At 65.2% G+C, this 57,671-nt stretch carries 46 protein-coding genes and 2 tRNA genes (2 of these 48 running past the window's edge); 24 read left to right on the top strand and 24 right to left on the bottom strand.

Translation table 11 applies throughout. The features are described from left to right. Nucleotides 1-940, bottom strand: partial view of a glycosyltransferase family 4 protein gene (locus ACW179_RS15560; protein WP_492060375.1) — the 5' portion only. Its footprint begins 275 nt before the window's first position; the window shows 940 of its 1,215 coding nt (coding positions 1-940); the start codon lies at nucleotides 938-940; its stop codon lies off the left edge, out of view. Nucleotides 941-1,006: 66 nt separating this feature from the next. Then, nucleotides 1,007-1,165, bottom strand: coding sequence for a hypothetical protein (locus ACW179_RS15565; RefSeq protein WP_492060376.1), 159 nt, complete (start codon nucleotides 1,163-1,165; stop codon nucleotides 1,007-1,009). 192 nt (nucleotides 1,166-1,357) lie between these two features. On the opposite strand from ACW179_RS15565, the gene ACW179_RS15570 reads away from it, so the two are divergent. Next, nucleotides 1,358-2,608, top strand: a complete 1,251-nt coding sequence (locus tag ACW179_RS15570; RefSeq protein WP_492060377.1) for a glycosyltransferase — start codon at nucleotides 1,358-1,360, stop codon at nucleotides 2,606-2,608. A gap of 51 nt (nucleotides 2,609-2,659) precedes the next feature. On the opposite strand, the gene ACW179_RS15575 is transcribed toward ACW179_RS15570, so the two are convergent. From ACW179_RS15575 to clpX, 4 genes are all read right to left on the bottom strand, one after another. Beyond that, nucleotides 2,660-2,734 (bottom strand) — tRNA-Val (locus ACW179_RS15575). A gap of 109 nt (nucleotides 2,735-2,843) precedes the next feature. Beyond that, nucleotides 2,844-3,122 (bottom strand): HU family DNA-binding protein, encoded by a 279-nt coding sequence (locus tag ACW179_RS15580; RefSeq protein ID WP_492060378.1) that lies wholly within the window; start codon nucleotides 3,120-3,122, stop codon nucleotides 2,844-2,846. Between the two features lie 147 nt (nucleotides 3,123-3,269). Further along, nucleotides 3,270-5,669 (bottom strand): endopeptidase La, encoded by a 2,400-nt coding sequence (gene lon, locus ACW179_RS15585; RefSeq protein WP_492060379.1) that lies wholly within the window; start codon nucleotides 5,667-5,669, stop codon nucleotides 3,270-3,272. Between the two features lie 420 nt (nucleotides 5,670-6,089). Then, the gene (clpX, locus tag ACW179_RS15590; protein ID WP_108503699.1) at nucleotides 6,090-7,352 is read right to left on the bottom strand and encodes an ATP-dependent Clp protease ATP-binding subunit ClpX; all 1,263 of its coding nucleotides are present in this window, start codon (nucleotides 7,350-7,352) and stop codon (nucleotides 6,090-6,092) included. Between the two features lie 346 nt (nucleotides 7,353-7,698). Here clpX and ACW179_RS15595 point away from each other — a divergent pair, with 346 nt between their 5' ends. Next, nucleotides 7,699-8,370, top strand: coding sequence for an HAD-IB family hydrolase (locus tag ACW179_RS15595; RefSeq protein ID WP_492060380.1), 672 nt, complete (start codon nucleotides 7,699-7,701; stop codon nucleotides 8,368-8,370). A 180-nt stretch (nucleotides 8,371-8,550) separates the two neighbouring features. Here the strand turns inward: ACW179_RS15595 and ACW179_RS15600 are convergent, their stop codons facing one another. The 5 genes from ACW179_RS15600 to ACW179_RS15620 all read right to left on the bottom strand — a co-directional run bounded on the left by ACW179_RS15600 (nucleotide 8,551) and on the right by ACW179_RS15620 (nucleotide 13,076). Beyond that, the gene (locus ACW179_RS15600) at nucleotides 8,551-9,177 is read right to left on the bottom strand and encodes an ATP-dependent Clp protease proteolytic subunit (protein ID WP_108503697.1); all 627 of its coding nucleotides are present in this window, start codon (nucleotides 9,175-9,177) and stop codon (nucleotides 8,551-8,553) included. A 171-nt stretch (nucleotides 9,178-9,348) separates the two neighbouring features. Then, nucleotides 9,349-10,707: a trigger factor gene (tig, locus tag ACW179_RS15605; protein WP_492064332.1), complete on the bottom strand. Its 1,359-nt coding sequence runs from the start codon at nucleotides 10,705-10,707 to the stop codon at nucleotides 9,349-9,351. A gap of 190 nt (nucleotides 10,708-10,897) precedes the next feature. Next, nucleotides 10,898-10,982 (bottom strand) — tRNA-Leu (locus ACW179_RS15610). 53 nt (nucleotides 10,983-11,035) lie between these two features. Further along, nucleotides 11,036-12,496 (bottom strand): NAD(P)H-hydrate dehydratase, encoded by a 1,461-nt coding sequence (locus ACW179_RS15615; RefSeq protein ID WP_492060381.1) that lies wholly within the window; start codon nucleotides 12,494-12,496, stop codon nucleotides 11,036-11,038. Nucleotides 12,497-12,506: 10 nt separating this feature from the next. Further along, nucleotides 12,507-13,076 (bottom strand): histidine phosphatase family protein, encoded by a 570-nt coding sequence (locus ACW179_RS15620; protein WP_492060382.1) that lies wholly within the window; start codon nucleotides 13,074-13,076, stop codon nucleotides 12,507-12,509. 559 nt (nucleotides 13,077-13,635) lie between these two features. Between ACW179_RS15620 and ACW179_RS15625 the strand changes: the two genes are divergently transcribed. From ACW179_RS15625 to ACW179_RS15660, 8 genes are all read left to right on the top strand, one after another. Continuing rightward, nucleotides 13,636-13,974 carry a P-II family nitrogen regulator gene (locus tag ACW179_RS15625; protein ID WP_492060383.1) on the top strand — a complete coding sequence of 113 codons (339 nt, stop codon included), beginning with the start codon at nucleotides 13,636-13,638 and terminating at the stop codon, nucleotides 13,972-13,974. Between the two features lie 45 nt (nucleotides 13,975-14,019). After that, nucleotides 14,020-15,429: a type I glutamate--ammonia ligase gene (glnA, locus tag ACW179_RS15630; protein ID WP_492060384.1), complete on the top strand. Its 1,410-nt coding sequence runs from the start codon at nucleotides 14,020-14,022 to the stop codon at nucleotides 15,427-15,429. A 302-nt stretch (nucleotides 15,430-15,731) separates the two neighbouring features. Next, complete coding sequence (locus tag ACW179_RS15635) at nucleotides 15,732-17,912, top strand: TonB-dependent receptor (protein WP_492060385.1); 2,181 nt, start codon at nucleotides 15,732-15,734, stop codon at nucleotides 17,910-17,912. A gap of 174 nt (nucleotides 17,913-18,086) precedes the next feature. Continuing rightward, entirely contained in the window at nucleotides 18,087-19,556 is a 1,470-nt protein-coding gene (locus ACW179_RS15640) for an amidohydrolase (RefSeq protein ID WP_492060386.1), read from the top strand. Further along, complete coding sequence (locus tag ACW179_RS15645; RefSeq protein ID WP_492060387.1) at nucleotides 19,556-20,908, top strand: amidohydrolase family protein; 1,353 nt, start codon at nucleotides 19,556-19,558, stop codon at nucleotides 20,906-20,908. Before ACW179_RS15640 ends, ACW179_RS15645 begins: the two co-directional genes overlap by 1 nt. A 157-nt stretch (nucleotides 20,909-21,065) precedes the next feature. Next, entirely contained in the window at nucleotides 21,066-23,150 is a 2,085-nt protein-coding gene (parE, locus tag ACW179_RS15650) for a DNA topoisomerase IV subunit B (protein WP_492060388.1), read from the top strand. A 1,011-nt stretch (nucleotides 23,151-24,161) separates the two neighbouring features. Continuing rightward, on the top strand, nucleotides 24,162-24,599 hold the full coding sequence (locus ACW179_RS15655; protein ID WP_492060389.1) for a hypothetical protein: 438 nt from the start codon (nucleotides 24,162-24,164) through the stop codon (nucleotides 24,597-24,599). A gap of 295 nt (nucleotides 24,600-24,894) precedes the next feature. After that, a complete protein-coding gene (locus ACW179_RS15660) occupies nucleotides 24,895-27,180 on the top strand; it encodes a DEAD/DEAH box helicase (RefSeq protein WP_492060390.1) in 2,286 nt (761 codons plus the stop codon). 140 nt (nucleotides 27,181-27,320) lie between these two features. Here ACW179_RS15660 and ACW179_RS15665 read toward each other — a convergent pair whose 3' ends face one another. After that, a complete protein-coding gene (locus ACW179_RS15665; protein ID WP_492060391.1) occupies nucleotides 27,321-28,499 on the bottom strand; it encodes a BaiN/RdsA family NAD(P)/FAD-dependent oxidoreductase in 1,179 nt (392 codons plus the stop codon). A gap of 112 nt (nucleotides 28,500-28,611) precedes the next feature. Between ACW179_RS15665 and ACW179_RS15670 the strand changes: the two genes are divergently transcribed. The 4 genes from ACW179_RS15670 to ACW179_RS15685 all read left to right on the top strand — a co-directional run bounded on the left by ACW179_RS15670 (nucleotide 28,612) and on the right by ACW179_RS15685 (nucleotide 32,074). Then, nucleotides 28,612-28,863: a hypothetical protein gene (locus ACW179_RS15670; protein ID WP_492060392.1), complete on the top strand. Its 252-nt coding sequence runs from the start codon at nucleotides 28,612-28,614 to the stop codon at nucleotides 28,861-28,863. Beyond that, nucleotides 28,860-29,144, top strand: a complete 285-nt coding sequence (locus ACW179_RS15675; protein WP_492060393.1) for a type II toxin-antitoxin system RelE/ParE family toxin — start codon at nucleotides 28,860-28,862, stop codon at nucleotides 29,142-29,144. Before ACW179_RS15670 ends, ACW179_RS15675 begins: the two co-directional genes overlap by 4 nt. Before the next feature lie 107 nt (nucleotides 29,145-29,251). Further along, the gene (locus ACW179_RS15680; protein WP_492060394.1) at nucleotides 29,252-30,574 is read left to right on the top strand and encodes an Hsp70 family protein; all 1,323 of its coding nucleotides are present in this window, start codon (nucleotides 29,252-29,254) and stop codon (nucleotides 30,572-30,574) included. A gap of 69 nt (nucleotides 30,575-30,643) precedes the next feature. After that, on the top strand, nucleotides 30,644-32,074 hold the full coding sequence (locus tag ACW179_RS15685; RefSeq protein ID WP_492060395.1) for an ice nucleation protein: 1,431 nt from the start codon (nucleotides 30,644-30,646) through the stop codon (nucleotides 32,072-32,074). A gap of 140 nt (nucleotides 32,075-32,214) precedes the next feature. Here the strand turns inward: ACW179_RS15685 and ACW179_RS15690 are convergent, their stop codons facing one another. Further along, entirely contained in the window at nucleotides 32,215-33,126 is a 912-nt protein-coding gene (locus tag ACW179_RS15690) for a LysR family transcriptional regulator (RefSeq protein WP_492060396.1), read from the bottom strand. Nucleotides 33,127-33,237: 111 nt separating this feature from the next. Between ACW179_RS15690 and ACW179_RS15695 the strand changes: the two genes are divergently transcribed. Beyond that, nucleotides 33,238-33,936 carry a pirin family protein gene (locus ACW179_RS15695; protein ID WP_492060397.1) on the top strand — a complete coding sequence of 233 codons (699 nt, stop codon included), beginning with the start codon at nucleotides 33,238-33,240 and terminating at the stop codon, nucleotides 33,934-33,936. An 87-nt stretch (nucleotides 33,937-34,023) separates the two neighbouring features. Further along, entirely contained in the window at nucleotides 34,024-34,623 is a 600-nt protein-coding gene (wrbA, locus tag ACW179_RS15700; RefSeq protein ID WP_492060398.1) for an NAD(P)H:quinone oxidoreductase, read from the top strand. A 95-nt stretch (nucleotides 34,624-34,718) separates the two neighbouring features. On the opposite strand, the gene ppdK is transcribed toward wrbA, so the two are convergent. Beyond that, a complete protein-coding gene (gene ppdK / locus ACW179_RS15705; protein ID WP_492060399.1) occupies nucleotides 34,719-37,403 on the bottom strand; it encodes a pyruvate, phosphate dikinase in 2,685 nt (894 codons plus the stop codon). A gap of 377 nt (nucleotides 37,404-37,780) precedes the next feature. On the opposite strand from ppdK, the gene ACW179_RS15710 reads away from it, so the two are divergent. Beyond that, nucleotides 37,781-38,107, top strand: coding sequence for a GIY-YIG nuclease family protein (locus tag ACW179_RS15710; RefSeq protein ID WP_492060400.1), 327 nt, complete (start codon nucleotides 37,781-37,783; stop codon nucleotides 38,105-38,107). A gap of 344 nt (nucleotides 38,108-38,451) precedes the next feature. Here ACW179_RS15710 and glyS read toward each other — a convergent pair whose 3' ends face one another. The 3 genes from glyS to ACW179_RS15725 are packed head-to-tail and all read right to left on the bottom strand — an operon-like array spanning nucleotide 38,452 to nucleotide 42,223. After that, nucleotides 38,452-40,644 carry a glycine--tRNA ligase subunit beta gene (glyS, locus tag ACW179_RS15715; protein WP_492060401.1) on the bottom strand — a complete coding sequence of 731 codons (2,193 nt, stop codon included), beginning with the start codon at nucleotides 40,642-40,644 and terminating at the stop codon, nucleotides 38,452-38,454. Next, entirely contained in the window at nucleotides 40,644-41,321 is a 678-nt protein-coding gene (locus ACW179_RS15720; protein WP_492060402.1) for an endonuclease domain-containing protein, read from the bottom strand. Before ACW179_RS15720 ends, glyS begins: the two co-directional genes overlap by 1 nt. Then, nucleotides 41,321-42,223 (bottom strand): glycine--tRNA ligase subunit alpha, encoded by a 903-nt coding sequence (locus ACW179_RS15725; protein WP_492060403.1) that lies wholly within the window; start codon nucleotides 42,221-42,223, stop codon nucleotides 41,321-41,323. The genes ACW179_RS15720 and ACW179_RS15725 overlap by 1 nt, the downstream gene beginning before the upstream one ends. Before the next feature lie 449 nt (nucleotides 42,224-42,672). Between ACW179_RS15725 and ACW179_RS15730 the strand changes: the two genes are divergently transcribed. The 3 genes from ACW179_RS15730 (at nucleotide 42,673) to ACW179_RS15740 (ending at nucleotide 45,503) form a co-directional block, all read left to right on the top strand. Beyond that, nucleotides 42,673-43,011, top strand: a complete 339-nt coding sequence (locus tag ACW179_RS15730) for a P-II family nitrogen regulator (RefSeq protein ID WP_035046383.1) — start codon at nucleotides 42,673-42,675, stop codon at nucleotides 43,009-43,011. Nucleotides 43,012-43,040: 29 nt separating this feature from the next. Next, entirely contained in the window at nucleotides 43,041-44,573 is a 1,533-nt protein-coding gene (locus ACW179_RS15735) for an ammonium transporter (RefSeq protein WP_492060404.1), read from the top strand. Nucleotides 44,574-44,699: 126 nt separating this feature from the next. Continuing rightward, on the top strand, nucleotides 44,700-45,503 hold the full coding sequence (locus tag ACW179_RS15740; protein WP_492060405.1) for a lipid II flippase Amj family protein: 804 nt from the start codon (nucleotides 44,700-44,702) through the stop codon (nucleotides 45,501-45,503). Here ACW179_RS15740 and ACW179_RS15745 read toward each other — a convergent pair. The 4 genes from ACW179_RS15745 to ACW179_RS15760 all read right to left on the bottom strand — a co-directional run bounded on the left by ACW179_RS15745 (nucleotide 45,500) and on the right by ACW179_RS15760 (nucleotide 50,639). Beyond that, entirely contained in the window at nucleotides 45,500-46,159 is a 660-nt protein-coding gene (locus tag ACW179_RS15745) for a peptidylprolyl isomerase (RefSeq protein ID WP_492060406.1), read from the bottom strand. The genes ACW179_RS15740 and ACW179_RS15745 overlap by 4 nt on opposite strands. Beyond that, complete coding sequence (locus ACW179_RS15750; protein ID WP_492060407.1) at nucleotides 46,156-47,046, bottom strand: 4-(cytidine 5'-diphospho)-2-C-methyl-D-erythritol kinase; 891 nt, start codon at nucleotides 47,044-47,046, stop codon at nucleotides 46,156-46,158. Before ACW179_RS15750 ends, ACW179_RS15745 begins: the two co-directional genes overlap by 4 nt. Before the next feature lie 44 nt (nucleotides 47,047-47,090). Beyond that, nucleotides 47,091-48,818 (bottom strand): tetratricopeptide repeat protein, encoded by a 1,728-nt coding sequence (locus ACW179_RS15755; protein ID WP_492060408.1) that lies wholly within the window; start codon nucleotides 48,816-48,818, stop codon nucleotides 47,091-47,093. 147 nt (nucleotides 48,819-48,965) lie between these two features. Next, entirely contained in the window at nucleotides 48,966-50,639 is a 1,674-nt protein-coding gene (locus ACW179_RS15760) for an electron transfer flavoprotein-ubiquinone oxidoreductase (RefSeq protein ID WP_492060409.1), read from the bottom strand. 165 nt (nucleotides 50,640-50,804) lie between these two features. Here ACW179_RS15760 and ACW179_RS15765 point away from each other — a divergent pair, with 165 nt between their 5' ends. Together ACW179_RS15765 and ACW179_RS15770 are read left to right on the top strand one after the other, a co-directional pair. Continuing rightward, nucleotides 50,805-51,620 carry a uracil-DNA glycosylase gene (locus ACW179_RS15765; protein ID WP_492060410.1) on the top strand — a complete coding sequence of 272 codons (816 nt, stop codon included), beginning with the start codon at nucleotides 50,805-50,807 and terminating at the stop codon, nucleotides 51,618-51,620. A 44-nt stretch (nucleotides 51,621-51,664) separates the two neighbouring features. Continuing rightward, entirely contained in the window at nucleotides 51,665-53,260 is a 1,596-nt protein-coding gene (locus tag ACW179_RS15770) for a lytic transglycosylase domain-containing protein (RefSeq protein WP_492060411.1), read from the top strand. Here ACW179_RS15770 and ACW179_RS15775 read toward each other — a convergent pair. After that, a complete protein-coding gene (locus ACW179_RS15775) occupies nucleotides 53,235-53,729 on the bottom strand; it encodes a glycosyltransferase (RefSeq protein ID WP_492060412.1) in 495 nt (164 codons plus the stop codon). The genes ACW179_RS15770 and ACW179_RS15775 overlap by 26 nt on opposite strands. A gap of 79 nt (nucleotides 53,730-53,808) precedes the next feature. On the opposite strand from ACW179_RS15775, the gene ACW179_RS15780 reads away from it, so the two are divergent. Together ACW179_RS15780 and ACW179_RS15785 are read left to right on the top strand one after the other, a co-directional pair. Further along, complete coding sequence (locus ACW179_RS15780; RefSeq protein WP_492060413.1) at nucleotides 53,809-54,894, top strand: PA0069 family radical SAM protein; 1,086 nt, start codon at nucleotides 53,809-53,811, stop codon at nucleotides 54,892-54,894. 1 nt (nucleotide 54,895) lies between these two features. Then, nucleotides 54,896-55,447 carry an SRPBCC family protein gene (locus tag ACW179_RS15785; RefSeq protein WP_492060414.1) on the top strand — a complete coding sequence of 184 codons (552 nt, stop codon included), beginning with the start codon at nucleotides 54,896-54,898 and terminating at the stop codon, nucleotides 55,445-55,447. Nucleotides 55,448-55,556: 109 nt separating this feature from the next. Here the strand turns inward: ACW179_RS15785 and ACW179_RS15790 are convergent, their stop codons facing one another. Further along, nucleotides 55,557-56,582 carry an acyltransferase family protein gene (locus ACW179_RS15790; protein WP_492060415.1) on the bottom strand — a complete coding sequence of 342 codons (1,026 nt, stop codon included), beginning with the start codon at nucleotides 56,580-56,582 and terminating at the stop codon, nucleotides 55,557-55,559. A gap of 173 nt (nucleotides 56,583-56,755) precedes the next feature. Next, nucleotides 56,756-57,671, bottom strand: partial view of a class I SAM-dependent methyltransferase gene (locus ACW179_RS15795; RefSeq protein ID WP_492060416.1) — the 3' portion only. It continues 137 nt past the right edge of the window; only the last 916 of its 1,053 coding nucleotides appear in the window; the start codon falls outside the window, past its right edge — the gene reads right to left on this strand; its stop codon occupies nucleotides 56,756-56,758.

Below are 57,671 nucleotides of genomic sequence, written 5' to 3' on the forward strand. Positions count from 1 at the left end.
CACAGGCCATGGCCTCCAGAACCACGAGCCCGAACGGTTCGTTGTCATTGGCGTGAACAAAGGCGTCGCAACTGGCCAGAACAGCCGCCAGGCACTGTGGATCGCGCTGATAGTCCATGCAGATCACACGGTCGCTGGCGGGTGCCGCGCCGCCCGCGCCGATCAGGAGCAGCACATAGGGTTCTCCCAGTCGTTCCACCGCCTCGACCAGCACATCCAGGCGCTTCTCCCGTGCCGGGCGTCCTGCAAAGACCAGAATACGATGACGTTCGGTGAGCCCAAGCCTGGCGCGCAGGCCGGAAGGATCGGCTCTCCCTGGGTGGAAAATGTCGACGTCCACCCCCAAAGGCAGGCCGATGGCGTTGGTCACGCCTGCCTCGATCAAACGTCCGGCGATGAACTGGCTGGGCGCAACGGCCTGATCGAATTGGCCATAGATCGCCGCCCAACGCTTCTGGACCGGTTTCTCGGCCCATTCGCCGATGTGCAGGGCGGCCAGTGCGCCCAGATCCGTGTGACAAAAGCCAACAACGGGCACCCCGAGTGCCTCGCCAGCGCGCAAGGCCGCCAGTCCCGGCGTGTAGGGATCGCCCGCCTCAATGATATCGGGACCCTGACGAGCAAGCCGCTCCATCCAGGCCTGCTTGACGACCGGCCAGCGATAGCCGTCTCCAAAAGGCAGGGGGGCGGCATAGATCGAGACCCGCCCCTGTCCATCATAGGCATCACGGGCACCCGGCACGACCAGGGTGTGGCTGACTCCCGGCCGATTCGCGCTCAGCCAAGCCCGCTTTGAGTTGAGGTAACGGCGCACGCCGCCGCTACGCGGGGCATAGAGCATCGTCGTGTCGACAAGCCTGACAGCCGCGTTCGAAATCGGACGGGTGTCTTCCGAAAAGCCTGGAGGGCCGAGAGTGCGATCGGATCTCACATCCGCCATGCCGAATCCTTATCGAAATACCGGGTCCCTCTATTCGACCTCGGAACGATAAAGCTTTCGCGACAACTAGAGTTCCTCTGCACCGAGGTCACTGGGCGGTCTGAGACCTGAGCCGCGTCGCGCCAGGGCCTTGCGCAGCAGCATCTTGCCCTGGGCGTTGACCCTCCGCAGTTCGGCCGCGGCAAGCCGATCAACCGACGCCAGAAGGTCGGGACGAACGCGCATCAAGAACGCGCGCCGTCCGCCCTTGCCGACCTTGCCGCCCCCTGTTGGGTCCTCGGCCGGGATCAGCCGCACAGGGGGCCGGCGCTGACCACAGGCTGGGGCTCGCGGTCGGCGCAGGGAAATCATTTTGATCGCTCTTGGCAAGGCGAACCGCATGCGCGTAAGCCCCAGGACACTCGAAGCGGAGTTAAGATGGCGCGTTTTCTCTTCACCACTTGGGAAGGCGGCGGACACGTCCAGCCCCTGATGCTGGTCGCGCGCGAGGTGCAGGACGCGGGTCATCAGGTCCTGGTGCTCAGCGACGCCTGCAACGCCGCCGACGCCACGCCGCTCGGGCTGCCGTTTCGTGCCTGGAAGACAGCACCCAGCCAGACCGGCAAGACCCGCGAAGACGACCGCCTGAAGGACCACGAGGCTGATAGTCCGCTGGAGGTGATCCACCGGCTGCTAGACCGGGTGATGGCAGGCCCGGCGCTGGACTATGCCCGCGACACGCTGGAGGTCATCGACACCTTTTCACCCGATGTGGTCGTCAGTCAGGAGCTATTGCTGGGCGTCATGGCCGCCGCCGAGGCGCGAGGTCTCCCGTTGGCCCTGCTGGCCGCCAATATCTGGTCGCTGCCGACCCTTGCGGGGGCTCCGCCGTTCGGCGCCGGAATGCCGGCGGCGACATCGGACGATGAGCGCGCCATGCACGCCATGGTCAGCCAGATGAGCCGATCCTTTTTCCAGGCCGGTCTGCCGGCGCTGAATGCCGCTCGCGCCGAGTTGGGCCTGCCCCCCCTGAACGACCTCTTCACTCAACTGGATCACGCCGACCGGATCCTGATGGCCACCAGCCCGGCCTTCGACTTTGCACCCGATCCCCTGCCCGCACCTTTCGCCTATGTGGGGCCATATCTGGCTGACCCGGCCTGGGCCGAACCGTTCACGCCACAGGATGGCGACACGCCGTTGGTGCTGGTGTCGTTCTCCAGCCTCTACCAGGCTCAAGAACGCGCTCTGCAGGCGGTGATCAGCGCCCTGGGCCAATTGCCAGTCCGCGGCGTCGTGACGACGGGGCCCACGCTGTCACCGGAGGAATTCGTCGCGCCAGACAATGTCATGGTCGTCAGGGCAGCGTCACACGGTGCCTTACTGAATAGCGCAGCGCTGTTCGTCACCCATGCCGGTCACGGCTCAACCTTGCGCCCGCTGCTAGCCGGCGTTCCGCTGCTGTGCCTGCCCATCGGTCGCGATCAGAACGACAACGCTGCCCGCGTGGTCGCACGCGGCGCGGGTCTCCGCCTGGCACCAGACGCCACTGTTGAGACGATCCACGCTGCGATAGAAAATTTGCTGAATTCGCCGGCCCACCGGGAGGCTGCCGCAGCCCTGGGCCAGGCGATTCGAGCAGGTATCAAGGCCGGCTCCGCAACTGCAGCTTTGGAAGCCCTGATTTAGGCTGCTGGCCGGCGGGGCCGATCGTGGATCGCCCCGAGGCATCGCAAAGATTGGTGGGCGGTGAGGGGATCGAACCCCCGACCCTCTCGGTGTAAACGAGACGCTCTACCGCTGAGCTAACCGCCCACAAAAATGCGTCGGGCCTTCTAGCCTTCGAAACCGTTTGCGCAAAGCGAGAAAAGAAAAAGGGCAAGCGCGCCACACGGCGCGCCGCCCTCTTAACGTTGAAAACGTCTTAGCCGTTCAGGCTGGTCTTCAGGCCTTCGCCGACCTGGAAACGCGCGGTCTTCGAGGCCGGGCGATTCACCGTTTCGCCTGTGCGGGGATTTCGGGCGGTGCCCGCCGCGCGGGCCACTGCCTTGAACGTGCCGAAGCCCACGAGGCGTACGTCCTGGCCCGACTTCAGCGAGTCGGTGACGGATTCGATGAAGGCTTCCAGAGCGTCCTTGGCCTGATTTTTGTTGATGCCCGCCTTTTCGGCGATCGCCGTTACGAGTTCGGCTTTTGTGGTCATGTTTTTCTCCCAGCCTGAGAGCGGCGGCGCCTTGTAAAAGCCGATGCCGCTTCGCTCGGCGGAGATTATGGCCGCAGAAAAAGTCCCGTCAAACGAAGGCGGCGCGGGAATGACCCGCGCCGCACAACTTATCGACGGTAACTTAACTCAGTGGGTCAAAACGGCGTCCGCGTCTCCGTCTTCGACCTTCGCAGTTGCAGCAATTGGCTCATCAGCCTCGCTCCACTCGATCGGCGTCAAGGGGCCAATCAGGGCATGTTTGAGCACCTCATCCACGGTCGAGACCGGGATAATCTCAAGTCCGTCCTTCACCGACTGCGGTACGTCGACCAGATCCTTTTCGTTCTCTTCGGGGATCAGTACGGTCTTCACGCCGGAGCGTAGCGCCGCGAGCAGCTTTTCCTTGAGACCTCCGATCGCCGTGACACGACCCCGCAGGGTGATCTCGCCGGTCATGGCGATATCCTTGCGAATGGGGATACCGGTCAGAACCGAGACCATGACCACGGCCATGGCGGCGCCGGCCGACGGTCCGTCCTTGGGCGTCGCGCCATCCGGCACGTGGATGTGCACGTCGGTCTTTTCGAAGATCGGCGGCTTGACGCCAAAGTGCAGCGCCCTAGAGCGAACATAGGATTGAGCCGCCGAGATCGACTCCTTCATCACGTCCCTGAGGTTACCGGTGACCGTCATGCGGCCCTTGCCCGGCATTTTCACCGCCTCAATCGTCAGGATGTCTCCGCCGAACTCGGTCCAGGCCAAACCGGTGACGATGCCAACCTGATCGACCTCGTCGGTCTCGCCATAGCGGTACTTCTTGACGCCCGCATACTTGGCCAGACGCTCGTCATCGATCGTGATGGTCGTGATCTTCTCACGGCCCAGGTCACGGACAGCCTTGCGAGCCAGCTTGCCCAGTTCCCGCTCAAGCGACCGCACGCCGGCTTCGCGGGTATAATAGCGGATCAGGTCGCGGATAGCCTTTTCGGGCACCACGAACTCAGAGTCCTTCAGACCGTGGTCCTTGACGAGTTTTGGCAGGACATGGCGCGTGGCGATCTCGAGCTTCTCATCCTCGGTGTAGCCGGCGATGCGAATGATCTCCATGCGGTCCAGCAGCGGCTGGGGCATGTTGAGGCTGTTGGCCGTCGTAACGAACATCACCTGCGAGAGGTCGTAATCGACCTCCAGATAGTGATCGCCGAAAGCCGAGTTCTGCGACGGGTCCAGCACTTCGAGCAGAGCCGAGGCAGGATCGCCGCGATAGTCGCTGCCCATCTTGTCGATTTCATCCAGCAGGACGAAGGCGTTGGTCGTCTTGGCCTTCTTCATCGACTGGATGACCTTGCCGGGCATCGAACCGATATAGGTACGGCGGTGGCCGCGGATCTCGGCCTCGTCGCGGACCCCGCCAAGGCTCATCCGCACGAACTCGCGGCCCGTGGCCTTGGCCAGCGACTTGCCCAGCGAGGTCTTGCCGACGCCGGGAGGTCCGACCAGGCAGAGGATCGGCCCCTTCAGCGAGTTAGTGCGCGCCTGAACGGCGAGGTACTCAAGTATGCGTTCCTTGACCTTTTCCAGCCCGTAGTGGTCGGCGTCGAGGATGGCTTCGGCCTCGTTCAGGTCGATCTTCTTGGTCTTGGCCTTGCCCCACGGGATCGACAGCATCCAGTCGAGATAGTTGCGCACCACCGTGCTCTCGGCAGACATCGGGCTCATGTTGCGCAGCTTCTTGAGCTCGCCTTCAGCCTTGACGCGGGCTTCCTTGGAAAGCCGGGTCTTTTTGATCCGCTTTTCGAGGTCGATCAGTTCGTCCCGTTGGTCGTCAGGATCGCCCAGCTCGCGCTGGATCGCCTTCATCTGCTCGTTCAGATAGTATTCGCGCTGGGTCTTCTCCATCTGGCGCTTTACGCGCGAGCGGATTTTCTTCTCGACCTGCAGGACGCTGATCTCGCCCTCCATAAGGGCGAAGACCTTCTCAAGGCGCTTCACGATGTCGAAGATTTCCAGCAGGTGCTGCTTGTCGCTGATCTTCACCGACAGGTGAGCGGCGATGCTGTCGGCCAGCTTGGCCGGTTCAGCGATCTGCGGGATCGACGCCAGGGCCTCGGGCGGCACCTTCTTGTTCAGTTTGACGTAGTTCTCGAACTGCTCGACCACGGCGCGCGAAAGCGCTTCGGCTTCGGGACCCACGCCCTCGTCCTCGTTCACTTCCCCGATCTGGGCCTCGTAGAAGGACTCTTGATCGGTAAACCGCACGACCGCTGCGCGGCCCTTGCCTTCAACCAGCACCTTTACGGTGCCATCGGGAAGCTTCAGCAGTTGCAGCACGGTCGCCAGAACACCGACGTCGTAGATGTCGCCCGGTGCCGGGTCATCGTCAGCCGAGTTCTTCTGGGTCACCAGCAGGATCTGCTTGTCACCGCGCATCACCTCTTCAAGGGCGCGCACGGACTTGTCACGGCCTACGAACAGCGGAACCACCATGTGCGGGAACACAACGATATCGCGCAGGGGCAGCACAGGAAGCGTACGAATCTCAGACATGATGCTTTCTACTCCTGGCTGACGCGTTGCACTCGCGCTCAGCCATGCGGGCCGCCGTCACACCAGACGATGCGCCTGAGTCGTGCGACCCGTCCGCCCGGGACTGGACGAATGGTCGTTATTTATGTGGACGTTTCGCGACGATCTTCAAGCACGACCCGTGCTTAGCGACCACAGGTCGCGGACGCGCGGTCAAGTTGCACGACGAGTGCGGTCGTTTTCAAACATCCTGAAACGGTATTGCAGGCAACGCTGGCATTGCCCCGAAGGCGACAAACACGAGAAGGGGGTGAAGCGCTTTTCCACGCTCCAGCCCATTAAATTCTGCTCGTGACGAGCATTTGCGTGTTTTCTCGCGAAATGCCTGAAGCCCCTTCTGATGCCTTTTCGAAAAGCATCAGAAGGGGTTCAAGTTCGAGCTTAGGCCGAAGCGGCCCCACCCTTTTTCTCGGCATAGATCAACAACGGCTGAGCGCGGCCTTCGACGACCTCGGCGTTGACGACCACTTCCTCGACGCCCTCATAGTTGGGCAGTTCGAACATGGTCTCCAGCAGGATGCCTTCCATGATCGAGCGAAGCCCGCGGGCGCCGGTCTTGCGGGCGATGGCCTTGGTGGCCACACCATGCAGGGCGTCTTCGGTGAAGGTCAGGCCGATGTTCTCCATCTCGAACAGGCGCTGATACTGCTTGACGAAGGCATTCTTCGGTTCGGTCAGGATCTTCACCAGGGCCGCCTCGTCGAGGTCCTCCAGGGTGGCGATCACAGGCAGACGACCGATGAATTCCGGGATCAGGCCAAAGCGCTGCAGATCATCCGGCTCGACGTTGCGCAGGATCTCGCCCGTGCGACGCTCTTCCGGATCGGCCACCTTGGCGCCGAAGCCGATAGACTTGCCCTGGCCGCGTGCCGAGATGATGCGCTCCAGGCCCGCGAAAGCGCCGCCGCAGATGAACAGGATGTTGGTCGTGTCGACCTGCAGGAACTCCTGCTGAGGATGCTTGCGCCCGCCCTGCGGCGGCACGGAGGCTACGGTGCCTTCCATGATCTTCAGAAGGGCCTGCTGCACGCCTTCACCCGATACGTCGCGGGTGATCGACGGATTGTCGGACTTGCGGCTGATCTTGTCGATTTCGTCGATATAGACGATGCCGCGCTGGGCACGTTCGACGTTGTAGTCGGCGGCCTGCAGCAGCTTCAGCACGATGTTCTCGACATCTTCACCCACATAACCGGCTTCGGTCAGGGTGGTGGCGTCAGCCATCGTGAAGGGCACGTCGATGATTCGCGCCAGGGTCTGGGCCAGAAGCGTCTTGCCGGTGCCCGTCGGGCCGACCAGCAGGATATTCGACTTGGCCAGTTCGACGTCGTTGTTCTTAGAGGCGTGGTTCAGGCGCTTGTAGTGATTGTGAACCGCGACAGCGAGCACCTTCTTGGCATGCCCCTGACCGATTACGTAATCGTCCAAAACCTCGCAGATTTCGCGTGGGGTCGGGACACCATCCTTCGACTTCACGAAAGCAATCTTGTGCTCTTCGCGGATGATATCCATGCAGAGCTCGACGCATTCATCGCAAATGAAGACCGTCGGTCCCGCGATGAGCTTGCGCACCTCATGCTGACTCTTTCCGCAGAAAGAACAATACAGAGTGCTCTTGGTATCGCCGCTCGCGGCTTTCGTCATGGTCGCTTCTCACGCTATGGCGGCGACGGCTACTGCCGCGACACCCGCTCCTGGCTCACACGCCGCCGCCGAAGGGACAGCCTACAGGCCGGGAGTTGTCTAATCCTTGACATTCCCCGATCCGACCGCAGTTCACAACCCTTGCCACCCTTTTCAGGCGCAGGACTCACGAATGCGGTGTGCCGTGTCATGGCTTTCTATCCTAAAATGGGGCGCAAGGGTTAAGGCGCAACAGTTGGTTCGCGATGGGCCTTCCACCAATCGTGGAAGACCTTAGAAGCGAGGCAGGAATCGTGGTCGAACACCCGCCCACACAGCAGGACGCGCCAGTCGCGCGCGGAGACCCATGGCGAAGCGCTCACTGATGGCCAAGGGCCTTACGGCATCGATGCCTATGACCGGTGACCTGATGGGCGAGCCGGCGCTGGTGGCGTTCGATTTCGACGGCACGCTCACCGTGCGCGACAGCTTCAATGCGTTCCTGAAATGGCGCGCCGGGCCCGCTCGCTGGGCCCTGGGCCTTGTCCGGCTAACGCCTGCCCTGATCGCCTACGTCTTCAATCGCAATCGCGGCAAGTTAAAAGCCGCCGCCGTGCGCGAGTTCCTGAAGGGTGTCAGTCAGGCACGGCTTGAAGCCGACGCCCGGACATTCGCCGAGCTTTACGCCCCTTCCCTCTTCCGCCCCGACGCCGTGGCCGTCTGGCGGCGCTGGCGCGCCAAGGGAGCCAAGCTGGTGATCGTGACAGCCTCGCCGGATATCATCGTCGCGCCGTTCGCTCGCGGCCTGGGCGCTGACATGCTTATCGGGACCCGGCTGGCCTTCGATCTCAATGACAAGGTCATCGGCCCCCTGGCCGGTCCGAATTGCCGCGCCAAGGAGAAGGTTGTCCGCCTGAAGGAAGTCTTCGGCGACTCTGTGCGTCTGACGGCCGCCTATGGCGATACGTCAGGAGACACCGAGATGCTGGCGATCGCTGATGAGCGGGGCTTCCGCGTCTTTCGCGGAAAGCCAGCCTAGGGCGCGTTCCGAAAAGTGGGAACCGGTTTTCGGAATGAAACGCGCGTGAAAACAAAAGACTAGAGCGGGTGATCTGATTCCATCAGATCACCCGCTCTAGAGAGCCTGGCAACTGCTGGTGTCGAATGAAAAAGCCGCCGACCCCGAGGTCGGCGGCTTGATCGTTTTGTGGCCTAGGTCCTATTCGGCGATGTCTGGGCCGTCGCGGCTCTCATTGATGTGGTCAATCAGACCCCAGGCCTTGGCCTCTTCGGCGCTCATGAAGTGGTCGCGATCAAGCGTGCGCTCAACCTCTTCATAGGTGCGACCGCAATGCTTGACGTAGATCTCGTTCAGGCGGCGCTTGGTCTTGATGATGTCCTCGGCGTGGCGCTCGATGTCCGAGGCCTGGCCGCGGAAGCCGCCCGACGGCTGGTGGACCATGATGCGCGAGTTCGGCAGCGAGATACGGTGGCCGGCGGCGCCGGCGCACAGCAGCAGGCTGCCCATCGAGGCGGCCATGCCCATGCACACCGTCGAGACCGGGCTCTTGATGTATTGCATGGTGTCATAGATCGCGAGGCCAGCCGTCACCACGCCGCCCGGCGAGTTGATGTACATGGCGATTTCCTTCTTGGGGTTCTCGGACTCCAGGAAGAGCAGTTGAGCGCAGATCAGGCTGGCCATGCCGTCTTCGACGGGGCCGGTCAGGAAGATGATCCGCTCTTTCAGAAGGCGGGAGAAAATGTCGAACGCACGCTCGCCGCGGCTGGTCTGTTCGACCACCATCGGCACGAGGTTCATCGCCGTCGCCATCGGATCATACATAGGGGTCGCCCTTTTTCGCGTTTTAGGGCCGCGCGAATCAGACCTCGCGCGGCGTCGCTAACGCATATCGCGTGGGGCTTAACAGGTTGCAAGGAGCCCGCCCCACGCTTTGGGCAAAGAAAAAGGCGCGGCCCTCGCGAGCCGCGCCCCATTCGAGGATGGACGGTAGCCTTAGCCGCCGTAGCCTTCCGGCAGATCATCTTCTTCCAGGAGCTCGTCCTTGGAAACTTCCTTTTCCTCGATCTTGGCCTTGCCGAAGATCAGGTCGACGACCTTGTCTTCATAGATCGGGGCGCGCAGGGCGGCCTGCAGGTCGGTGCGCTGACGATACATATCGAACACCTGCTGAGCTTGCGCGCCATACTGGCGGGCTTCGCGCATGATGGCGTCGGTCAGCTCCTGGTCGGTCACGGCCACTTCGTTCTTGCGGCCGATCTCGGCGAGCACCAGACCCAGGCGCACGCGGCGCTCGGCGATCTTGCGGTACTCGTCCTTGAGCTGGTCTTCGGTCTTGTCGGCGTCTTCGGGCGGCAGGCCGCCCTGCGTCTTGTCGGCCTGGACCTGTTGCCAAATGCCGGCGAACTCGGCGTCCACCATGCGCGGCGGCAGCGGGAAGTCGTGGCTGGTGTCCAGCACGTCCAGCAGGGCGCGCTTGAGCTTGAAGCGCGAGGAATTGTCGTAGCGGCCCGACAGGTTGGACTTCAGAAGGTCCTTGAGGGCGGCAAGATCCGACAGGCCCAGGCGCTTGGCCAGTTCGTCATCGGCCTCAGCATCGACCGGGGCGCGAACTTCGGTCACCTTGGTGGCGAATTCAGCAGCCTTACCGGCCAGATCCTTGGCCTGATAGTCTTCCGGGAACGTGACCTTCACGACCAGTTCGTCGCCCGGCTTGGCACCGACCAGTTGCTCTTCGAAACCGGGAATGAACTGGCCCGAACCGAGCACCAGCTCGGCACCTTCAGCCTTGCCGCCTGCGAATTCAACGCCGTCAACCGTGCCGACGAAGTCGATCAGCAGTTGATCGCCGTCCTTCGCCTTCAGGCTCTTTCCCTTGCGGGGCTCATAGGTGCGGGCCTGCTTGGCCAGTTCTGCCAGGGCCTCATCGACCTCGGCATCGCTCACCTTGTAGACCGGCTTGGTCAGAGCGATGGTGGTCGGATCGATCGGCTCGAAGTCAGGCATGACCTCAACAGCCAGGTCGAACGACAGATCTTCGCCACCGGCGATGACCTTTTCCATATCCGACGAAGGCTTCAGGTCGGGCTGGCCGGCCGGACGCAGCTTGTTGTCTTCCAGAACCTTCTGGGTGGTTTCGTTGAGCGCCTGCTCGACGACTTCGCCCATCAGCGCCTTGCCATACAGGCGGCGCACGTGCGCGGCGGGAACCTTGCCGGGGCGGAACCCCTTAACGTTCATTTGCGGCGCGACTTCAGCGATCCGAGCTTCAAGACGCGAAGCCAGCTCAGCGGCCGGCACCGTCACTCCATAAACGCGGCTGAGGCCTTCGCCCGACTTTTCAACGATCTGCATCGACATTCTTAAATTCTCGGACCTGCGACGCACGCGTCGGGGGTCCGCCCTGGGGTCCAAAACATCGACGCCGCCCGCGAGGCCGGGGCGGCGAAAGAGCGCTCTTATGTCACGACGTGCGCGACCATCCAAGAGCGCCAGCGGCAAAAGTCGCGCCCGGCCCTTTGCAGGCGGGAACGACCCCTAGAACTGGTGCGGATGAGAGGACTCGAACCTCCACGCCTCTCGGCGCCAGAACCTAAATCTGGTGCGTCTACCAGTTTCGCCACATCCGCGTGGGCGCACGGCTTACGGACTTAGACCGCGTGGCGCAAGGGCACCTTGGGGATCAGAGGTCGCTTCGGGCCAGCAGCCGGGCCAGAATCGCCGGCGCCAGCCCCGGCAGATCCTCGGAAATCAGCCCCGGACCGTGCAATGCTCCGCACTCGGCATGAATCCAGACTCCCGCGCAGGCCGCTTCAAAGCTATCCATGCCCTGGGCGATCAAGCCACCGATGAAGCCTGCCAGAACATCGCCCGAGCCCGCCGTCGCCAACCAGGGCGTTCCGTTCAACGACACTGCGGCGCGACCATCCGGTGCCGCCACGACTGTATCGGACCCCTTCAGCAGCACGACTGCGCCGGCCAGTCGGGCCGCCTCGCGGGCCGCCGTGATCCGTTCGGGCGACCGCGCCAGCAGGCCCGGAAAGATCCGCTCGAACTCACCGGGATGCGGGGTGAGCACGTCGTCGCGGTCCAGCGCCGAGAACAGGGCTTCTGGATCGTACCGAAAGCTGGTCAGGGCGTCGGCATCGACAATCAAGGCCGCGCCTGTGCGGGCGATGGCGAACAGATTGCGCATCGTCCCCTCCCCCACGCCTGCTGCGGGACCGATAATCACCGCGTCCGCGGCCTCTGCGTCCGCCTCAAGCCCGACCTCGCTATCGAGAGGTGCCAGCATAACCGCTTCCAGATGGGCGGCGTTCACCGCCAGGGCGCCCGGCGGGGAAAGGATCGTCACAACGCCCGCACCGATTCTTAAACCGCCCCGCGCCGCCAGACGGGCAGCACCTGTGCTCCAGGAATCGCCGCTGATCACCTTCAGACGCCCTCTTCGGTGCTTGTGGGCGTCCGGCGCGGGCCATGGAAACTTGGCCACCCAGAGGTCTGGGGTGTTCTCATGCAATGTGAAGGGGTCCGACGGAGCCTCAAGGCCTATATCCGCCACTAGGATCTCCCCGCACGCCCTGCGGCCTTCGGCGAGGACATGGGCGGGCTTTCGCCGGTGAAAGGTTACGGTCAGATCGGCGCGAAACGCAGTGTCGCCTTGAGCGCGCCCCGTGTCGCCGGCGATTCCGCTGGGTGTGTCGATCGCGATGACCGGCGCCTTGAGTCCTGAGACAGCCCGCGCAAGCCTGGCAACGTCACCCTCCAGCGGCCGGGAAAGGCCCGCGCCAAACAATGCGTCTATAAAGAGACCTGCGGGCACAGGATCTGGGGAAAGAGGCTCCGCATCGCCCTTCCAGCGGCCTGCGGCCCACTGTGCGGCCGTCGTGGCCGGCGGGGCAGCCGCTTCGACGCGGACCGGCCAACCCTTGTCCTGTAGATGACGCGCAACAACGTAACCGTCACCGCCATTGTCGCCAGGCCCGCACCAGATCACCACCGGACAGGGCTCGAACCTGGCTCGCACGGCCTCTGCGACCGCCAGGCCGGCCCGCTCCATCAAGGCGGTCGTCGGAACACCTCCCGCAACAGCGGCCCTGTCTGCTGCGCCCATCTCAGCGACGGTCATGATCTCGCGGGTCATGACGATTCCCTCAGAGCACCTGGCTTTGAGCTTCGCGTCCTTTTTCGACAAGGATCAAGCGACCATCGCGCACTTCGAATGCCGTGACCGAGCAATGGTCCGGACGAAACGCCGCCACCCTGTCTTCGCCGGTGGCGACGCTGACAGCGGCATTGAGAGCGACGAAATGGCTGAAGACCGCCGCGCCGGCATGGTCGACCAAGGCAGCAGCGACCTCCTGGGCCCAAACCCCATAGTCCAGATCGCCGTCAATCTGCTCCCAAGTGCCCTCAAACGCCTTGCGCAGCCAGGCTGGTCGATCTGTCGCGGGGATGCTCTCGGGGGTAGGAATTTCGCCGACACGGGAATCGACCAACAGCTCCACCCCAAGGGCCTGGGCCAGGGGCTCTGCAGTCTCGCGACATCGGCGAAGAGGCGAGGAAATGACTCGGGTCGGACGATCCCCCTCGGGCAAGGCCATGATCTCAGCCGCGACCGCCACCGCTTGCGCATGGCCCTCGGCGTCAAGGCCGGGATCCTCGTCCGCATCACCCCAGCTCGAACCGGGGCGGCCGTGGCGAATAACCTGGAGACGATGCATGGACCGGTCCTTGTACAATTAAGAGGATTCAGCGACCGGCAAATCCGGGTGCCCTGTCCCGTGCAGTTGGCGCTGCAGCTTTGCTCAGGCGCTCAATGGGGCGCGCGGAAACTCCGCCAGGGCCTAGATTACCGAAATCGAATGCCCATCGAGCGTGAACTCCAGCAAGAACCGACCCCAAAAACGCACCACTTGAGCGCACGCCTTACGCCAAAATCTTCAGCACTTTGGAAGCGCAGCCCTCATTCTCACGAGTTCTGCGACTGAGGATCATCTCCAAACCCAGACGAACCGGCCCCACAATCCGCACTTCACCCCCGGTTCGAACGACTGTTTCGCAAAATGGTAGGGCTGAAAGCCCACGCCGCAAGGCCATTTGGCGGACAACGGCATTCTGCACGCTTTGGCAGCAAATGCGGTCTAATTTTTCATCATTCCAGACTTGGTCGCGCGACAGTTCAGGTTTCCCAGAGGGTCGCGCTTGCGGCGATCGAGGCCGTCATGATCGGTGCCCCTCAATGAAGGGCGCGCCGCGCCGGTGGCCCCGGAAGTCGAACCGATGAAGAAGATCGAAGCCATCATCAAGCCGTTCAAGCTGGATGAGGTTAAGGAGGCGCTCCAGGACATGGGCGTCCAGGGCATGACCGTGCTCGAGGCCAAGGGATATGGCCGTCAGAAGGGTCACACAGAACTCTATCGCGGCGCTGAGTACGTCGTGGACTTCCTCCCTAAGATCAAGGTTGAGGTCGTCGTCGAAGACAACCAGCTGGAACCTGCGCTGGAAGCCATCACTCGTGCAGCCCGTACCGGGCGCATTGGTGACGGCAAGATTTTCGTCTCGGACATTGTGGAAGTCATCCGCATCCGAACCGGAGAACAGGGCCCTGCCGCCGTCTAGGCGCAGACCTGAAAACGTATACGAGGCTCAAGAAGGGGATACGGAATGAGCACCGCCAAGGAAATCCTGGACCTGATCAAGGAAAAGGACGTCAAATATGTCGACGTCCGCTTCACCGACGTTCGCGGCAAGCTGCAGCACGTCACGTTCGACATCGATCTGGTCGATGACGACTTCCTCAATGATGGCACCATGTTCGACGGCTCGTCGATCGCCGGCTGGAAGGCCATCAACGAGTCGGACATGAAGCTGCGTCCCGACCTGTCGAGCGCGATCATCGATCCGTTCTACCAGCAGACGACACTGGCCCTGTTCTGCGACGTCGTGAATCCTGACAGCGGCACCCCGTACAACCGCGACCCCCGCTCGATCGCCAAGGCCGCCCTGGCCTATGTGAAGTCGTCGGGTATCGGCGACACCGTCTATTTCGGCCCGGAAGCCGAGTTCTTCATTTTCGACGACGTGAAGTGGAACACCTCGCCGAGCGACACCAGCTACTCGTTCGACTCCATCGAACTGCCCGGCAACTCGGCCAAGACCTACGCCGAAGGCAATATGGGTCACCGTCCTGGCCCCAAGGGCGGTTACTTCCCGGTCAATCCGGTCGATAGCGCCCAGGACCTGCGCGGCGAAATGCTGGCCGTCATGGGCGAGCTGGGTATGAAGCCGGAAAAGCACCACCACGAAGTGGCGCCCGCCCAGCACGAGCTTGGCCTGAAGTTCGACACCATGGTCGTGATGGCCGACCGCATGCAGCTCTACAAGTACGTGATCCACAACGTGGCCCACGCCTACGGCAAGACGGCCACCTTCATGGCCAAGCCGATGTTCGGCGACAATGGTTCGGGCATGCACGTCCACCAGTCGATCTGGGGCGACGGCCAGCCGCTGTTCGCTGGCGACAAGTATGCCGGCCTGTCGGACATGTGCCTGTGGTACATCGGCGGCATCATCAAGCACGCCAAGGCGATCAACGCGTTCTCGAACTCGACGACGAACTCGTACAAGCGCCTGGTTCCCGGCTATGAAGCCCCGGTGAAGTTGGCCTATTCGGCCCGCAACCGCTCGGCCTCGATCCGTATCCCGCACGTCGATTCGCCCAAGGCCAAGCGTCTGGAAGCCCGCTTCCCCGACCCGATGGGTAACCCGTACCTGACCTTCGTCGCTCTGCTGATGGCCGGCCTGGACGGCATCAACAACAAGATCGACCCAGGTCAACCCGCCGACAAGAACCTCTATGATCTTCCCCCGCGCGAGCAGAAGAAGATCCCGGAAGTCTGCGGTTCGCTCCGCGAAGCTCTGGAAAACCTCGACAAGGACCGCGCCTTCCTGAAGGCCGGCGGCGTCATGGATGACGACTTCATCGACAGCTACATCGAGTTGAAGATGGAAGAAGTCATGCGCCTGCAACTGCACCCGCACCCCGTCGAATTCGACATGTACTACAAGTGCTAGTCTGAGAGAACTCAAACACCACTAGCGGGGGCCGGAGAGCAATCTCCGGCCCTTTTCATTTGAAAATGCGCCTGGTTCGGCAACTGCCCCTGGGAATGGTTTCTTACTTAAGTGGCACCCGCTGAGCAAAATTGTCGCAACTACGCAACAGAACCGCCGCAATCGATCCGAACCCCAGCAAATCGGATGGCAAGCGGTATCGCAGGTGCGGCAACTTCGCCTATCGCACGGCAACGGACGCCGCGTGAACGCCCCAGCAGTGACAGCGACACCCGGCCAGACCCAGCCAGCAGGATCTCTCCATGCACCAGCCCAATCGCACTTTCCGCCGCGCGCTTAGCGCCACCTGCGGCGCCGCCGCCCTCTGCGCCGCCATCGCCGTCGCTCCCTCGGCCATGGCCCAGGACACGGTCGGCGAGGTCATCGTCACCGCTCAGAAGCGCAGCGAGAACCTGCAGGACGTTCCGGTCTCGGTCGCTGCCCTGTCTGGCGAAGCCCTGCAATCAACCTTCGCTGCAGGGGATGACATCCTGGCCCTCTCAGGCAAGGTTCCGGGCCTCTATGCGGAATCGTCGAACGGTCGGGTTGCTCCCCGTTTCTATATCCGTGGCCTCGGCAATAGCGACTTCGACCTCGCTGCCTCGCAGCCGGTCTCGATCATCCAGGACGATGTGGTTCTCGAGAACGTCGTCCTGAAGAGCTCGCCGCTGTTCGACCTGGACCAAGTGGAAGTTCTGCGCGGCCCGCAGGGCACCCTGTTTGGTCGCAACACCACGGCCGGCATCGTCAAGTTCGCCAGCATCAAGCCGAGCGAAGAGCTGAAGGCTCGCGCCGCCGTCACCTATGGCAGCTACAACACCCTCACCTTCGACGGCGGCGTCGGCGGGGCTCTGGTCCCCGGCAAGGTCTCGGCCCGCGCCTCGCTGCTGGTTCAGCACCGCGACAACTGGATCGACAACAGCTTCACCCGCCAGAAGGACGCTCTGGGCGGCTTCGACGAAAAGGCTGCTCGACTGCAGGTGCTGTTCACGCCCACCGAAAAGCTGAGTGCCCTGTTCAATATCCACGGCCGCGACCTGGAAGGCACGGCCGCAGTTTTCCGAGCCAATATCCTGACCAAGGGCTCCAACAAGCTGAACAGCCGCTATGACCGTGACACCGTCGCGTTCGACGCGGGTGCCAACAACCCGCAGGCCTATGACGGCTGGGGCACCTCGGCAAAGGTCGATTACGACTTCGGCGGCGTCACCCTGACCTCGATCACAGCCTACGAAAGCACCGACGGCTCCAGCCGGGGCGACATTGACGGCGGCAACCTGACCACAACCGGTCCGTTCCTGTTCCCCTCGGAAAGCACGGACGGTATCAAGCAACTGGACCAGGTCACGCAGGAACTCCGTCTGGCCAGCGACACCGACGGTCCGCTGACCTGGCAGGTTGGAGCCTTCTACTTCGACTCCAGCTACCAGATCCGCACCGACCCGGGCTTTGCACCGGCCACAACGCTGGAACAGAACAACAAGTCGTGGGCCGTCTTCGGCCAGGCCTCCTATAAGGCCACCGAAGCCCTGACCCTGACGGGCGGCCTGCGTTACACCAGCGACGACAAGGACCTGAAGGTCGTGTCGGGCCCCAATCCGGCCGCGCCGGTTTCGGTCTCCGACGAGAGGGCCAGCTGGGACCTCAGCGCGTTCTACGCCGTCGCCGAGAATGTCAGCGTCTATGCCAAGGTGGCATCGGGCTTCCGTGGTCCATCGATCCAGGGCCGCGACATCGCCTTCTTCTCGCCCCCCTCGGTCGCGCAGTCCGAAACGATCATGTCCTACGAGCTGGGCCTGAAGAGCGAACTGCTTGATCGGCGCGTGCGCCTGAACGGCGCGGTCTTCACCTACACCATCGATGATCCGCAGTTCAGCGCCGTCGGCGGTGGCTCCAACTCCAACCGCCTGATCAATGCCAAGAAGGGCGAAGCACACGGCTTCGAAATTGACGGCGAGTTCGTCGTCACCGAGAACCTGACCCTGACCGCTGGCTACAGCTTCAACGAGACGAAGATCAAGGACAAGACGCTGGCCGTCGCCGTCTGCTCGATGTGCACGATCGTCGATCCGCGCAACGCTGCGGGCCAGGCTCTGATTAACGGCAATCCGTTCCCCAATGCACCGGAATACGTGATGGACTTCACGGCCCGTTATGCTGTGCCGTTCGGTGCTGACGGCGAGCTGTTTGCGTTCACCGACTGGAAGAAGCAGGGCCTGACAAACTTCTTCCTCTACGAATCCAAGGAGTTCTACAGCAAGAACGACTTTGAAGGCGGCCTGAAGCTGGGCTACGCCAAGCTGGACGGCGCCTGGGAAGCGGCCTTGTTCGCGCGCAACATCACCGACGAGGACAACCTCAAGGGCGCAATCGACTTCACCAACAACACCGCTTTCGTCAATGAGCCGCGCGTGATCGGCGTCTCGCTGAACGTCAAGATGTAACAGACCCTCCAGGGTCTGAACGACGGAAGGGCCGTGGCGCAAACCACGGCCCTTTTTCGTGAACGGTCGATGAGAGACAAATTTCTCGTATCGGACGATCCGAGGCACCGTCTCACTTGCCGGGCGATGTTTTTTCGTCTGTCCTGCCCGCCTCTTCGAGAGTCGGGGTTTTTCATGACAGGATGGCGTTACACGGCTGCGGCCGTAGGCGTGCTCGCGCTGGGGCTTACCGCCTGCGCGACGACGACGGGAGCCGGCGCCAAGCCCGGCGCAACGGCGGCCAAGCCGGCTGAAAAAGTCGAGGCCAAACCGCTGCCCAAGGGTCTGGACGGCGCGGCCTCCACGGGCTTCCCCTCGACCTATGCGCCCCTGCCCTCTCGGGCCACGGCCTTCGTCGGTGCCACGATCCTGACCGCAACCGGCCAGCAGATCGACGGCGGGGTGGTCTTCGTCTCCGGCGGCAAGATCGTTTCGGTCGGCGGACCGGGAACGTCTGTTCCGGCCGATGTCGCGGTGATCGACGCCAAGGGCAAGTGGATCACGCCCGGCATCATCGACGCCCATAGCCACCTGGGCGTCTATCCGTCTCCCGGCGTCTCCGCCCGGTCAGACGGCAATGAAGCCACTGATCCCAACACCTCGCAGGTCTGGTCCGAACATTCGGTCTGGCCGCAGGACCCTGGCTTCAACCGCGCCCGGGCCGGCGGGGTCACCACCATGCTGGTCTTGCCCGGCTCGGCCAATCTGTTCGGCGGCCGTTCGGTGACACTCAAGAACGTACCGTCCACCACCATGCAGGGCATGAAGTTCCCCGGCGCGCCCTACGGCCTGAAAATGGCCTGCGGCGAGAACCCCAAGCGCGTCTATGGCGGCAAGGGCCGCTCCCCGGCGACGGCGATGGGCAACGTGGCCGGATTCCGCGCGGCCTGGATTGACGCCGCCGACTATGCCCGCAAGTGGGACGACTATCGCGCCAAGAAGGACAAGGGCGAGAAGGCCGACGCCCCCAAGCGCGACCTGAAGCTGGAAACCCTGGCCGGCGTGCTGAAGGGCGAGATCCTGGTTCAGAACCACTGCTATCGCGGCGACGAAATGGCCGTGATGGTCGATATCGCCAAGGAGTTTGGCTACAAGATCACGATGTTCCACCACGCCATCGAGTCCTACAAGGTGGGTGCTCTGCTGGCCAAGGAAGAGATCTGCTCGGCCACCTGGGCGTCGTGGACCGGCTTCAAGATGGAAAGCCTCGACGGCATCGACGCCAACGCCGCGATCCTCTGGAAAGCCGGTGCCTGCGTCGTCATCCACTCCGACGACCCGATCATGACCCAGCGCCTCAACCAGGAAGCCGCCATCGCCATGACGGCCGGTAACAGGCTCGGCTACGGCATCAGCCGGGCCGAGGCGATCAAGTGGATCACCGTCAACCCGGCCAAGGCCATGGGCATCGCCGACAAGACCGGCTCGCTCGAGCCCGGCAAGGCGGCCGATCTGGTGCTCTGGAGCCGCGATCCGTTCAGCGTCTACGCCCAGGCTGAGCAGGTCTATGTCGACGGCGCCCTGACCTATGACCGTCGCGATCCGAAGTACCAGCCCAAGTCCGACTTCGAGCTTGGCCAAACCGGCCAGGGAGCGTTCAACTGATGATCCGGTCCTTCCTCCTCGCCGGCGCAGCCTGCGCCGCGCTGGCCGCTCCGGCTGCCGCCCAAACCATCGCCATCATCAACGCCCGGCTTGAACCGATCAGTGGCCCGGCAATCCCCTCGGGGACCATCATCTTGAAGGACGGCAAGATCGTCGCTTTGGGCGCAGACGTCACGGCACCGACGGGTGCCAAGGTGATCGACGCCAAGGGCGGGGTCGTCACCCCCGGCCTGATTGCGCCGTCGTCCAACCTGACGGCCTCCGAGATCAGTGGTGTGCGGGAAACCCGTGACGACGGCACCGGTTCGGCCCTCTCGGCCGGCTTCGACATCGCCTACAGCGTCAATCCTGCCTCGCCGATGATCGGCCTGGCGCGTGACGGCGGCATAACGGCCTCGGCCGTCACCCCGGTGTTGTCGGGCGCCGGCGGCGGGGCCCACGAACATGCCGATGACGGCGTGGTCGAGGAGATGACGGCAGGCGCTACCGGCTCTGGCGATCCTCCCCTGTTCGGCGGCCAGGCCGCATTCGTTCGCCTGCAGGCCGGCGACAGCGATCTGGTCGAGGGCTCAAGGCTCGCGGTCACGGTGTCGCTGGGCGAAGCCGGGGCCCGCGCCGCCGGCGGCTCGCGCGGGGCCTCGATCGTCCTGATCAAGTCGGCTCTGGAAGACGCCCGCGCCTTCGCCAAAAATCGCGCTGCCTTCGAACAGGGTGCCACACGCGACTATGGCCTGTCGCGCCTGGACCTCATGGCCCTAATCCCTGTCGTGCAGGGCAAGACCCCGCTGCTGGTCCGCGTCCATCGCGCCTCGGATATCCGCCTGGCCCTCAAGCTGGCGGCCGACGAGAAGATCCGGATCATCCTGGAAGGGGCAGAGGAAGGCTGGCTTGTGGCCGCCGAGATCGCCAAGGCCGGCGTTCCAGTGATCGTCGATACCCAGGCCGACCTGCCTGACAGCTTCGAGGCCCTGGGTTCGCGCCTCGACAACGCGGCCCGCCTGAACGCCGCCGGAGTCATGGTGGCGATCAATGGGGCGCGCGACTTCAACAATCTGCGTCAGGAGCGGCTCAATGCCGGCCTCGCGGTCGCCAACGGCCTGCCCTATCCGGCTGCCCTGGCGTCAGTGACCCTCAATCCGGCGAAAATCTGGGGCATGGACGGCAAGATCGGTTCGCTGGAAGTCGGCAAGGCCGCCGATATCGTCCTGTGGACCGGCGATCCGCTCGAAACTACCAGCTGGGCCGACAAGGTGTTCATCGCCGGCGTTGAACAGCCCACAGACAGCCGCCAGACCCAGCTGCGCGACCGCTACGCCGCTCCGGACAACGGCATGCCTCCGGCTTATCGCTAAGCGCCCCGCCCCCTGTGTCCCTCGGAAGCTTTGGCTCTGAGGGGCGCGGGGTGCACTGCTCCCCAGCTTTCCCTGGCCACGCGGCGATACGCCTCTTTTCAGCGCGCAGTCTGAAGCCCATACGGAGCTTCACACCGAATCGACGCATGTTCCCGTAATGTCCACTAAAGACGACTCCGACTCCCTGTTCCCGCTGTTCGGCGGCGCAGAACCTGCCAAGGTCCCGCCAGCTTCGCCGCCGGTCCCTGCCCCGCGTCCGACGCCCGCACCGGTCGCGGCTGCGCCGGTCGCCCAGGCCGTGCCGTCATCGGGCGGCTACGATGCCAGCTCGATCGAAGTCCTCGAAGGGCTCGAGCCCGTCCGCATGCGACCGGGCATGTATATCGGCGGCACCGACGAGCGGGCCCTGCACCATCTGTTTGCCGAGGTACTCGACAACTCGATGGACGAGGCCGTGGCCGGTTTCGCCAAGACGATCGAGGTCAAGCTCGACGCCGAAGGCTTCCTGTCGGTGCGCGATGACGGACGCGGCATGCCGGTCGATCCGCATCCCAAGCATCCGGGCAAATCGGCGCTGGAAGTCATCATGACCGTCCTGCACGCCGGCGGGAAGTTCAGCGGCAAGGCCTATGAGACCTCGGGCGGTCTGCACGGCGTCGGTGCCTCGGTGGTCAACGCTCTTTCGGAACTGGTCGAGGTCACTGTCTGGCGAGACGGGTTCGAACACCTGCAGGTCTTTTCGCGCGGTAAGCCGCTGGGGCCAGTCGAGAAGATCGCTCCCAGCAAGAAGCGCGGCACGATGGTGCGCTTCAAGCCCGACGACCAGATCTTCGGCGAGGGCGTGGCCTTCAAGCCGGCGCGCCTTTATCGCATGGCCCGGTCCAAGGCCTATCTGTTCCGCGGCGTGCAGATCAAATGGTCCTGCGCGGCCGAACGGATCCAGGACCAGACTCCCCCCGAGGCGACATTCCACTTCCCCAACGGCCTGGCCGACTTCCTGGCCGAGCGGACCAAGGGCCTGGAAACCGTCACCCCCGACAGCTTCGCCGGCCGCATCGAGCGCCAGGGCGAGGCCGGGGCGGTCGAATGGGCCATTGCCTGGACCCCGCGCGGTTTCGGCGAGCACGACGGCTTCATGCAATCCTACTGCAACACCGTGCCCACCCCAGAAGGCGGCACCCATGAAAGCGGACTGCGCGCCGCCCTGACGCGGGGCCTCAAGGCCTATGCCGAACTAAAGGGCGAGAAGCGGGCCGCGATCATTACCGCCGACGACGTCATCGCCCAGGCCGGCGCCCTGATCTCGGTGTTCATCAAGAACCCGGAATTCCAGGGTCAGACCAAGGAAAAGCTGTCCTCCAGCGAGGCCCAGCGCTTCGTCGAAGCATCCCTGCGCGACCCGTTCGACCACTGGCTGACCGCATCGCCCAAGACGGCCCAAGCGTTGCTGGACTTTGTGATCGAGCGCGCTGAAGAGCGCCTCAAGCGTCGCAAGGACAAGGAAGTCTCACGCGCCTCGGCGACCCGCAAGCTGCGCCTGCCGGGCAAGCTGGCCGACTGCGCCGGCAGCGCCGTCGACGGGGCAGAGCTGTTCATCGTCGAAGGCGACAGCGCCGGCGGCTCGGCCAAACAGGCCCGCAATCGCAAGAACCAGGCGATCCTGCCCCTGCGCGGCAAGATCCTCAACGTCGCATCGGCCAGCGGCGACAAGTTCACCGCCAACAAGGAACTGTCTGACCTGATGCTGGCCCTGGGGGCCCAGCCCGGCAACCGGTATCGCGAGGAAGATCTGCGCTATGAGCGGATCATCATCATGACCGACGCTGATGTCGATGGCGCCCACATCGCCTCGCTGCTGATCACCTTCTTCTATCGCACCATGCCCAACCTGATCCGGGGCGGGCACCTGTTTCTCGCCCTGCCGCCGCTCTATCGCATCAGCCATGGCGGCAAGACCGAATATGCCCGCGACGACGCCCACAAGGACGAACTTCTCGCTACAACTTTCAAGAACAAGAAGCCCGAGATCGGTCGCTTCAAGGGTCTGGGCGAGATGATGGCTGCCCAGCTGAAGGAAACCACCATGGACCCGGCGGTGCGAACCCTGGCCAAGATCACCCTCCCGCGCTCCGAAGAGGAGGTCGAGGATCTGGTCGAGACCCTGATGGGCCGCAAACCCGAATTGCGCTTCCGCTTCATCCAGGACAATGCCCAGTTCGCGACGGCTGACCTGGACGTTTGATCCTGATCCTCCCCTTTTGGGGCAGGATGATCGCGTATGGAAAAGACCCAAAAAACGACTGTCTTCCTGGGCCTTGTGCCCAGGATCCATGGTGTAGGGAACCGCTGAGTGGACCTGAGGCCCGGGCTCTTCCGCTGCAGAGATCTTCGATTTCAGAGCCTGCCGCCGGCTATGGGTCCTGGGCACAAGGCGCAGGACGACCGGTTTCATCAACGTTTTCAGCAGCCACCGCCTCCCTCACGTCATATGCGATAGCCCTGCCTTTTGGGACGGAGGGGGCAGCGCGGGACCCCCTCAGTCAGCTTCGCTGACAGCTCCCCCGAAAGGCGAGCATCTGCCCGAAAGACACGGCTTCGCCGCCTCACGCGGCTTGACCGCTGAAGGGATGGGAAGGGTCGCGGAGCGCCCGGGCCTCGCCCGGATGTAGGTTTGTAGTGAGTACCGTTTCGACGAAGACGAGCGCTCCGCGTGGTCTTCAGACGGAAGCCTCCAGGGCGCGGGGTCTTAACCCGCTCCTGACTTCGGCCCCCGGCGGGTGGAGGGGAAAGCGACCCCGTCCAGACCGTCCAGGCGATTTCAGCCCGGACCTGTTGCGCTCATCGGGCGTCGCCAAAGGGTGTTCCCGGTGGTCCGGGCCCGGCCTCAACGCAGCGCCCTCAATGGACACCTGCTCCGCCAGACCCCACCGGGCCTTCAAACGACGGCCGACGGGCGCTTCCCGCTCGACCACCCCTGACAGCCGCCTCAGTCGCCGGCCGGACGCCCTTCCCGTGCTGTCAGGTCGGATGATTATGGGGGGCGTTTTGAGCGCGTCTGACAGGCGCGCTCGTTCTTTTTTCAGAGCTCTGAATTTGCTGGGGTTTGTGGACGATGCGCCGGGAATGGAGCGGGCTCGATCCCCGTAGTCCGCAGGGAACCTCGTCATGGACCAGGGCGCTCAAAGCCATTGACATTTGAAATTACAAATCTAATTCTACCTTGAGATTACAGTCGTAACTCAATGGAGCCCTCATGCGCCTCAAGGCCCTTTCCCTCATCGCTCTGGCATCGATCTTATCGACGTCACCCGCCTTCGCCGCATCGCCCGGCCAGCGCCTTTCAGTCGGGGGTATCTTCGGCGACGCGGCGGCGCCGGTTCAGCTGATCATCCTGCTGCTGGCCGCAGCGATCCTCGCCGCGCCCGTCCTGCTGGTTCTGCGCCGTCCCGCCGCCCTGAACGCCCTGGCCAAGGGTGCCCCCCTGCTGGCAGGAGCCGCCAGCCTGTTCACCCTGCTGGCCGGGGCGGTGGGCATCGCCAATAGCCCCGTCGTCCCGTCCCTGACGGTGCTGGCTCCCGGCCTGGCCGAGATGCTGCTGCTGATGGTGTTGGGCCTGCTGGCCACCTTCTCGGCCGTCGTGTGCCGCGAACTGGCCGGCCCGCAGCCGAAGCCCTTCATCGCCGCCGAATAGCTAGAAATGGGGCGCGGGATCTCCAGGTCCAGATTTCGCGCCCTCTCCCACCCCTGCGGCCAATAGGTCGCACGTCCGGGAGAATTGCCCGGCCGCCCTTGCAATCCCGACTGTTTTAGCCTCCTTAAGCGGCCCATCGGACCTCTTTTCGCCTAGGCCTTATCGGCACGGCGGCCAAACAGGTCTATATTTCACGAGATAAGACCAAGAACACGGTCCATTTGGGGGTCGTATTTGGTCGTGGCGCGGGCCGCACGTGTGTGTGTGCCGTCCGCTTGAACCGAATTGGACCTATATGCCCTTCCCCGCCTCCCACCCCGCTCTTGAGCGGGCACTAGCTGCTCAGGGTTATGCTGAGCCCACTCCCGTCCAGGCCGCTGTTCTGGAAGAAGAAGCCGTCGGCCGCGACCTGCTGGTCAGCGCCCAGACCGGCTCGGGCAAGACCGTGGCCTTTGGCCTCGCCGCCGCGACCACCCTGCTGGGCGACGCCGAAAAGTTCGCCAAGGCCGGCCCGCCGATGTGCCTGGTCATCGCCCCGACCCGCGAACTGGCCATCCAGGTCAATCGCGAGCTGACCTGGCTGTATGCCGACGCCGGTGCCGTTGTCGTCAACTGCGTGGGCGGCATGGACGCTCGCCGCGAGCAGCGGGCCCTGAACTGGGGCGCTCACATCGTGGTCGGCACCCCCGGCCGTCTGCGCGATCACATCGAGCGCGGCCACCTGGACCTGTCTGAGCTGAAGGTCGCCGTCCTCGATGAGGCCGACGAGATGCTCGACATGGGCTTCCGCGAAGACCTGGAATTCATCCTCGACGCCGCTCCGGCCGAGCGCCGCACCCTGCTGTTCTCGGCCACCCTGGCGCGCGAGATCGTGCAACTGGCCAAAAGCTATCAGAACGACGCCCTGCGCATCGACACCGTCGGCCGCAACGAACCGCACCGCGATATCGAATATCGCGCCGTGCGGGTCGCGCCCAACGAGATCGAGCACGCGATCGTCAACCTGCTGCGCTATTTCGAAAGCCCCGGCGCCCTGGTGTTCTGCAACACCCGCGAAAGCGTCCGGGCCATGCACTCCAAGCTGCGCGAGCGTGGCTTTGCCGTGGTCGGGCTGTCGGGCGAGTTGAGCCAGCGTGAACGCGCTGACGCCCTGCAAGCCCTGCGCGACGGCCACGCCCGAGTCTGCGTCGCCACCGACGTCGCCGCGCGCGGCCTTGACCTGCCCGATCTGGGCCTGGTCATCCATGCCGAACTGCCGGTCAACAAGGCCACCCTGCTGCACCGTTCGGGCCGCACCGGCCGGGCCGGCAAGAAGGGTGTCAGCGCCCTGGTCGTGCCCTACACCCGCCGCCGCAAGGCCGAGCAGCTGCTGATGGCCGCCGGCGTCGAAGGCCACTGGGGCGGTGCCCCGACCGCCGACGAGATCCGCATCAAGGACACCGAGCGCCTGCTGGACGACCCGATCTTCTCCGAGGTTTCGACCGAGGAAGACGCGGCCCTGGCCGAGGTGATGCTGGAAAAGCGCACGCCGCTGGAGCTGGCCTCGGCCCTGATCCGCACCCGCCGTGCCAAGCTGCCGGCCCCGGAAGAAATCTATGACGACCCGCGCCACGGCGCTGATCCGGGTCCGCGCAGCCGCGAGCCGCGCGAACCCCGCGAGTTCGGCAATGACCGCGATTTCGGCGGCGACCGTCCCGAGCGCGAGCCGCGCAGCGACATGAACGGCGCCGAATGGTTCCGCCTCAACACCGGCCGTCGCAACAACGCCGACCCCAAGTGGCTGATCCCGCTGATCTGCCGTCTGGGCCACGTGACCAAGAAGGACATCGGCTCGATCCGGATCTTCGACTACGACACCAAGTTCGAAATCTCGGCCGAAGCGGCGGTGAAGTTCGGCGCGGCGGTTCAGGCGACGGTTCGCGACGACGTCGCCATCACCCCGACGGCGGCTCCGGCCGCTCGCGATGCCGGTCCGCGCAAGGAATATGCGCCCCGTGCCCCCCGTGAAAATGGGCCGCGCGACGACGCTGCACCCCGCGAATACAAGCCGCGCCCGCCTCGCGATGAGGCCCCCCGTGGGCCGCGCGCCAATGCGCCGGGCTCGCGCGACCACACCCCGCGCCCCTCGACCTATGGAGACGACGGCTTCAGCACCGCCAAGCCTTACGGGAAGGGCGAGGAGCCCAAGGGCGACTACAAGGCGCGCCCCGCCCGCGACCGCGACAACGCTGCGCCGCGTGACTTCAAGCCGCGCACCGAGTTCAAGCGTGACGACGCTCCGCGCGACTTCAAGCCCCGCGCGCCGCGTGATGACGCTCCGCGCCCCTACTCGCCGGCCGACAGCGAAGGCGGCGCCAAGCGCGCCTACAAGCCGCGCACCGAAGGCCGCGACGACGGTCCCAAGCGCGACTTCAAGCCCCGCGCCGCGCCCAAGGCGTTCGGCGACGGCGCGCCCAAGGGCGCCTACGTGCCCAAGCCGCGCGGCGATGGCCCCGCCAAGCCGTTCAAGGGCCCCAAGCCCTTCAAGGCCAAGGGCTTCGACGGCGGCAAGCCGGCCGGTAAGCCGTTCAAGAAGAAGTAGTTACGGATAGAAAATCCTCCCCCTAGCGGGGGAGGTGTCCGCAAAGCGGACGGAGGGGGAAGTTCTGTTGGCGCATTGCCGACTACCCCCTCCGGCCCTTTCGGCCCGCCTCCCCCTTCAGGGGGAGGACTAGAGATCGACTAAACCGCCTGCCCGGCCGACCAGCCCGACGCCCAGGCCCATTGGAAATTGAAGCCGCCCAGCCAGCCGGTGACGTCCACGACCTCGCCGATGAAATAGAGGCCCGGCACGTCCTTGGCCTGCAAGGTCCGAGAGTCCAGGTCATTGGTGTCGACCCCGCCCAGGGTGACTTCCGCCGTGCGGTAGCCTTCTGAACCGACCGGCTTGAAGGTCCAGGCGTTGACCGCCGTGGCCAGCCGGCCCAGCACCTTGTCCGAGCAATCCGCGATATTGCCCTGCGCGCCCTCATCGTCGGAGACGATCTGGGCCACGCGTTGGGGCAGCAGGGTCGCCATCACCGTCGAAACCGCCCGGCGCGGCGTGGCGGTACGGGCGGTTTTCAGGGCCGTCAGGGCATCGACGCCCGGGGCCATATCGACCCGGATCTCGTCACCCTCGCGCCAATAGGACGATATCTGCAGGATCGAGGGCCCCGAGAGGCCCCGGTGCGTGAACAGCATGCCTTCGCGGAATTTCGTCTTTCCGTGGGCGACAACGGCGTCCAGCGCCACGCCCGACAGCGGGACCAGGCGCGCCAGTGTCTTGACCTCGAAGGTCAGGGGCACCAGCGCCGGGCGGGTCTCGACCACGCCGACCCCAAACTGTTTGGCGATCTCGTAGCCGAAACTGGTTGCGCCCATCTTGGGGATCGACTTGCCGCCGCACGCCACCACCAGCGACTGGCAGCGCACGTCACCGCCGGCCAGGGCGAGCAGGAAGCCCTCGCCGTCGCGCTCGATACTTTCAACCGAGGTCTCCAGCCGCAGCTCGCAGCCCGCCGCCTTCATCTCGGTCAGCAGCATGGTGATGATCTGCATCGCCGAGCCGTCGCAGAACAGCTGTCCCAGCGTCTTCTCGTGATAGGCGATGGCATATTTCTCGACCAGGGCGATGAAGTCGCGCGGCCGGTAGCGGCGCAGGGCCGAGACGCAGAACTTGGGATTGGCCGACAGGAAATTGGCCGCCGTGGCATGGATATTGGTGAAGTTGCACCGTCCGCCGCCACTGATGCGGATCTTCTCGCCGGGGGCCTTGGCATGATCGACGACCAGCACGGAGCGCCCGCGCTTGCCCGCCTCGATGGCGCACATCATGCCGGCCGCGCCCGCTCCGATCACAACGACGTCGAACTGTTCCAAGGCTATCTTTCCGGCAAGCAAGGCAAGCGGCGTTAAGGGCGGCGAGACGATGCAAATGTCAATCAAGCCTTGCCCGCGTTGACGCGCACGCCGTCTTGGGCGACGCTTAGTCATGGCTGATGGCACAGACATTCATCTGGACGCAGCGCGCGCCGAGCGACTGAAGGCGGCTGCCCAGGTCGCGGGCCTGTCGCCTGAAGACTATGCGTTAAAGGCCCTGGATCGAGCGATGGACGACGACTGGGCCGAGGCGATCGCCGCCCTGGAAGAGTTTGACCGGACGGGCCACTCCGTCGCCGCAGAAGTTGCCCTAAAAGGGTTCCAGGACCGCCTGAAACAACGCCTGAACGCCCACCAGACGTGACGCGAGCGGTTCGGCTGACCGCACGTGCGGAACAGGACCTCCAACGGCTTGAGGACTTTCTGGCCGACAAGAACCCCGACGCCAGCCTGCGCGCCGCCGCAGCGATCACGGAAGCTGTGCTCTCGCTCGCCGAGAATGCCGAACGCGGCTTCAGGGGGCCATCGCCCAACCTTAGGCAAATTGCCGTTCCGTTCGGCGACTCCGGCTACATAGTCCAGTACCGGGTCCAGACGCAGCTTGTTATCGTCGCGCGCATCAAGCACGCCCGAGAGCGTCGCTAAAAGTCATGTCCTGGCGATAGCCGCCCGATTCGGGCCGCGCGCCCTTGAACCCGCACGCCCCAGACGGTACGACGCACGCCCCCCGCTGCAGCAGACTGGTTCCTCCCATGACGTCCGTCGTCCCGCCGACGATCGGCATCGATTTTGGCACCACCAACACCGTCGTCTCGATGACGCACGGCGACGGCTCGGCGCAACTGGTCCGGTTCCCGACCGGTGAGGGTGATCTGTTCGCCTTCCGCTCGGCGCTGAGCTTCCACAACCTGCAAGGCCAGGGCGGCGAGGCCAATGAGCGGGTGGTCGAGGCCGGCCCCTGGGCCATCGAAGCCTATCTGGAAGATCCGCTGGAAACCCGCTTCATCCAGTCGTTCAAGAGCTTCGCGGCCAGCGCGGCCTTTACCGAGACCCGCATCCTCAACAAGCGCTACCAGTTCGAGGACCTGCTGGCCGCCTTCCTGCTGAAGGTGCGCGAGCACGCGGGCGCGGCCATGACCGCCCTGCCGACCCGGGTCGTGGTGGGCCGCCCCGTGACCTTTGCCGGCGGAAATCCCGACGAGAAGCTGGCCTTGCAGCGTTACGAGGCCGCTTTCGGGCGACTGGGCTTTACTGACATTCGCTATGCCTATGAGCCGGTCGGCGCGGCCTTCTTCTTCGCCCGCCAGCTGAAGCAGGACGCCACCGTTCTGGTCGCAGACTTCGGCGGCGGCACCAGCGACTTTTCCCTTGTGCGGTTCGAACGCGAGGCCGACGGTACGCTACGCTCGACCCCGCTGAGCCATTCGGGCGTGGGCGTGGCCGGCGATGCCTTCGACTACCGGATCATCGACCAGCTGGTCTCGCCGGCGCTGGGCAAGGGCTCGCTCTACAGGGCCTTCGACAACCGCCTGCCGATCCCGCAGCGCTACTACACCGCCTTCGCCCGCTGGGATCAGCTGGCCCTGCTGCGGGCCTCGCGCGACATGCGCGACATCCGCTCGCTGGAAAAGACGGCGATGGAGCCCGAGAAGATCAGCCGCCTGATCGAGGTGCTGGACGACAATCACGGCTACGCCCTCTATCGCTCGGTCTCAGGCCTGAAGGAGGCGCTCTCGGCGCAGGAGCGGGCCACCTTCCGTTTTGAGGCCGGCTCGATCCTGATTGAGCAGGAGGTCGAGCGCTCGACCTTCGAGGGCTGGATCGCGCCGGAACTGACCGCCATCGAAAAGGCCGTCGACGAGGCCCTGACCCGCGCCAACCTCGCACCCGACCAGGTGGACCGCGTGTTCCTGACCGGCGGCACCTCGTTCGTGCCAGCCGTTCGCGACATCTTCCTGCGCAGGTTCGCGGCTGACCGGGTCGAGAGCGGCGGCGAGTTCGAATCCATCGCCTCGGGCCTGGCCCTGATCGGCCGGGAGAGCGATCTGGACCTTTGGACCATGCGCGCAGGCTGAGCTAACGCGCCGCGTGGACCGGGCGGCGGAATCCGCATAGCCTAGACGTCATCGTCCAAGGTGAGCCCATTGCCGATCTCCTATCTCTCGGCCACGCAGATCGCCGCCTTGCCGGCGAGGATTTTTGACGACCTCTCCACCACCAAGCTCGAGACGCTCGACTCCACCCAGATCGGCGCGATCAATGCCACCGGCGTCGCCGTGCTGGACGCCACCCAGGTCCGGGCCCTGTCGAGCACCCAGGCCCGCGGCCTGGCCGCGACCCAGGTTCCGAACTTCGGGGCCGGCATTGTATTCGACGCGGCCCAGCTGGCGGCCTTCAGCGAGTCTGCGGTCGGTGCCCTCACCTCGACCCAGCTGGCGACACTGGATGCCAACCGGCTGGACATCCTGGCGGCCTCACAGATCGCGGCCCTCTCGGCCACAGGCTTTTCAAGCCTGAACGCCACCCAGGTGGCGTCCCTTGAGGCCAGTCAGCTCACGGGCCTGACCGCCACCCATATGGCCGCCCTCACCGCCACCGATCTTGGCGAGCTTTCAACCAGTCAGCTGGCGATCCTCAGCGCGACCCAGGTCGCCGCCCTATCGGCCAGCGTCGTGGCCGCCTTGAGCGATCCGCAGCTTCACGTGCTGTCGGCCACGCAGGTGCGCGGCCTGACCGCCGGTCAGATCGGGGCCCTGAGCGGGTCGCAGGTCGGCGGATTGAGCGCCACTCAGTTCGAGGTCCTGTCTGCCACCCAGACCCAGGCCCTGACAGCGACCCAGTTCGCGGCCCTGAGCGACACCCGGGTGATGAGCCTGACCGCAACGCAACTGTCGGGCCTGACCGCCACCAACCTGGCGGCGCTGAGCCCGGCGCAAAGCAGCGCCCTGAGCGCAACCCAGATCGCCGGGTTGACGGTCAGCCAGATGCAGGGGCTGAGCGCCACCGACTTCGCCGAGTTGTCCAACACCCAGGTCGCGGGACTGTCAGCCCAGCAACTGGGCGGTCTCTCAACCACCAACATCAACGGCTTGAGCGCCAGCCAGATCGCAGCCCTCACCCAGACCCAGCTGGGGGGCCTGACCGCAACCCAGATGAGCGGCCTGACGGTGACCGATGTCGCGGAGCTCCAGACCACCCAGGTCGCAAGCCTGACGGGCTCGCAGTTGGCCGGTCTGTCAGTGACCAGCCTTGCCGCCCTGGACGCCGGCCAGCTCGGCGCCATCGCCTCGACCGCCATCCGGGGCCTGACCGCCTTTCAGATGCGCAGCCTGAGTCAGGACGCTTTTGCCGCCCTCGACGCCACCCAGGTGGGTGCCCTGGCGGCCAGCCAGATCGGCACGCTATCCACCACCGTCATCGGCGGGCTGAGCACCACCCAGATCGGCTATCTGACCCCGACCCAGATCCCGGGCCTGACCATCAACCAGCTGGACTGGCTGACCGCCACCAACCTGGCGGCCATGACCCCGGCCCAGGTCGGCGCGCTTACGCCCGCTCAGGTGGAAAGTCTGTAGGGCGAAAAACCTGGCGAGGATCGGAACCGCTTTGCGAGTTTCCAGTTATCTCATCGGGCCCGGCGAACTTCCCCCCCTCGACCGGAACCCAAGCGACCGCTCGCCCCCAGACGCCCCCCGAACCGGGGCGGGCGGTCCGACTACCCCTCTCGTGACTTGCTCCCCAGAGCCGTGGCCAGGAACGCCGTCAGCGCCTCCACCCGCGCCGGGCGCGGGCCACCGGACGGCATGACCAGATGCAGGGCGATCGGCGGCGGGCTCCAGTCAGGCATAACCGCTTCCAGCCGCCCGTCCGCCAGAGCTGCGCCTGCGATGAAATCGGGCAGCACGGCCAGCCCTTGCCCGGCAATCAGGGCCGGCATCAGGGCGTCGGCATTATTGACCCTCAGGGGGCCCGCAGGCCTGATCGAGGCCTCCTCCCCCGTGGCATTGACGAACCGCCAGGTATAGGGCGTGGGCATGTAGGCGTAGCCCAGACAGCAGTGCTCGGCCAGGTGGCCTGGATGGGTCGGCCGGCCGCGCCGGGCCAGATAGTCGGGTGCCCCGACCACATAGCGCTTCACGGCGCGCAGACGGCGAGCCACCAGCGAGGAGTCGGGCAGGGCCGCGATCCGCAGCGCGGCATCAAAGCCCATGCCCACCAGATCCACAGTGGCATCGCTCAGGTGAAGATCTACTGAGACCTCGGGATAGAGCGAGAGAAACTCGGGCAGGATCGGCGCGACATCCGACAGGCCAAATGACATGGGTGCCGCCAGCCTCACCAAGCCGCGCGGCGCGGCCGACTGGGCCATGGCGGCGCTCTCGGCCACCTCGCCCTGGACCAGGACCCGCGTGGCGGGCTCGACCAGCGACTGCCCGGCATCGGTCAGGGCCAACCGTCGTGAGGTGCGATTGAACAGCCGGGCCCCCAGCCGCGTTTCCAACCGGGTGATCGCCTTGGACACCGTGGCCTTGGACAGGCCCAGTTCATCGGCCGCGCCGGCAAACGACCGCAACTCCACCACCTTGGCGAAGATCGCCAGCCCTTCAAGATCTGGAAGTTTGCTCATTTTGGAAACAATGGATTTCAATAGTTTCTATTTCGGTCGCAATCCTGATCGCTATCTTCTCCTCAAGCAAGCGACGCCGATGACCGGCGCGACGCTTCAGAGGACAAGGCCATGATCGATCGCAGACCGTTCGACAAACTTGGCGGCGCCGACCACGGTTGGCTGAAGGCCAAGCACCACTTCTCGTTCGCCAGCTACTACGACCCCAGGAACATGAACTGGGGCGCGCTAAGGGTTTGGAACGACGACGAGATTGCTCCCAATACCGGCTTCCCGCCGCACCCCCACTCGGACATGGAAATCATCACCTATGTCCGCAGCGGCGCGATTACCCACCAGGACAATCTGGGCAATAAGGGCCGCACCGAAGCCGGCGACGTCCAGGTGATGAGCGCCGGCACCGGCATCCGGCACTCGGAATACAATCTGGAATCCGAAGCCACCCGCATCTTCCAGATCTGGATTGAACCCAACCGCCGCGGCGGCGCGCCGGCCTGGGGCGCCAAGCCTTTCCCCAAGGGCGACCGCTCGGGCAAGTTCGTCACCCTGGCCAGCGGCTTTGCCGATGACGGCGACGTCCTGCCCATCCGCACCGACGCCCGCGTCCTGGGCGCCACGCTGAAGGCCGGCGAAAGCACGACCTATGACCTGGGCAAGAGCCGCCATGGCTATCTGGTCCCGGCCGTCGGCTCGGTCGAGGTCAATGGCGTGCGACTGGACGCCCGTGACGGCGCGGCCATCGCCAACGAGGACACGATCACCGTGACCGCCCTCGAAGACGCCGAGCTGGTTCTGGTCGATGCGGCCTAAACGCCGCTGATGTCTTCGAGCTTCGGGCGGGGCGTTCAATCAGGATCGCTCTGCCCCCTTCTCTCCAACCCCTTCAAGGAGGCCGTCATGGCCAAGGTTCTGGTTCTCTACTATTCGTCCTATGGCCACATCGAGACCATGGCCAAAGCCGTCGCCGAGGGTGTCCTCGAAGCCGGCGCGACCGTCGACATCAAGCGCGTTCCCGAAACCGTGCCCGAGGCCGTCGCCAAGGGCGCGCATTTCAAGCTCGACCAGGAGGCTCCCATCGCCACGGTCGCCGAACTGGCCGACTATGACGCCATCATCATCGGCACGGGCACCCGCTTTGGCCGGATGTCATCGCAGATGGCAGCCTTTCTCGACCAGGCCGGCGGCCTGTGGGCCAAGGGCGCGCTGAACGGCAAGGTGGGCGGTGCCTTCACCTCGACGGCGACCCAGCACGGCGGTCAGGAAACGACCCTGTTCTCGATGATCACCAACCTGCTGCATTTCGGCATGGTCATCGTCGGCCTCGACTATGGTCACGCCGACCAGATGCGGATCGACGAAGTCACCGGCGGCAGCCCCTATGGTGCCACCACCATCGCCGGCGGTGACGGCTCGCGTCAGCCGACCGAAAGCGAACTGAACGGCGCCCGCTATCAGGGCCGCAAGGTCGCCGAGACCGCGATCAAGTTGCACGGCTGATTGCGTCCTCCCTCCCCCAACGGGAGCCTGAACGAAAAACCGCCCCGAAGCGCAAGCCTCGGGGCGGTTCTGCATTTGGCGCATGCGCCGAAGGTCTACTTGTTGGCCAAGGCCGCCTGGGCCGCCGCCAGACGGGCGATCGGCACGCGGTAGGGCGAGCACGACACATAGTCCAGTCCGACGCTTTCGCAGAAGGCGATCGAGGCGGGATCGCCGCCATGCTCGCCGCAGATGCCCATCTTGACGCCCGGACGGGCCGCGCGGCCACGCTCGGCGGCGATGCGGATCAGGTCGCCGACGCCTTCCTGGTCGAGGCTGACAAACGGGTCCTTTTCAAAGATCCCCTTGTCGATATAGGCGCCCAGGAACTTGCCGGCGTCGTCGCGGCTGATGCCGAAGGTCGTCTGGGTCAGGTCGTTGGTGCCGAAGCTGAAGAACTCGGCATTGGCGGCCAGATCGCCGGCCCGCAGGGCGGCGCGCGGCAGTTCGATCATGGTGCCGACCGTGTACTCGATCCCGATGCCCTGCTCTTCCAGCACGGCCTTGGCGGTGCGGTCGGTCAGGTCACGCAGGTACTTCATCTCCTCACCCTTGGCGACCAGCGGGTGCATGATCTCGGGGATCGGTGCCGCCTTGCCCGACTTGGCGATGTCGCAGGCGGCCTCGATGATGGCCCGAACCTGCATCTCGTAGATCTCGGGATAGGACACGCCCAGGCGGCAGCCGCGGTGGCCCAGCATGGGGTTGGTTTCGTGCAGTTCCTTGGCCCGGCGCATCAGCTTGTCGGCGTCCAGACCGGTAGCCTCAGCGACAGCCACCACGTCTTCCTCGCTGTGGGGCAGGAATTCGTGCAGCGGCGGGTCGAGCAGGCGGATGGTGACCGGCAGGCCTTCCATGATGGTGAACAGCTCGACGAAGTCGGCCTTCTGGAAGGGCGCGATCTTGGCCAGGGCCGTACGGCGACCGGCTTCGTCGTCAGCCAGGATCATTTCGCGCACGGCGGCGATACGGGTGTCGTCAAAGAACATGTGCTCGGTGCGGCACAGGCCGATGCCCTCGGCCCCGAACTGACGGGCGGTCTTGGCGTCCAGCGGCGTTTCGGCGTTGGCGCGCACCTTCAGGCGACGGACCTCGTCGGCCCAGCCCATCAGGGTGGCGAAGTCGCCGGTCAGCTCGGGCTCGATCATCTTGGGCGCGCCGCCCAGGATCTCGCCGGTCGAACCGTCGATGGTGATGATGTCGCCGACCTTGAACTCACGCCCCTTGGCTCGGAACAGGCCTTCCTTGGGGAAGATGGCCACATCGCCGGCCCCCGAGACGCAAGGCCGGCCCATGCCGCGCGCCACGACGGCGGCGTGGCTGGTCATGCCGCCGCGCGCCGTGATGATGCCACGCGCCGCGTGCATGCCGTGGATATCCTCGGGCGAGGTTTCCTCGCGCACCAGGATGACGCTTTCGCCATTGGCGGCGGCCTGTTCGGCGGCGTCACTGTCAAACACGATCTTGCCGGTGGCTGCGCCGGGCGAGGCAGGCAGGCCCACGGTGACCACGTCGCGATGGGCGGCCGGATCGATGGTGGGGTGCAGAAGCTGGTCCAGCGAGGCGGGCTCGACCCGGCCGATGGCCTCGGTCTTGGAGATCACGCCCTCGGCCGCCATGTCGACGGCGATCTTCAGCGCCGCCTTGGCGGTGCGCTTGCCGTTGCGAGTCTGCAGCATGTAGAGCTTGCCCTGCTCTACCGTGAACTCGATGTCCTGCATGTCGCGATAGTGGCGTTCCAGCGTCTCGACCACGGTCTTGAACTGCTGGAAGACCACCGGCATGGCCTCTTCCATCGACGGGGTGGTGTCGCCCATCTCTTCGCGCGCGACCTTGGTGATCGACTGCGGCGTGCGGATACCGGCCACAACGTCTTCGCCCTGGGCGTTGATCAGGAACTCGCCGTACAGGCGGCTGTCGCCGTTGGACGGGTTGCGGGTAAAGGCCACGCCGGTCGCCGAGGTCTCGCCCATATTGCCAAACACCATCGACTGGATGTTGACGGCGGTGCCCCAAGCCTCGGGTATGTCGTGCATGCGGCGATAGAACTTGGCGCGGTCGTTCATCCAGCTGGCGAACACGGCACCGACGGCACCCCACAGCTGCTCCTGGGCATCCTGCGGGAAGGGCTTGCCCAGCTCGCGGGCCACGGCGGCCTTGTAGTCCTTGATCACCCCGGCCCAGTCGTCAGCCGTCAGGCCGGTATCGACATGGATGTCGAGGCGTTCCTTGTGGTCGTCCAGGATCTCTTCGAACATGTGGTGCTCCAGATCGAGCACGACGTTCGAGTACATCTGGATGAAGCGGCGATAGCTGTCATAGGCAAAGCGCCGGTCGCCCGACAGCCTGGCCAGGCCTTCGACGGTCTCGTCGTTGAGGCCCAGGTTCAGCACCGTGTCCATCATGCCCGGCATCGAGGCCCGGGCACCCGAGCGCACCGAGACCAGCAGCGGGTTGGCCACATCACCGAACCGCTTGCCGGTCAGGGTTTCGACCGTGGCCAGACCATCAGCCACCTGCTGGGCCAGCTCGACCGGATACTTCTTGCCGTTGGCGTAATAGTGCACGCACGCCTCGGTGGTCACCGTGAAGCCTGGCGGCACCGGCAGGCCCAGCGAAGACATCTCGGCCAGGTTGGCGCCCTTGCCCCCCAGCAGATTCTTCATCGAGGCGTCGCCATCGGCGCCGCCCCCTCCGAACGAATAGACCCAACGGGCTTTGGTCAGCGTCTCAACCGGCATTTTGAATTCACCCTGCGATAAGTGAAGAGGTCGCGATCCTCTGTGGGATCGTCTTACCCTGGGACAAAGCGTTTAACGGCGATCCCGCACTGCAATATCCGGCCCGTTCCCTAGCATCCCGGTCAAGAAGCCGTCCACCTGCGCTTTGCATTCCAGCCATTGGATCGGAAATTCGGCAAATAATTCCAATGACAACGTTGTCTTGATTAGGAACTGACTAGGCCTTGCAAAAACTTGGTCTGTGCAGATTCTGTCGGCCGGCCGACAGAGGTCTTCCGGGCGACCCGAAGTGGGTCAAGTTCGGACAGTTTGGGGGACGGCGGGAGAGTCAAGGCGAGTGTGATTGAATTTACTCGTCATGAGCGCATAATTTCGCGATGGTCCCGAGAGAGTCGTCCATCGCGGTCTACATGATGACCAGCCGACCCTATGGCACGCTCTATCTCGGCGTCAGCAGCCGGTTCGAAGGCCGCCTGGTCGAGCATCGACAAGGCCTGCGGAAAGGCTTCACCAAACGCCACGGCCTCACGCGGCTCGTCTGGTACGAAACTCACGAGACCATGACCGTGGCGATCCAGCGCGAGCGCACGATGAAAGAGTGGCCTCGTCAGTGGAAGATCAACCTGATCGAGCGCGACAATCCCCGCTGGGATGATCTCTATGATTCGGTGATGAACTGGACGCCGGTTCCGAGGCAGGTGTGAGGTTGGCGAGAACAAAATCGCCGTCACCCCGGGACGCGTTCCCGGGGCCCATGGTTCAGTTTCGCGGATCGATATCGTTCCGCTCCGCACCTGCGGCGGACAAATGGGTCCCGGGCACGAGGCCCGGGATGACGATGGTTGAGATGTCGGGGAGCTAACGAAAAGCGCTGGGCTGAAAGAACCGAAGTGAAAGCAACCCCGTCACCCCGGGGCTCGTTCCCGGGGCCCATGGTTCAGCGCCACGGATCGATATCGTTCTGCACCGCACCTGCGGCGGACAAATGGGTCCCGGGCACAAGGCCCGGGATGACGGAGCTATTGGGCGAACGGGGTGTTACCCTCCCCTACCCCGCCACCAGCCCGAAATCGGCCACGCGGCCCATGGCGTCGCGGACGGCGGCCAGGGTCTTGAGGCGGCTGTCGCGCTCGGCGGCGACCTCGGAATTGACGAATACCCCGTCGAGGAAGGCGTCGACCGGGCCGCGCAGACCGGCCAGTTCCTGCATGGCGGCGGTGAAGTCCTCGGCCGCCAGGGCCTGATCCAGCGGGGCCTCCAGCAGACGCAAGGCGTCGTGCAGGGCCACTTCGGGGGCCGAGGCGTCGTCCAGCAGGCTGCGTTCACCCTCCGCCTTCCAGCCCTTTTTCTCTTCGGCCTTCAGGATGTTGCCGGCCCGCTTGTAGCCGGCGAGCAGATTCTTGCCGTCGTCGGTCTTCAGGAACCCGTCCAGCGCCTCGACCCGGGCGACGATGCGCACCAGATCGTCGTCGCCCAGAGCGAACACGGCGTCGACGAGGTCGTGGCGCTTACCTTGGTCCTTGAGGGTGACCTTCAGGCGGTCGGCGAAGAAATCAAGAATTTCTCGAACAGCTCGATCCGCCTCTTCGTCGATTTCAGCGTCAATGTCATTAGATTCAGCGTCTGTATCGGTCGTAGGGGCAAATGCAGCTTCCATTTCGCCGACATTTTTCATCGCAGAAACGACTTGGCCAATCTTCCCCATAGTATTGCGCGTGTGGACGCGGTCAGCGATGGTAGAGGCTCGAAGCCAAGAAATCATAATCCAGTCACTCAGCGGGATCCGGACACCCGAAAGAATAATCCGGATAACCCCCAACGCCGCCCTACGCAGCGCATAGGGGTCCTTCGACCCTGTCGGCTTCTCGTCAATCGCGAAGAACCCGACCAGGGTATCCAGCTTGTCGGCCAGGGCCACCGCCACGCTCAGCGGCGCGGTCGGGACGGCGTCGGCCGGGCCCTGCGGCTTGTAGTGGTCGCGGATGGCATCGGCGATGTCGTCGTCGAGACCGGCCTCGCGGGCATAGTAGCCGCCCATCAGGCCCTGCAACTCGGGGAACTCGCCGACCATCAGCGAGGCCAGATCGGCCTTGGCCAGGCGCGCGGCCTTGCCGGCCTTTTCCACGTCTGCGCCGACCAGCGGCGCAATCTCGCGGGCCAGAGCCTCGATGCGCGCCACGCGCTCGGCCATGGTCCCAAGCTTGGCGTGGAAGGTGACGCCGTTCAGCTTCTCCAGCCACTCCTCGAAATTGCCGGCCTTGTTGTCTTCGTCCCAGAAGAAGCGGGCGTCAGACAGGCGGGCCGACAGCACCTTGGCATTGCCGGCGGCGATCACCGCGCCGCCGTCTGCGGCCTGGATGTTGGCGATGGTGATGAAGTGCGGGGCCAGGCCGCCGGTGGCCGGATCGCGCACCGCGAAATACTTCTGGTGGGTGCGCATCGAGGTGCGGATCGCCTCGGCGGGCAGATCCAGGAACGATGGGTCCATGTCGCCCAGCACCGGGGTCGGCCATTCGGCCAGACCGGCGACTTCCTCCAGCAGGCCCAGGTCTTCGACCAGTTCCAGATTGCGGGCAAAGCACAGGGTCTTGCAGCCTTCCAGGATGCGCGCCTTGCGCTCCTCGACGTCCAGCACGACGAAGTGGTCGTTCAGCCCCTTGGCATAGTCGTCGAAGTCGCGGACCCGGAACGGCGTCGCGTTGCCCATGAACCGGTGGCCTTCGGAGATGTCGCCGCTCTCGATGCCGTCGATGGACAGCGGCACGATCTCGCGGTCGAACACGCACAGGATGCGCTTCAGCGGTCGCACCCAGCGCAGCTTGCCGCTGCCCCAGGTCATCGACTTGGGCCAGGCGAAACCGCGCACGATGGCTTCGACCATCTCGGCGACGATCTGCGGCGTGGCGCGGCCGGTCTTCTCGATGAAGGCCATCCAGACGCCGTCGCGCTCGACCAGCTGGTCCTGGGTCAGGCCCGCCTTGCGCAGGAAGCCTTCCATGGCCTGCGGCGGGGCGCCAACGCGGGGGCCCTTCAGCTCTTCCTTGCGGTCGGCCTGGGCGATGGGCAGGCCCTCGACCACCAGGGTCAGGCGGCGCGGACCGGCGAAGGTCTTCAGGGCCTCGGGCAGGAAGCCGGCGGCGGCCAAGTGCTCGCGCGCCATGCGTTCCAGATCACGCGCCGCATTGGCCTGCATGCGCGCGGGGATTTCTTCGGAGAACAGTTCGAGGAGAAGTTGGGGCATTACAGGTGCTCTCCCTTCCCGCTCGATGGGGGAAGGGTCGGGGTTGGGGGTGTTGGCATTGAACGCGACGAGAGTATCGGGGTCGGTGCCGGTCTTTGAATAGTCGCAGCCGCAATGCCAATACCCCCACCCAACCCTCCCCCATCGACGGGGAGGGCTTTGGAGGAAATCAGCGCCGCGACGCGTTCAGCGACATCGTATGGCTTGCCGAAAGCCTCGGCGTCGCGAACGCGCAGCACACTATAGCCTTGTGAGGCCAGCCAAGCATCGCGCTCGGCGTCATGGAGCTGTGCGTCTGGAAGATCGTGGCGGCCGCCATCGACCTCGATCACCAGCCTCGCGCCATGATGTGCGAAATCAGCCACGAAGCGACCAAGCGGAACCTGCCGGCGGATATTCAGATCAAGGGCGCGCAACGCTTTCCACAAAAGCGCCTCGCTGGCTGTCATGTCGCGCCTTAGGCCACGCGCACGCTTGATCGCACCCACCGCGTGGGCAGGACGCTCAAAAGCCCCCTTCCCCCTCGATGGGGGAAGGGTCGGGGTTGGGGGTGTTGGCATGGCGTTGGCCGAAGCGTTCGAGGTCGGCGCCGACCTTTGATCAACCCCAGCCGCATTGCCAACACCCCCACCCAACCCTCCCCCATCGAGGGGGAGGGCTTTGGCGGTGTCTTTCATCACGCCGCTTCGTCCTGCTGCTTCACCCACTCGGAGGCACACATCTTACAAAGGTCGCGGATGCGGCCGATGTAGCTGGCGCGCTCGGCGACGGCGATCGCGCCGCGGGCGTTCATCAGGTTGAAAAGGTGGCTGGCCTTGAGGACCATGTCGTAGGCGGGCAGGACCAGGGCCTTGCCCTGATATTCCCGGGCCAGCATCAGCGGCACCTGGCGCTCCATGTCCTCAAACTGCCCCTTCAGTACGGCCACGTCATAGCCGTGGAAATTGGCTTCCGAGTGCTGGCGCTCGTTCTCGAGGAACACGTCGCCATAGGTCATCGCGCCCAGCGGCGAGTCGGGGTCGTTGAACGGCAGATCATAGACGTTGTCGACGCCGAACACGTACATCGCCAGGCGCTCCAGACCGTAGGTCAGCTCGCCGGCCACCGGCGAGACGTCCAGGCCGCCCACCTGCTGGAAGTAGGTGTATTGCGACACCTCCATGCCGTCGCACCAGACTTCCCAACCCAGCCCCCAGGCCCCCACGGTGGGGTTCTCCCAGTCGTCCTCGACAAAGCGGATATCGTGCAGGCGCAGGTCCAGGCCGATGGCCTCCAGCGAGCCCAGATACAGGTCCTGCATGTTGGGAGGGTTGGGCTTCAGGATCACCTGGTACTGATAATAGTGCTGCAGGCGGTTGGGGTTCTCGCCATAGCGCCCGTCGCCCGGACGGCGCGAGGGCTGCACATAGGCCGCGTTCCACGGCTTGGGTCCCAGAGCCCGCAGCACCGTGGCCGGGTGCAGGGTTCCTGCCCCCACCTCGACGTCATGCGGCTGCAGGATCACACAGCCATGCTCGCTCCAGTAGTTATGGAGCGTCAGGATCAGGGCTTGAAACGAGGTGGGCTTGGGGCGCGACATTGGGGTCCAGGGCGTGTCCGAACAGGGCCGGAAAAAAGTCGGCGGACCATAGGGCCCGGCGCCGGGCGCTTCAAGCGATGTTGCCCCCCGTGTCGTCGCCTGAGGCCCTGCGCCCGGCCACCAAGCGGAAAAACCCTACCCGAGCGCCATGGGAGCGCTCACACAGCCGCACAATGGCCCGCTCCAGACCCGCCGACGACACCCCGGTGACAGCGCTACTTCTTTGCACAACGATCAAGCAAACTGCACAAATTTCGAGCGACGTGCCCATTTCCTTTCCAATTCCTTTCTCAAAAGCGCCGTCTTGGCCACCCTGACCGATAGCGTGGCCAGTGCCGGGGAAACGATGCAGCGCAGATTTGGGCGGCGTCGACGGTGCTCACAGGGCGCATGGCGCCCGCCAACCAGAACAAGGAAGCCCGCGAAGTCGGCGGGCCGGAGCAAGGCGGATGAAACTGATCATAGCGGTCGTCAAACCCTTCAAGCTCGACGAGGTCCGCGAGGCACTCGTTGCGGCCGGCGTCGAGGGTCTGACGGTATCCGAAGTCAAGGGTTACGGCCGTCAAAAGGGCCAGACCGAGATCTATCGGGGCGCGGAGTACCAAGTGAACTTCGTTCCCAAGGTTAAGCTGGAAGCGGTCGTGGACGATGCTTCCGCCGCCAAGGCTGTCGAAGCGGTCAAGGCCGCTGCGGCGACGGGCAAGATCGGCGACGGCAAGATCTTCGTCCTTAATGTCGAAGAAGCTGTACGCATCCGGACCGGTGAAACCGGCCCGGCCGCTCTCTAGTACTCATCGGGAACAGGGGATAACCGACGATGAAATTGACGTTCAAACCGCTGGCCGGGCTGATGCTCGCCGCGACACTGGCCGGAGCGCCGCTTGGCGCTGTGGCCTTCGCCCAAGAGGCCGCGCCTGCGGTCGCCGCCGCGCCCGCCGAGGCTGCGCCGGCGCCTGCCGCCGCGCCTGCCGCTGAAGCTGCACCCGCCGAGGCCGCACCGGCCATCGTCGACAAGATGGACAAGGGCGACAACGCCTGGATGCTCACCTCGACCGTTCTGGTCCTGCTGATGATCATCCCCGGCCTGGCCCTGTTCTACGGCGGCCTGGTCCGCTCCAAGAACATGCTGTCGGTGATGATGCAGGTCTCGACCGTCGCCATCATCGGCTTCGTCGCCTGGGTGCTGTGGGGCTACAGCTTCGCCTTCACCGACGGCGGCAGCTGGGACAAGTATGTCGGCGGCCTTGGCCGTCTGTTCCTCAAGGACGTGACCCCGGCCAGCAATGTTGCGACGTTCTCCACCGGCGTCGTGATCCCGGAACTGACCTTCATCTCGTTCCAGGCGACCTTCGCCGCGATCACCGCCGCCCTCGTCATCGGTTCGCTGGTCGAGCGCATGAAGTTCGCCGCCATTGTCGCCTTCGCGGTGCTGTGGCCGCTGCTGTCCTACTATCCGATCGCTCACATGGTCTGGTGGTGGCCTGGCCCGAACGCGATCGCGCTGGACCCGACCGCGACCATCAAGGCCGGCCAGATCTGGGCCTGGGGCGCGCTGGACTTCGCCGGCGGCACCGTGGTTCACATCAATGCCGGTATCGCCGCCCTCGTCGGCGCCATCATCCTGGGCAAGCGTCAGGGCTTTGGTAAAGAGCCGATGCCCCCGCACTCGCTGACCCTGACCCTCGTGGGCGCCGGTCTGCTGTGGGTGGGCTGGTTCGGCTTCAACGCCGGCTCCAACCTGGAATCGAACGGCTACGCCTCGCTGGCGATGATCAACACCTTCGTCGCCACCGCCGCCGCCGGCCTGTCCTGGATCGTGGTTGAGTGGGTCACCCGCAAGAAGCCGTCGGCCCTGGGCCTGGCTTCGGGCATCGTGGCCGGCCTGGTCGCCATCACGCCCGCCGCCGGTTTCGCCGGTCCGATGGGCGCGGTGATCCTGGGTCTGGTCGTCTCGCCGGTCTGTATCTTCTTCTGCTCGGTCGTGAAGAACGCGCTGAAGTATGACGACAGCCTGGACGCCTTCGGCATCCACGGCGTTGGCGGCATCGTCGGCGCCCTGGCCACCGGCCTGCTGGTCAACCCCGCCTGGGGCGGCGCCGGCATCGTCGACTACACCACCTGCGCCAAGGACGGCGATATCTCGACCTGCGACGCCCTGGCGACGTACGAGCCGATCGCCCAACTGCTGATCCAGGCCAAGGCCGTCTGCTTGACGGTCGTCTGGTCGGCGATCGCCTCGGCCATCGTGTTCTTCGTGATCAAGCTGGTCATCGGCCTGAAGGCTTCGCCGGACGCCGAAGAAGAAGGCCTGGACATCTCCGAACACGGGGAACGCGCCTATCACAGCTAAGCCTCGGCTCAGATGAAACGGCGAAGGGCGCGGAGCTTGGCTCCGCGCCCTTTCTTTTTTGCGGCGTCCAGCCTCTTTGCAACTCCCTGTTGATCGATGATGGTTCTGCTTCGCCGGAGAGACACCTTGGACGCCCAACTCGCCCTGCTGTGCCTGCTGACCTTCGTGATCCACCTGATTGGGGCCCTGGCCTACGCCGTGCGGATCGCAGGCGTGCGCACCCGACGGATCGCCATGTCCTTCGCGCTCTTCAATGTGCTCGTGCTCGTATCGCGGGCCTCAAACGCTTTTCAGGGGCCTTTCCTGTCCAAGCGGATCGAGACAGGCCTGATGAAGGGTGCCGGCGAGCATCTGCTGCGTGACTTCCAGTGGCTCTTGGCCAGCGCCAGCCTCGCTGCCCTAATAGGCGCCCTGGCAATCCCGACCTTCCAGCGGCTATTCACACGCGCCGTCGGGCACTTCCAGGTCCACCGATCCGTCCCCAAGCTGCTGATGCACACCTTCGCCAAGGGCGGGGTCTCCTACATCCGCGACGCCGTCACATTGCCCTCGCCCGATCACCTAAAGGACCTTCGCCAGAGGATCGACATTCCTATGCGGGTGATCGTGCTCAACGTGCTCGCGCAAGCCCTGCTGACCGTCGGCGTCTTCGCCTCGCTGTATGCAGGCTATCTGGACCCCGAGCTTCGGGTCACCGCAAGCAGCCTGTCGTCCGTGATCAACGGCCTGGCGACGATCCTGCTCTTCGTGCTGATCGACCCCTACCTGTCGATCATGACCGACGACGTGATGGACGGAAAAGTCAGCGAGGCGGCCTTCCGACGCGCCGTTGTCTGGTTCGCCGGCAGCCGGATCGCGGGCACGGTTCTAGCCCAGGCGATCCTGGTTCCCGCAGCCGGCGTCGTGGCGGTGATCTCCCGGATGATCTAGGGCACGACGGGTGCCGCGATAATCGGCACGCGGCGGGCCCGCAGGATCGGCACCTTCGGCTCCAGCATCTGGCCCTTCATCACCGGATTGACCGCCACGCCCGGCGTTGGAAGGTTGATGATCCTGTGGACCACCTCCATGCCCTCGACCACGCGGCCAAAGGCGGCGAAGCCCAGGTTGTCGCCGGGCGCGGCCGGATCAGCGTCGAGATAGGGGGCGTCGCCCACGCAGATGAAGAAGTCCGACGTCGCCGATCCCGGCGCATTGCGGGCGATCGAGACCACGCCGTCGGTGTGCTTGATGCCCGTCACGCTGTTGGGCTCGTGGGCAATGGGCTTGAGCACCTTGGCGGGATCACCCTGCAAGCCGCCCTGGATCAGCCCGTAGTCGACCGGCCCCGGTGCCCGCGAGGCGCGAAAGAAGCTGGCCCCGTCATAGCGCTTCTGATCGACATAGCGCAGGAAGTTGGCCGTGGTGATCGGGGCCTTGTCGACATAGAGCTCGATGGTGATCAGCCCCTGCCCGGTTTCCAACACCACCCGCACTGTCGCCGGAGCGCCCGGCGCGGGCGCGGTCTGGGCCAAGGCAGCCCGGGCCAGAGTGGCTTGCGCCATAGCGGCCAGGCCAGCGGCCAGCAGATGCCGTCGCTTGATCATCGCACAGCCTCTCCATCGCCCAGCACGCAGCGGCGAACCCACCAGTCGGGCCGCAGACTTTCCAGCCGCTCGGCCAGGCCCTCGGCCTCGATGTCGCCGGCGCAGAGGGCAAAACAGGTGGCGCCCGATCCGGACATGCGGGCCAGCAGCACTTCGGGCTCGTCGCGCAGCGTCACCAGAACCTGGCCGATCAGCGGCTCCAGCGCCGCGGCGGGCGCTTCAAGATCGTTGCGGGTGGCCGCGCCCAGCCAGGCGGCGACCTCCTCTGGGCTCTCGAAGTCTTCCGGCATCCAGGGCGGAGCCTCGCCTTCAGGCGCGACAGCGGCGTCGTAGGCGCGATAGACCGCGCCCGTCGGCGATGGAACCAGCGGATTGACCAGCACGGCATGCAGCGGCGGTAGGCGCGGCGCGGGCGACAGGCGCTCTCCCCGCCCCTGCGCCATCACCGGACGCGACCACAGACAGGCCGCGCCGTCAGCGCCCAGACCGCTTGCCACGGCTTCCAGGTCAGAATCGGCCATATCGGGAGAAAGAGCGTCGCGCAGCAGCCGCAGGGCGGCACCCGCATCGCTGGACCCGCCGCCCAGCCCCGCCGCGATGGGCAGGCGCTTGTCCAGCAGCAGGCGGAACGGCGGCAGGGGCATGGAGGCGCGGGCATGAAAGGCCCGCGCAGCGCGCATCACCAGATTGTCGTCGCCTGCGGGAATGCCAGCCCCGAAGGGTCCTGTGGTCTCAAAGGCCGGGGCCTCACTGGCCTGCATCGAGACGATATCGCCGATATCGGCGAACAGCATCAGGCTTGAGATCGGGTGATAGCCCTCGGTGTCTGGGCCGCCGACGTGCAGGAACAGATTGACCTTGGCCGGCGCAAAGGCGGACAGGCGCATCGTGGGCCCTCGAAAACTGGACGGTGGACGGCGGCCTCGATAACTCAGTTGTGGGCAACGGTCGATGTCGCCGGCGGAGCGATGGGGTCCAGCCCGTCCTTGAGCTTTGCCGTCGCCTCGGTCTTCTGCTTGTCGTCCGGCTCGAGACTGAGCACGCGTGTCCATTGGAAGCGCGCTTCGATCTTGCGGCCGGCGCGCCAATAGGCGTCACCCAGGTGTCCGTTGACGTCCGGATCGCCGGGCTCCAGTTCGACAGCCTCTTCCAGCTTCTCGATGGCGGCCTTGTAGTCGCCCAGCCGGTAATACACCCAGCCCAGCGAATCCAGCATCGCGCCCGACTGAGGCCGCGCCGCCACGGCCTTTTGGAGCATGACCAGGGCCTCGGGCAGGCGCTCATTGCGATCAGCCCACGAATAGCCGAGGAAGTTCAGGAGCTCCGGCTCATCCGGATTGGCCTTCAGCGCGGTCTGCAGATCGGCCTCGGCCTCGGCCCAACGTCCGCCACGCTCCAGGGCGATGCCGCGCAGGAACAGCACGCGCCAGTCGGGCCGCGCCGCCTCGCTGGCGATGATCGGGTCCAGCACCTTGACCGAGTCGTCCCAGTGCTCGTTGACGCGCAGCAGATCGGCCAGGGCGAGCTGGGCGTCGCGATCCGCCGGCGCCGACTGGGCGACGCCCTGGGCGATCTCCAGGGCCCGCGCCTTGTCTCCGGCCTGCTGATAGGTCCAGGCCAGCTTGGTGCGGGCGACGGAATACTGCGGCGAGCCGACCGGGATCTTCTCGAAAGCGGCTACGGCGCCGGCGCGATCCTCGTTCTGGTTCAGCAGGTCGCCGACCAGCAGCCAGGCCTCTTCGCGGTCAGGCTCAAGCCGCAAGGCCAGCCGCAGATAGGCCATGGCGAACTGGCTCTGCCGCTCGCTGGCGAAGGTCGCTGCGCAGGCCACCAGGTTCTGCGCCGCGCCCTGACGGATCGTCGGCATGGCCGGCGGGGCCTTGCGCGCGACGGCCCGGAGCCGTGCTGCCTGCAGACCGGCGTCGGTAGGGTCTGCGGCCAAGGCCACATCGTACAGCGCTACAGCGTCAGCGTGGCGCTTGCGGCGCTCAAGGAATGCGCCGTAATCCAGCACGAACAGGCCAGTGCTCGACGTCGCCGCCGTCAGGGCCTTGTAGTCGGTCTCGGCCTCGTCATAGCGCTTGGCGCGCTCGAACAGGCGCGCCTGGCCCAGTTGACCGAAATACTGCACCAGTCGGTCGTTCTGAAGGGTGGGCTGCACGATCGCGCCTTCGGCGTCGCCCGCTGCGGCTGCGGTCCACGGACCCAGCAAGGCGCTGATCTGGCGATGGGGGAACCCGATCGGTTCGGCGTTCAGCAGTGCCTGGGCGTCCTTGCCTTTCCCTAAGGCGAGATACTCAACAACCCGGGTCAGGGCCCCCAGACGCTGAAGCGCTTCGCTGGCGTCTTCGCCCTGCGGCGCGACCGCGGCGGCGCGGCTGACCTCGCCCGCCAGCAGCAGGGCTGTGAAGGTGCGCTCGGACATCAGGCCAGGATCGTCGGATAGTGCCCCGGCCACGCCGAAATAGGTCGCGGCTTCACGCGTATTGCCGTCGCGCAGTGCGGCCTGGCCGGCCAGGAACTGCCCGTAGGAACTGCGAACGTCGAACACCGAGGCACCTGACGACAAAGGGCCGCGCAGGACGACGGGACCTTGCCTGCTGGCGCAGGCCGATAGGGTGATCAGGGACGCAGCGGCGAGAAGGACTTTGAAACGCATCCCGCCACCCTGTTGGGTTTCGACGCGCGCCGCAAGCATCAGCACGCAGGAAAGCGCTTCCCACGAAGATGGACGCCGGCTTCGTCGACAAGCCGCGCCGCAAAAAGATGAGGCCTCCCAATCCTTCGATCGGGAGGCCGGAACGTCCTACATGTTCGGGTAGTTGGGACCGCCGCCACCCTCTGGCGTGGTCCAGACGATGTTCTGCGACGGATCCTTGATGTCGCAGGTTTTGCAGTGAACGCAGTTCTGGGCGTTGATCTGGAAGCGCGGGTCCTGCCCCTGCTCGTTGTAGAGCACCTCATAGACCCCCGCCGGGCAGTACAGCCGCGCCGGTTCGCCATATTTGGGCAGGTTCACCGAGATCGGGATCGACGGATCCTTCAGCGTCAGGTGGGCCGGCTGGTCTTCCTCATGGTTCGTGGCCGACAGGAACACCGAGCTCAGCTTGTCGAAGCTGATCACGCCGTCGGGCTTGGGATAGACGATGGGCTTGAAGTCCTTGGCCAGCCCTGTCGAGGCGGCGTCGGTCTTGTCGTGCTTCATCGTTCCGAAGACCGAGAAACCGCCAGTCAGGTGGGTGCACCACATGTCGAACATGCCTGCAGCCCCACCCAGGAAGGTACCCAGCTTGCCCAGCAGTGGCTTGGCGTTGCGGACGACCTTGAGCTCCTTGGCGACCCAGCTCTTCTCGAATGCGACCTGATACTCGACCAGTTCGTCGCTGGCGCGACCGGCGGCGATGGCCTTGAAGGCCTGCTCGGCGGCCAGCATGCCGGTCTTCATGGCATTGTGGCTGCCCTTGATGCGCGGCACGTTGACGAAGCCGGCCGAGCAGCCGATCAGCGCGCCGCCCGGGAAGGTCAGCTTCGGGATCGACTGATAGCCGCCCTCGGTGATGGCCCGCGCGCCGTAGGAAATGCGGCGACCGCCTTCCAGGTGGGGCTTGACCGACGGATGGTGCTTGAAGCGCTGGAACTCGTCGAACGGCGACAGCCACGGGTTCTTGTAGTTCAGGTGCACCACATAGCCGATCGACACGTAGTTATCGCCGAAGTGATACATGAAGCTGCCGCCGCCGGTCTTGTCGTCCAGCGGCCAGCCGGTGGTGTGCTCGGCCAGGCCGGGCTGGTGCTTTTCGGGCGGCACCTGCCACAGCTCCTTGATGCCAATGCCGTACTTCTGCGGCGACTTGCCGGCCGACAGGTCGAACTTGGCGATCAGTTGCTTGGCCAGCGAGCCGCGCACGCCCTCGGCGATGAAGACGTACTTGCCGTGCAGTTCCATGCCGGGCTGGTAGTCGGGCTTCTTCTCACCGTCCTTGGCGATGCCGACCACACCGACCACGACACCCTTCAGGGAACCGTCGTCGTTCCAGACCATGTCCGAAGCGGCGAAGCCCGGATAGATCTCGACGCCCAGCTCCTCGGCCTTGCCGGCCAGCCAGCGCGTCACATTGCCCAGCGAGGCAATGTAGCACCCTCCATTGTGCATGAAGGGCGGCAGGGCGAACATCGGCAGGGACATCTCGCCCTGCGGCCCCAGGATCAGGAAGCGGTCCTTGGTGACCGGCGTCTCCAGAGGCGCGCCTTCTTCCTTCCAGTTGGGGAAGAGCTCGTTCAGCGCCTTGGGATCAATCACCGCGCCCGACAGGATATGAGCACCGACCTCGGAGCCCTTTTCCAGCAGGGCCACGGAGATCTCTGTCCCGGCCTTTTCCGCCAGTTGCTTGAGCCGAATTGCCGCTGAGAGCCCGGCGGGACCGCCGCCGACGATGACGACGTCGTATTCCATCGACTCGCGTTCGAGGTCTTCGCTCATGGGATCTCCCGCCCCGGGGCCATCGCTTGCTTGGATGGCGCCCGTCTTATGACTGTTTGAATCTCATCTTATCGGAACGTGACGTGACGATGGTCAAGAGAAAGCATCCACTTTTGTTGCGGTGCAACGTGGAGGACAGGCCAGGATCGCGCTAAGGATGCTCTCATGAGCCTCGCCGTCGATCCTCGCGCCGTCGAAAGCCTGCTCGCCTTCTGGGCGGACGCGGGGGTCGATGCGACCTATTCGGATGCGCCGATCGACCGTCTGGCCGAGGGCGCGGCGCTGCTGCGCGCCAAGAGTCAGCCTCAGCCCGTCACGCCGCTGCGCCCGGTCCTGGTCTCGGGGGGCTCGGCCGACGTCACCGCCGCCGTGGCGCAGGCGCGCGCCGCCGCAGCCGCCTGCCCGGACATCGAGAGCCTCACCGCTGCCATTGCCGCCTTCACCGGCTGCCCCCTGAAAACCCAGGGCGCCCGGCAGGCCGTAGTCTCGCGCGGACCGGCCGACGCGCCCCTGATGATCATCGGGGAGTGTCCGGGCGCCGATGAGGATGCCGCCGGCCAGCCCTTCGTCGGCCGTGCGGGTCAGCTTCTGGATCGCATGCTGAAGGTCGCCGGCCTGACCGACCGGGTCTTCATCACAAACACGGTATTCTGGCGACCGCCCGGCGACCGTGCGCCCACGGCGCAGGAACAGGCCGTCTGCGCGCCATTCGTCGAGCGCGCCGTGGCCTTGGTCAAACCCAGGCTGTTGCTCCTGATCGGCGGTGCCTCGGCCAAGGCGATGCTCAAGCGCGAGGAAGGGATCCTGTCGTTGCGTGGCCGCTGGTTCGAATGGACGTCAGCCGACGGCAGCATGGAGCTGCCTGCGCTTCCCACCCTGCACCCGGCGTTTCTGCTCAGACAACCGGCGTCCAAGAAGAAAGCCTGGCAGGACCTCTTAACCCTAACCGAAAGGCTTGATCGCCCGGACCGTCCCCACTAGGACTCTGCGCGACCAGTCGGAACGGGGACGCGCGGCCTTCGGGGATGCGCGGATACGCATTGCAGCTCATAGCTCGCCTTCTGGCCGTCCTTGCGGCCTTCGCTCTTTGTCTGTGCGCCGCGCCCGGCGTGCAGGCGGGCAGCCTCGAGCCCCTGTCCAAAGACGACGCCCGTTTCTATCGCGCAGCCTTCCAGGCCTCCGAGCGCGGCGATTTCGACGCCGCCGAGGTCGCCTTCGCCAACACCCGCGACAAGAGCCTGGCGGGGCGACTGAGCTTCGCCCGGATCATGCACCCACGCGCCTACACCGCCGCCTATGACGACCTGACCGGCTGGCTTGAGACCTATGGCGAAGAGGCCGGCGCTGACCGGGTCTATGCCCTGGCCGTCAAGCGCAAGCCGGCCAAGGTTGCGCCGCCGGTGGCCCCGGCCCTGTTCGTCACCGGCGACAAGAGCGCTCCGCCCGCCGACAAGGGCCGCGCGGCGCGCGAGGCCTACTATTCCGGCGACGTGAAGAAGGCTCTGTCCCTGGCCCAGGCCAGCAACGAGCGCTGGATTGCGGGCCTGGCCTCTTACCGCCTGGGACAGCATGCCCAGGCGCAAGGCTATTTCGAAAAGGTATCCCGCGACGAGAACCAGGACGACTGGCTGCGCGCTGCCGGGGCCTTCTGGGCCGCCCGGGCCGCCAGCGCCATCGGCAATGAGGCCGACGCCCGCGACCTGCTGATCCAGGCCGCCCATGCGCCCAACACCTTCTATGGCATGATCGCCGCCCGCCAACTGGCCCTGGCCGGGGTGGCGCTGGCCGATGATCCCGATGATCCGATCGCCGCCCTGATCACCCGGGTCAGCTATGACGGCCCCGATATCGCCTCGCTCAGCCACCTGCTGGACAGCGACGCCCGCGCCCGCCGCGCCGCCGCCCTGGCCCAGATTGATCGCTGGATTGAGGCCGGCCAGGAACTGCGCGCCGGCCTGTCCCTGGCCTCCGACGAAAAGGTGCGGGCCGACTGGATGGCCCTGACCCTGGCGCTGAACGCCCGCGCACCGCTGAACGCCGGACGGCCGGTGGGCCGGGTCGGGTCGGAGGACTATCCCCTGCCCCCGCTGGAGCCCAGGGGCGGCTTCACCATCGACAAGGCCATGGTCTACGCCCTGGTGCGTCAGGAAAGCCGCTTTGACCCCATGGCCGTCTCGGGTGCCGGGGCCGTAGGCCTGATGCAGCTGATGCCCATCGCCGCCGCCCGCGCCGCCGGCGATGACAAGCTGCTGGCCGACAATACGCCGCTGTTTGACCCCTCGTTCAACCTGCGGGTCGGCCAGGACTATTTCACCTGGCTCATGGACCGTGGCCTGCAAAGCACCGACGTCCTGCGCGCCGTCGCGGCCTATAATGGCGGGCCCGGAACCCTGCTCAAGGCCCAGGCCCAGCTGGGCGCCAACTGCGACAGCCTGCTGCTGATCGAGAGCCTGCCGGCGGTGGAAACCCGCAACTATGTGGAAAAGGTGATGGCCTCGTACTGGACCTATCGCCGATTGCTGGGGGCCGAAACCCGCACCCTGGACGCCGTAGCCCTGGGCGCGCGCGAAATCGACTTCCGCCTGGACCAGCAGGCTACCAGCGCAGTCGCTGCGCCCTAGACATCCGCGCCAGCCCGGTCAGGGCCTTGTCGCCCGGCCTGAAGCCCCCTAGCGCGCCATAGAGCCGGGTTGAGATCAGCAGGCCCTGCAGTCGCTCCAGACCCAGAAGCCGAGCCCAGGCCTGACCCGGCCAGACCGGCAGCGCCGCTGCCCTGTCGGGCCCACCGGCGAGGTGCTTCTCGACAGTCGCGCGCCAGCCCTCTGGCAGGACCGCGTCGGGTTCCAGCACCAGCAGCCAGTCGCCACGCGGCGCGGCGCAGCCCGCCACCAGCCGCGTTCCAACATCACCGCCGACCCGCACGATCCGCGCGCCGCAGTCCTCGGCGATCTCCAGCGTGCCGTCGGTAGACCCCGCATCCGCGACCACGACCTCGCGCACCAGTCCGTCAATGGCGGCGGGCACGAGGCTGGACAGCAAGGGCCCCAGAAGGCGGGCGCTGTCGTGGGTGGCGATGACGACGGTGATCATGGCCTTGCTTCACGACACCCCGCCCATTCGGTCAAGGGTCGTTCTTGTTTTGTTCGAAACATCGCGCTAGGCTGCGCCCATGCCAGCGCCCGCCCACCTCAACCGTGTCGCCCTCAAGGGTCGTGGCGCCAGGACCAATGACAGCGGCCGGTTCGAGAGTTTCCGCTCCGAAGCCTTCGAAGACGGCTGGACCGAGGATGACGAGGCGGCGCGCCCGCTGACCACCAGCATCCAGCCGATGAAGTCCAGGACGATCATCGCCCGCAATGACAGCCCCGACATCGGGTTCAACGCCTCGATCAATCCATACCGGGGCTGCGAGCACGGCTGCATCTATTGCTATGCCCGTCCGGCCCACGCCTATCTGGGCCTGTCGCCGGGCCTGGATTTTGAGTCCAGGCTGTTCTTCAAGCCGGAGGCGGGAAGGCTGCTGGAGCGTGAACTTTCCAAGCCCGGCTACAAGCCGCAGGTCATCCATATCGGCGGCGACACCGACCCCTATCAACCGCAGGAAAAGACCCTCCGCGTCACCCGGGCGGTGCTGGAGACCCTGAGCCGGTTCAACCACCCCTTTTCGATCATCACCAAGTCAGCCCTGATCAGCCGCGACCTGGATATTCTGGGGCCCATGGGCAAGGCGGGGCTGGCGCGGGCGGCGGTTTCGGTCACCACGCTGGACCGCAAGCTGGCCCGCAGCATGGAGCCGCGCGCCGCCACGCCCGAGCGCCGGATCGACGCCATCCGCCAACTGGCAGAGGCCGGTGTACCGGTGACGGTGATGTTCGCGCCCTCGATCCCGTCGCTGAACGATCACGAGATGGAGGCGGTGCTGGAGCGCGCGGCCCAGGCCGGTGCCACCTCGGCCGGCTATGTGGCCCTGCGACTGCCGCTGGAGATCAACGACCTGTTCCAGCAATGGCTGGCCACTGACCATCCCGACCGCGCCAAACGGGTGATGTCGCTGATGCGCCAGATGCGGGGCGGTGCAGCCTATAGCTCGGAATGGGGCAAGCGGATGACCGGTGAAGGCCCCGTGGCCGAGGTGATGAGCCAGCGCTTTGAGATGGCCCGGCGCAAGTTTGGTCTGGACGCGCCCTTGCAGCGCATGGACGTCGCTGCCTTCAGGGTTCCGCCGAGGGCCGGCGACCAGATGAGCCTGTTCTAGAATGCAGGCCGCTGTCCTTGCCGACGCGCCGCTCAAACGGATGGCTGAGGTCCTCGCCCTGCTCATCCCGCGCGTCCCGATGGAGGGCACGCAGGTTATTCACGACACCTTCGTGCTTGAGCAAACCTGCACAGCGCCCCCGGACCGGGTGTTCGCCGCCTTCGCCGGTCCCGAGCGCAAGCGCGCCTGGTTCGTTGAAAGCCCCAGCCATGAGGTCGAGACCTTCGAGATGGACTTCCGGGTGGGAGGATTGGAAACAGCACGCTACCGCTTCACGGCGGGCGGTCCGGTCGAAGGGATGCTCCTGACCAGCGAGACGGCCTATCTGGACGTGCAGCCCGGCCGTCGAATCGTTTCGGCCTCGTCCATGGCCCTGGGCGGCCAACGCATCTCGGCGTCGCTGGTGACGATCACGCTGGCCCCCATCGAGGCCGGAACGCACCTCACCTGCACGCATCAGGGCGCGTTCTTGGCCGGTGCGGACGGTCCGGAGCGGCGAAAGACCGGCTGGCGTCAGCTCCTGGACCGGTTGAACAGAACACTGGCGCTGTAGCGGATTTCAGCCCTCCGCCACCGCCTGCCGAGACCTCGAAGTCGCCGCCCCTCTTGTCCATGTTGAAGACCAGCCTCGTCGCCTTGGCGTCAAATGCTGCGCACCGACATCAAGCGTGCGGTGTTTGGCCTTTGGGCGCGAATTTCGCCGTCAGCCAGCGCCGAACCGGCAGGTCATAGAGCTTCAGCATCAGCCAGGCTCCGACCACGATCAGCACGACCGCACAGACCATGAAGGCTAGCGGATAGCCTCGTCCGCCGGCCGCGCGGAAAGCACGCAGCAAGAGCTCCCAGCCCACCCAGTGCAGGGCGTAGAGCGGATAGGACACCTCGCCGCTGAACCGGCACAGAATGGCGGCGCGGCCCGTCGGATCACGCCAGCCCAGCAGAACGATCAGCGGAAATACGAATGCCACGCACACCAGATCGAAGGTGGCCGTATACAGCAGCGGCGGCGTGGCCAGCACGGCGACCAGCACCAGCGCCAGAACCCAGGACGGCGGAGCCCAGCTCAGATAGGGCTGCATGCGATAGCAGGCCCAGCCCAGCGCGAAGGGGAAGATCGTGCGGATCACCCCGATCCAGTAGGTGGCGCGGTCCCAGCCCGTTTGCACACCGCCCATGCCATAGCCGATGCCGATCAGCAGGCCGCCCGAGACGACGATCACCAGCACCAGCCACAACGTCGACAGGCGCCGGGCCGGGAACCAGAGCGCCCCGGCCAGCAACTCGAGGAATAGCGACCAGGCCGGCGGATTCAAAGGGAAAAGCGGTGAGAAGCTCTCCTCGTCCGAGACCCAGATCCTGGGCAGGACCAGCAGGCCCATCAGCAGGCAACCAACGATTCCGTCCCGATGGCCGATCATCACCAGGGCGCCGGCGGCCATGGAAAGCGCTATGAGTGGCCACACCCTCAGCAGCCGCAAGCGCATGAAACCCAGCCAGCCGATCTGACGCTGGCCGTAGGCATGGGCCAGCACGAAACCGCTGAGGCAAAAGAAGAAATCGACAGCCAGATAGCCGTGCGCCAGCAGCCAGGGCCGGTTGGTCCAGCCGCCCAGATGGTAGAGCAGCACGCCAAACGCGGCGAGCCCACGCAGCCCGTCCAGCGCCTCGTACCGCCGCCCCTGTTGCACCCGAAGACCCAAAGCCCGATACGCCCCCGCTCGCCCGCTTAGTGCCGGGCGCAGCGGCGGCCGTCCAGCGGCTAGAGCATCGTGCGGAAAAGTGGAGCCCGGCTTTCCGCCAAAACGATGCGAAAACAGAAAGCTAGAGCGAAATTCGCGATCTGTTTATCGCGCGCTTCGTCCTAAACCTTCTCCAGCAGCATGGCCTTGGTCAGGAAGGCGCGGTCCTCGCCGATCAGCCGCAGGCCCGCGTCGCTGAACAGGGCCGCCAGGTCCGTCTCGGCATAGGTCGAATAATAGGGCTCGTGGAAATAGGCCGGAAAGGCCTCCAGCAGGCGCGCCAGATCCGGCTCATCGCCCGGCTGCACCGAGTCGACAAACACCAGAACGCCGCCGGGCTTTAGCGTGCGGGCGATGGCTGCGGCCACCACCGGTCGCACACGCGGCGGCAGTTCGTGGAACAGATAGACGCAAGTTACCGCATCCAGCGAGGCGTCGGCGAACGGCAGGGCTTCGGCATTGGCCTGCACCGCGCCAAGCCCCGTGCGCTGGCGCGCCTTGGCCAGATAGGCCGGCGACAGGTCCAGCCCCGCCAGGGCGGCGCGTGGGAACGTCGCCTTGAGGTCGCGCAGAAAGCCGCCGGCCCCGCAGGCGACATCGACGAGCTTCAGGCCCCGCTGATCCCGTCCGCGCCAGTGCCTGGCCAGCAGGGACAGACCCCGCCGCCGCATGGCACCGGCCGTTCCGGCAAACAGGGCCTCGACCTGAGCGTCATAGCGACGGGCGCTCTCGGCCGTGAACCAGCCGCCCGATTGGTAGTGGAAGTTCTGTCGATAATAGTTTGGATAGGCTTGTGTTTCCGGCTCAGACCTGACCTCGACGCCATCACCCCGGCGGCGGCGCTGATCCACAACTCGGGCGTCGATCAGGAAGTCCAGGGCCTGGAGCACAGATCGCACTGGCCGAGCCGGCGCGTCGTCCATAGCCGGATAGAGCCCAGTGGCGACGTCGTGAGCGTCTTTCTCGAAGGCTTCCAGATAAACCTGACGCAGTCGCGCGCTGGAGACGGGCGGGCCTTCGGCCTTGAAGCTAAGCGCC

The organism is Caulobacter sp. AVps18, assembly GCF_058681425.1.

Coding starts and splice junctions, on each gene's coding strand:
- ACW179_RS15565 (WP_492060376.1), bottom strand. CDS start 1,165: ATGCGCGTTCGTCCCGACCTTCTGGCGTCGGTTGATCGGCTTGCCGCG.
- ACW179_RS15570 (WP_492060377.1), top strand. CDS start 1,358: ATGGCGCGTTTTCTCTTCACCACTTGGGAAGGCGGCGGACACGTCCAG.
- ACW179_RS15580 (WP_492060378.1), bottom strand. CDS start 3,122: ATGACCACAAAAGCCGAACTCGTAACGGCGATCGCCGAAAAGGCGGGC.
- lon (WP_492060379.1), bottom strand. CDS start 5,669: ATGTCTGAGATTCGTACGCTTCCTGTGCTGCCCCTGCGCGATATCGTT.
- clpX (WP_108503699.1), bottom strand. CDS start 7,352: ATGACGAAAGCCGCGAGCGGCGATACCAAGAGCACTCTGTATTGTTCT.
- ACW179_RS15595 (WP_492060380.1), top strand. CDS start 7,699: ATGGCGAAGCGCTCACTGATGGCCAAGGGCCTTACGGCATCGATGCCT.
- ACW179_RS15600 (WP_108503697.1), bottom strand. CDS start 9,177: ATGTATGATCCGATGGCGACGGCGATGAACCTCGTGCCGATGGTGGTC.
- tig (WP_492064332.1), bottom strand. CDS start 10,707: ATGCAGATCGTTGAAAAGTCGGGCGAAGGCCTCAGCCGCGTTTATGGA.
- ACW179_RS15615 (WP_492060381.1), bottom strand. CDS start 12,496: ATGACCCGCGAGATCATGACCGTCGCTGAGATGGGCGCAGCAGACAGG.
- ACW179_RS15620 (WP_492060382.1), bottom strand. CDS start 13,076: ATGCATCGTCTCCAGGTTATTCGCCACGGCCGCCCCGGTTCGAGCTGG.
- ACW179_RS15625 (WP_492060383.1), top strand. CDS start 13,636: ATGAAGAAGATCGAAGCCATCATCAAGCCGTTCAAGCTGGATGAGGTT.
- glnA (WP_492060384.1), top strand. CDS start 14,020: ATGAGCACCGCCAAGGAAATCCTGGACCTGATCAAGGAAAAGGACGTC.
- ACW179_RS15635 (WP_492060385.1), top strand. CDS start 15,732: ATGCACCAGCCCAATCGCACTTTCCGCCGCGCGCTTAGCGCCACCTGC.
- ACW179_RS15640 (WP_492060386.1), top strand. CDS start 18,087: ATGACAGGATGGCGTTACACGGCTGCGGCCGTAGGCGTGCTCGCGCTG.
- ACW179_RS15645 (WP_492060387.1), top strand. CDS start 19,556: ATGATCCGGTCCTTCCTCCTCGCCGGCGCAGCCTGCGCCGCGCTGGCC.
- parE (WP_492060388.1), top strand. CDS start 21,066: ATGTCCACTAAAGACGACTCCGACTCCCTGTTCCCGCTGTTCGGCGGC.
- ACW179_RS15655 (WP_492060389.1), top strand. CDS start 24,162: ATGCGCCTCAAGGCCCTTTCCCTCATCGCTCTGGCATCGATCTTATCG.
- ACW179_RS15660 (WP_492060390.1), top strand. CDS start 24,895: ATGCCCTTCCCCGCCTCCCACCCCGCTCTTGAGCGGGCACTAGCTGCT.
- ACW179_RS15670 (WP_492060392.1), top strand. CDS start 28,612: ATGGCTGATGGCACAGACATTCATCTGGACGCAGCGCGCGCCGAGCGA.
- ACW179_RS15680 (WP_492060394.1), top strand. CDS start 29,252: ATGACGTCCGTCGTCCCGCCGACGATCGGCATCGATTTTGGCACCACC.
- ACW179_RS15690 (WP_492060396.1), bottom strand. CDS start 33,126: ATGAGCAAACTTCCAGATCTTGAAGGGCTGGCGATCTTCGCCAAGGTG.
- ACW179_RS15695 (WP_492060397.1), top strand. CDS start 33,238: ATGATCGATCGCAGACCGTTCGACAAACTTGGCGGCGCCGACCACGGT.
- wrbA (WP_492060398.1), top strand. CDS start 34,024: ATGGCCAAGGTTCTGGTTCTCTACTATTCGTCCTATGGCCACATCGAG.
- ppdK (WP_492060399.1), bottom strand. CDS start 37,403: ATGCCGGTTGAGACGCTGACCAAAGCCCGTTGGGTCTATTCGTTCGGA.
- ACW179_RS15710 (WP_492060400.1), top strand. CDS start 37,781: ATGGTCCCGAGAGAGTCGTCCATCGCGGTCTACATGATGACCAGCCGA.
- glyS (WP_492060401.1), bottom strand. CDS start 40,644: ATGCCCCAACTTCTCCTCGAACTGTTCTCCGAAGAAATCCCCGCGCGC.
- ACW179_RS15720 (WP_492060402.1), bottom strand. CDS start 41,321: ATGAAAGACACCGCCAAAGCCCTCCCCCTCGATGGGGGAGGGTTGGGT.
- ACW179_RS15725 (WP_492060403.1), bottom strand. CDS start 42,223: ATGTCGCGCCCCAAGCCCACCTCGTTTCAAGCCCTGATCCTGACGCTC.
- ACW179_RS15730 (WP_035046383.1), top strand. CDS start 42,673: ATGAAACTGATCATAGCGGTCGTCAAACCCTTCAAGCTCGACGAGGTC.
- ACW179_RS15735 (WP_492060404.1), top strand. CDS start 43,041: ATGAAATTGACGTTCAAACCGCTGGCCGGGCTGATGCTCGCCGCGACA.
- ACW179_RS15745 (WP_492060406.1), bottom strand. CDS start 46,159: ATGATCAAGCGACGGCATCTGCTGGCCGCTGGCCTGGCCGCTATGGCG.
- ACW179_RS15750 (WP_492060407.1), bottom strand. CDS start 47,046: ATGCGCCTGTCCGCCTTTGCGCCGGCCAAGGTCAATCTGTTCCTGCAC.
- ACW179_RS15755 (WP_492060408.1), bottom strand. CDS start 48,818: ATGCGTTTCAAAGTCCTTCTCGCCGCTGCGTCCCTGATCACCCTATCG.
- ACW179_RS15760 (WP_492060409.1), bottom strand. CDS start 50,639: ATGAGCGAAGACCTCGAACGCGAGTCGATGGAATACGACGTCGTCATC.
- ACW179_RS15765 (WP_492060410.1), top strand. CDS start 50,805: ATGAGCCTCGCCGTCGATCCTCGCGCCGTCGAAAGCCTGCTCGCCTTC.
- ACW179_RS15770 (WP_492060411.1), top strand. CDS start 51,665: ATGCGCGGATACGCATTGCAGCTCATAGCTCGCCTTCTGGCCGTCCTT.
- ACW179_RS15775 (WP_492060412.1), bottom strand. CDS start 53,729: ATGATCACCGTCGTCATCGCCACCCACGACAGCGCCCGCCTTCTGGGG.
- ACW179_RS15780 (WP_492060413.1), top strand. CDS start 53,809: ATGCCAGCGCCCGCCCACCTCAACCGTGTCGCCCTCAAGGGTCGTGGC.
- ACW179_RS15785 (WP_492060414.1), top strand. CDS start 54,896: ATGCAGGCCGCTGTCCTTGCCGACGCGCCGCTCAAACGGATGGCTGAG.